This is a genomic window from Pandoraea sp. PE-S2T-3, from assembly GCF_002179965.1.
Lineage (GTDB): Bacteria > Pseudomonadota > Gammaproteobacteria > Burkholderiales > Burkholderiaceae > Pandoraea.
Genome location: NZ_NGUQ01000007.1, coordinates 113853 through 171523 on the forward strand (window position 1 = coordinate 113853; position 57671 = coordinate 171523).

Sequence of the window (57671 nt, forward strand, 5' to 3'; positions counted from 1 at the left end):
CATGTTGTCGATCACGTCGAAGGTCACATCGACACCCGCGCGTTCGAACGAATCGCGCAGCGAGGCGAGGCGCTCCTGCCGATTGGCACCGGCCGAATTGGCGCCCGGCATGAAGTGCGGGCCACCTTCCCGGTGCGTGATTTCCCACGTTTCGAGGTCGGCTTTACCAACGACCATGTGCACCGGCACGCTGCGCAGCGCGTCGAGATCGAGCGCCTTGCCGAAGCGTTGCTGCATGTCACCAATGCCGACCCACCAGTTCTGCTGCGCGTCGAGCAGCGTGACCGAACCCGGCGCGCCGATCGACAGCGCCCACAGACGTTCCGGATGCAGATAGCCGAAGCGATTGACGAACTGACCGCCGCCCGAATAACCGAACAGCGCGAACTTGTCGAATGACGCTTCGTATTTGCGGCTGACTTCATCGACCATGCCCAGCAATACGTCGTCGTAGCGAATGTCCGCTTCCACCAGATGCTTGAAACCGCCGGGGTTGCCGTCGCCGCGCACGCCGACCGGGAACAACGGGCACAGGATCAGGCAGTCTTGCCAGCGGCCGAACTCCGCGAACGCGTCGCGATAGTTGGTGAACTGGCGGCCCGTGCCGTGCACGACAACCACCAGCTCGACGCGATTGCCCGGTTGCGTGATGGCCTTCGGCACATACAGGGCGTAGGCAAAGCGCGGATCGCCCGCGTAAGAGAAGATCGTCGTCGAACCGAGGTCGTAAAGGTTGCGGGTGCGAGCTTCGGTGCTCAAATTGGCGGCGTCGGTAGTGGTCTTGGTCATGGTTGATGCGAGATATTTTCGAATCTATGAATAGGAGCGGCGGCTGGCGGGATCGGGCGCACTGACTGGCGCCCGTGATCGCCTTACGCTTCGAGCAGCGTCGGTTCGCCTTCGAGGCGATAGCGCGTGAATACGCGGTTGAGGGCGGGCATCGGTGCCACGTCCATCTCGCCGACGGCGGGTTCCATCACGACCATCGCCACGGAGGCCGTCATCGAGTGACGCACGCCTTCGCGCGGCGGGCGGCACACGGAGAACGGCGTGCCGAAATCATCGAACAGCGCTTGCTTGAGTCTGTCGCGCGAAATCATCGGCGTGCTGTTGAGCAGCTTGCGCACGCGCCAGTCGCGGTAGTAGCTGTCGGCCGAGTTCTCGCAGCCGGTATCGACCAGCTTCGTGCGTGCGACCGGGCTCACCCAGTGGTTGGCGTGCACGATCAATTGATCCTCGCCGGGGTACAGCGGAAAAGCTTCGTTGGTGGTGCACTCGAAGTCGATGGCAAACCCTTGCGCCATGCCGAGCATGATGTTGTTCGAGCACGACTTCGGTGCGGTGGCGACGGCCTTAAGGGCGTTCGCGAACACCGGCTGATCGAGCACCTTGCGGCGAAGAATTGCCAGCGGCACGCCGAGTTGCTTGAAGTCGCGGTCCGATTCCAGATAGTTGGCGGTGATGGAAACGCCTGCGCTGTTCATGCCGCTGCGCGCCAGACCACCGGCTTCCACGAACGTCAGAAAGTCGGGGCCGTCATCACGTTGCACACGCAGCACGACACCGGTGTTCACGCAGTCGGCGCGCCAGTCCCAGTTCTGGGCGTGCAGCAGATTGCCGCTGGCCGAGCGCTCCGGCAACACGATGGCGCCGGTGCAACCGTCCTGAAGCTCTTCGCCCTCTGCGGTGGCCTGGTCGGCACGGGCTTTGGCCAGCACTTCCGTGCGGGCGTTGATCATCACGATGTCGGCGAACGACACGCCTGCGCCATCGGCAATACCGTGCATCTCGTCGAGATAGGTCGGATCGACCGTGCCGATGTGCCCTTCAAAGTGCTTGAAGAGCGCTGCGCGGGCGCTGGCGGTGTAACCCAGTTCGTCGATCGTGCGGCCGTACATGGCTGCGCTCGCGCGCACCCGGTCTTGCGCCTGCTTGCCGTACTGCACGCCCCGGTCGTAGGGGCGGCCGCTCACGGAAACGAACGGAAACTGCGAAAACTGCTGGAATGTCGTCATAGCGTGACTAAGCTCCGGAATAGCGAAACCTGTGACATCGACCCCATCGGCTGCGACGTTTGCACAGATACCGGCATGATTTAGCCAATCATATTGGCGCCAAAAACGGGAAAAAAATTATTTACGTCGGTGTTTACGCTGACCGTTCCACAGCGCCCAGCGTCGCTCGCATGAGCGCCGCAATCTCACGGCCACCGGCGTCTTCGCGTGATTCCAGCGCAGCAATCACGCCGTGTTTGTCGGCATCGCTGTGGTCCTGATTGAGCTTGAGTGCGCCGTCCAGCCGCGAGACTTTCATCACGACCCCTGCGATTTTCGGCAGGCGCAATTCGGTCTGTTCTGCGGGGATACCGGCGAAGGTCCACTCCCCGGCAATCGGCCCGTCGAACGTCTCGACCACGCGATCGAGGATGTGCTTGATGCCGTCGGCGTCGTCGACCACCTGAATGTCGCCATACGCGTGAATCGCGGCGTAGTTCCATGTGGGGAACGTGCGCTTCTCGTCATACCAGCTCGGCGAGATATAGGCGCTGGGGCCCTGAAAGATCACCATGGCGTGGCAGCCCTGGCTCAGGTCGTCGTACTGCGTGTTGCGGCGCGACAAATGGGTGATCAGCAGCGTGTTGCCGTCGGCATCGACGTCGATCAGAAACGGCAGATGCGTCGCGGTCATACCCGACGGGCCGAACGTGACGAGCGCGGCGAACGGCCAGCGGCGCATGAGTGAGCGCAACGTCTCGGGTGAGTTTTCTTGATAGGGTTCCGGGCGGTACATCAGCGATCCTGTTCCTGTAGGCAGAAGACTTGAATGAGGGGCGTGGCGGTGACGCGGGTCATGCGCTCACGCGCTGTCTGATCCATTCGGCCTGCTCCGCGAAGGCCCGGTCGCTGACGCCAGCGATCGACACGGCTTCGAGAAAGCTGTGGATCGTGCCCGGGTAGACCGTCGCGCTCACGGGCACACCGGCATTGCGCAGCCGTTCGGCCATCTCGATGTTCTCGTCGTAGAGCGGATCGAGTTCGGCAATGGCGAAGCAGGCGGGGGGCAGGTTGTCGAGGCTCGCCACAATCGGGCGGCAGCGCGGGTCCGAGAGGTCGTCGCGGTGATTGATGTAGCGGTTCACGAAGCACACCATGTCGTGCGACGAGAGCGAATACTCGCCGCCTCCGAAGCGGGCAAACGAGTCGCGCCACGGAATCATGTCGAACGCGCCGTAGTTGAACACCATGCCGCGCAGCAGGCTCTCACCGGCGTCGCGCAATTGCAGCGCCGTGCCCAGCGACAGGTTGGCACCGGCGGAGTCGCCACCGATGAGCAGCGCCTGTGCGTCGAGGCCCAGCGTGTCGGCGTGGCGATGCAGCCAGCGCGTCACGTCGACAATCTCTTCGAGTGCTCGGGGGAAGCGGGCTTCCGGCGAGCGCGAGTAGTCGACGCCCACCACCGCCACGCCCGCGCGCGCGGCGTATTCACGCATCACACGGTCATGCGTATCGAGACTGAACACGACGAAGCCGCCGCCGTGCAGATAGATCAACGCGGGCAACGACGCCTGTTCTTGAGGGTAATAAACGCGGATGCGCACGTCGCCGTGCCTCGTAGACACAGCGCGCTCGACGGTGCGATGCATCTGCGGACCGCCGCTTGCCCAACGGCGGCGAATCACTTCGAACGCCTCGCGCGCTTGCGCTGCGGTGCCGAGGTCCCAGCGCGTGAATGCTGCGCCGTCTTCGCTTTGCAGCGCCATGAAGCGGGTCATGTCGGGATCGATCGGCGAGGGTCCGGGATCGTCTGCGGCATGAAGTAGGTGAATCTCTTTATTCATTTTCCGGTTCAGATTGTTAGTGTGGCTACAGGGCCAAATGCGGTGGCAGATGAAATGTCATGCCAATGACAACGAACCGAAAAAATTTTAGAGTTCCAAAAATCAAGTCGCCGCGTGCGCAGGGACATCCAGTAGCGAAATCGGGCCAACATCCAATGCAGAAAAGTACTCACTCCGTCGACTATCAGGATTTGCCACGGCCCGTCGCGGTCATGGTTTCCGATTTCAGCGACTCCACACTGCTCGACGCAGACCCGCCACACTCGCATCCGCGTGCGCAACTGCTCTTCGCCGTCGAAGGCGTGTACACCATCGAGACCGCCACCGGCACGTGGCTCGTGCCACCGCATCGCGCCGCGTGGATTCCCGCCGGCGTGACGCACAACTGCAACGGCCGGGGTCAGGCCATCCTCGCGTGTTCGCTCTATATCGACCCGGCGGTATCCGCCGAACTGCCGAGCACGTGCTGCATCATCGAAGTCTCCACGCTGTTGCGCAGCCTCATCTCCGAAGCCATCGACATCCCCTCGCTCTATGACCCCGAGGGCCGCGACGGTCGCGTGATGTCGTTGATCGTTGACGAGATTTGCCGGGGACCCACGGTGCCGTTGCATCTGCCGATGCCGCACGATCCGCGCTTGCTGCGCATCTGTCGCATGCTGCTCGCGGAGCCGGGCAACGATGGCGATCTCGATGACTGGGCGCGCGTCGGCAACGTCGGCCGTCGCACGCTCACGCGCCTTTTCCGCAGCGAGACGGGCATTACGTTCTCGCACTGGCGTCAGCAATTGCGGCTGATGGTTGCACTTTCGCGTCTTGCCGCAGGCGACGCCGTCACGACCATTGCGCTGGATCTCGGCTATGAAAGCCCGAGTGCGTTCACGTCGATGTTCCGTACGGCCATGGGCCGCACACCCAAGGAATATCTCGGCGGACTGGCACAGGCGCCGCTGGCGCGCCACGGCGCAGACTGAAAGGTCTCGCTCGCAGGCGCGCCCTGCCCCATCGTCAGAACCGGTGACGAACACCCGCCACGGTGCCGAACTGGTTCTGCCCTGCGATCACGTTCACCCCCATTCCGCCGACGCCAAGATTCGAGCCGTTGCGGTTGAGCGCGTACGACATGTTCCAGTACAGGTCGGTGCGCTTCGACAGGTAGTAGCCCAGCGCCAGCACGAACGATGTCGGGTCTTGGTTCGAGCCGACGACATCCGTGTGATACACCGCGCCCGAGAGAGTCAGAGCGGGCGAGAAGTGTTGCGTGACGCCCGCCCAGTAGAGATGCGTGTGGGTTTGCGTGCTGCCGACGGTCTGTTGCAGATAGCGGTACGCCGCGTAGAGATCGGTGCTGGTCAGCTTGTAGGCGATGCCGACAATGACGCGTCGCGCCGTATCGTCGGCGGAATCGATCGAGGTGCCCTGACGCTGGTCGTACACGAGGCCGACGTCGAGCGGACCGCTCTGGTACATCACGCCTGCGCCCATATCGCGCCCCACTTTCGAGTGGCCCGGTACTTGCGCACCGTTGGGGATGGTCGAGTCGTAGCCGCTGCTGTACATCGTCGAGAACGTGAGTCCGCCGAACTTGCCCGTGTACTTGACGGTGTTGTCGGTGCGCGCTGCGAGATACGGGTCGTGCGAGTAAGCGGAGTACGACGCGGCGTAGAACATCGGGTCGTAGCGAATGGAGATGTCGTAAAGCAGGTTCTGCTGACGGCCGAGCATCACTGTGCCGAAGGCGCCGCTCAGGCCGACGAACGACTTACGGCCGAACTCGCGCCCGCTTTGCCCCGAGACACCCGTGTTGGCGCTGAAGCCGTTTTCCAGCACGAAGATCGCTTTGTAGCCGCCGCCGAGGTCTTCGGTGCCGCGAATGCCCCAGCGCGAGCCGGCCATATTGCCCGAGGTTTCTCGCACGAGGGTGGTCTTGCTACCGTTCGCGCCGGGAACGTTCGTGAGCGCTTCGATACCGAGGTCGACGATCCCGTACAGCGTGACATTCGATTGCGCATGCGCGCCGGAAGTGAGTGCAGCCAGCGTGCCCACGGCGACGCCAAGCCGGCAAAAGTGATGTTTCATGTCGGTCTTCTCTGTAAGTGAAAAATCAAACTCTCGCGACGCCCGCACGTGTGATTCGCACGATGGCTTTTTCGATAAAACTCGCGAGAGCGTGGCTCATGAAGCGTTGCTCGACTGCTCACTGCGACACTTCCGGAACTGATGGTAGGGGGCTGTTTTTTGATCGCCCCGCCTACGAGGTCATCAAATCTCGAAATCGGGCCACACTTGAAATCACGGCTTTTTCCAGATTTTTGGCGACCGAATTCACCACCGTTGACCTTCGACGTTGGTTTAATTTAGGGATGCGACTTAATTCAAATGGCCGAACGAATCCCGCCTGCGGCGTGGGTAACGCGCGCGGGTTTCGGAACAAACCAGTGGGTGGGTTCTCTAGCGTTCGGTTAATGGTTTGATGTCTTCTCTAACCATTCGAGAACCCTATGAGGGTGTTGCTGACATTGACGCCGATGTCTTCGACGCAGTAGCCGCCCTCCAAAACGAAGAGCGTGCTTCGGGCGATTTTTGAGATCGCGTGGCCGATGCTTAAATAGTCTTCACTCTCCATCGTGAATCGACTGATCGGGTCATTCTTGAAGGTATCGACACCCAGCGAGATCACCACGGCATCGGGGGCGTATGCCGCAATACGGTCGCATGCGTGGGTGAGTGCGGCACGATAGTCGGCCCAGCCTGTGCCGTGCGGCAGTGGCAGATTCAACGTGTAGCCGAGGCCATCGCCGATGCCGCGCTCGTGCGCGTGGCCATAGAAGTACGGATACGACTTGTCGGTATCGCCGTGAATCGAAACGAAGAGCACGTCGTCGCGCGCTTCGAAGATGCTCTGTGTTCCGTTGCCGTGGTGGTAATCGATATCGAGAATCGCCACGTGTGACGCACCGCTATCGATGAAGCCTTGCGCGGCGAGTGCAGCGTTGTTGAGATAGCAGTAGCCACCCATCGATTCGCGCGACGCGTGATGACCCGGTGGACGACACAGCGCGAACGCGCTCGATGCCCCTTGCGCTACGACACGCATCGCGGACAGCGCCACATCGGCGCTGGTGCGCGCGGCCTCCCAAGTACCCGGCGTGATGGCAGCGAAGGCATCGGCGGCGTAGAAGCCCAACTTGCCTTCGATATGGGCGGGCTCGACATCCGACGTTGCGCCACGAGCGGGCCACACCAGTGGCAACGCGTGATGGGTGCGTCCGTCTTCTTGCCAGATGCGCCATGCGTTTTCGAGAAAGCGAACGTAGCGCTCGCTGTGCACGGTCATGTAAGCGCGGCTGTCATGGCGTTCGGCGAGTTGGCATTCGCCAAGTTTGGCGGCGCGAATCGATGCGAGAACGTTGGCCGCGCGCGCGGGAGATTCCACGCTGGGGTGTTGCTCGCCGTTCACCCATTCGGTGCCTTGGTGAGTCAGATGTGCGTCGCTGTAAAGGGTGAGCATGCGTGGCTGAACTGATGCGAAAGGACGAAAACGATTGAATCGGACAGGCATCAGTATGTGGATCGGGACTTGAAATTGCTTTGCTTTTCTTTTTGTCTGACTTAGATTTTTTGTAAAAATCGACTCATCAGCGAGACAAATGAAAAACAATCGACTCTATTCCGAGCTGGATACCACGGACCGTCAGATTCTGAGCCGTTTGCAGGAGGACGGCAGCGTCTCTACGGCGCAACTTGCCGATGCGTTGTCGCTAAGCGTGACACCTTGCTGGCGACGACTCAGGAAGCTTGAGGACGAAGGATTCATTACCGGCTTTCAGGCGAATCTCGATCGACGCCGGATGGGATTCGGTTTGCTGGGCTTCGTACAGATCGATTTCGACATTCATACCGATCACGACGCACCCGCGCAGTTCGAGCTGGCGATTCAGCAATGCCCGGAGGTCCTGTCGTGTCACAAGGTGACAGGACAAGCCGATTACATGCTGATGGTGGTGAGCGAAGATCTCGACGCGTATGGCGTCTTTGTCGATACCGTGTTGAAGATGCTGCCGGGCGTGACGGGCATTCATTCGACGCTGTCGTTGAAGGAAGTCAAAGCGTCGAGCCGTGTGCCGGTGCGGTGAGGGATGGGGTGATGTGCTGATTCCGTGATGCGTTGTTTCGTCGATTTGACGATTTGATGCGACGGAAATGACACTGCCCGCAGCGGCGTGCGGGCAGTGGTTGTGGCAGTTTTACGTACGTAGCGTGCTACGTATCAGGACAGCGATTCGATATGCGTCGAATGCGCGTAGGCCTGACCGAAGCGGTTGGCGAGGAAGTCCGGCAGTGCAATCTGCTCCTGACGAATAAAGCCACGCTGCGGCAGCTTTTCCGCGAAGAACAGATCGACCGCGGCGCACACTGCCGATGCCGTCGTGATTTGAATGGCGCTCGCGCTATGTCCGTTGTTACGTTCCGCGAAGATCTTGCGGGCGAACACTTCCTGCGTGAGCACGCCATTGCGCAGACCACTCACGACGACGAACACCAGCACCACGTCTTGCAGCGTGCTCGGCACGGCGCGCTTGAGCAGCGTCTTGAGCGTTTCCTGATCGTCTTTAAGACGCAGTTCGCTGAGCAACACCTTCATCAAAGCGCCATGCCCCGGGTAACGCACCGACTTGTAGTCGAGATCGCGCACACGGCCGGCGAGCGTTTCGCAAAGCGTGCCGAGCCCGCCGGAGGTGTTGAAAGCTTCGTATTCGACGCCATCGAGCGAGAAGTGTTCGAGGTCTTCGAGCGGCTGCACGGTGATCGACGCGCCATCGCGAATGGCTTCACACGGCTGACAGTATTCGTTGATGAGACCGTCCACACTCCACGTCAGGTTGTACTTCAGCGAGTTGGTCGGGAAAGCGGGCAGCGCACCGACACGCATCTTCACCACTTCGACCTGATCGAAGGCGGCGGCGAGATGATGCGCAGCGATTGAGATGAAACCGGGGGCAAGGCCGCATTGCGGCATGAGCGCGGTGCTGGCGCCTTCGGCAAGTTGGGCGATCGCATGCGTGGCGGCGACGTCTTCGGTCAGATCGAAGTAATGGCAGCCGGCGGCGACAGCTGCCGTCGCGGCACTGGTGGCCATGGTGTAGGGCAACGCATTGATCACCGCATCGTAGCCCGCGATTGCCTTTTGCAACGTGCCCGTGTCGCTGTCGGTGAGTTCATACACGGCATCGGCATTCTCTCGGACGTGGGCAAGCGCTTGTGCGCTGCGGTCGAACACGCTCACGTGATAGTCACCGCTGTCGCGCAACAGACGAGCAATGGTTTGGCCGATGTGGCCAGCGCCAAGCAAGGCAATCTTCTTCATGGTTTTTCCCCTGGTTAGTGGTGATAGATACGGTGCGATGGCAGCAAGACGAACACCGCGCAAAGGCCCGTGCGGCGGGGCTTTCACGCTGCGGCACGTCTCGCGCCGTTGCATCGATTCTAAGCAGGGGTGCTGATGAAATGTAGCGTGATTTCGTCGTAAGTTCGGCAATTACTGACGTAATGACGAGTTTGTTTGGCGAAATGTATTGGATGGTGAAAAAGGGAGCTTGCTGGGGATTTTGCTGGGTAAATGATCGGGACGTAACAGAGCACGTCGCCCTATACCGCATCGCTAGATCGGATTGGGACGAAATTTGCCGGACGAGTCGGCACACGGTGGATTGAGAGAGCGATGGTCCCGATTTCTAATGGGTCTTGATGACAGGGCCAGTGCAGGGTGCGGAAAAGTGCGCCGGAGAAGATCGCACGATTGATCACTTATACGTGCCCTACATGTCATCCGCATGAAACGGGGCCAGAACGGTTTGTCTTCGTTTTGCTCGTTGCAACATGGACACATCCTGCGTGAAATTTCATCGGCACACCTACAGATTCCGGGACAGCTTCGATATAGTTCGGCCCGAACCCACGGGGCGCCTGATGTCAGGCGAAGGGGTTCGCAACATTTCAAAGCTATCGAACAAGGAATCGACCGATGAAAAAGACGCATTTGGCTGCGGCGCTGTGTGCCCTCCTCGCTGCCGGCGCAGCGCAAGCTCAAAGCAACGTCACCCTTTATGGTGTGCTCGACGGCGGTCTCGCCTATGTCAACAACGTGGGCGGCAACAAGAACACCAGCACGGCAGACGGCCTGCAATCGGGTAACCGCTGGGGCCTGAAGGGCTCCGAAGATCTGGGCGGCGGTCTGTCGGCTGTCTTCACCCTTGAAAACGGCTTCAACCTGATGAACGGCACGCTCGGCCAAAGCAGCCGCGAATTCGGCCGTCAAGCCTTCGTCGGTCTGTCGAGCAAGTCGCTGGGCACGGTCACCATCGGTCGCCAGTACGACTCCGTGGTCGACTACGTGAGCGGCCTGACCTCGGCCAAGCAGTTCGCCACCAAGCTCGGCGCGCACGTGGGCGACGTCGACAACCTGTACAACTCGTTCCGCCTCAACAACTCGATCAAGTACTCGAGCGCCAACTACGCCGGCTTCACGTTCGGCGGCCTGTACAGCTTCTCGAATCAAGCCAGCACCGGCGCCAACGGCACCGGCTTCGCCAACAACCGTGCCTTCAGCCTGGGCGCCGCCTACGCGAACGGCCCGATCAAGTTCGGCATCGGCTACCTCGAAGTCAGCACCCCGTCGAGCGCGGGCAACACCGGCGGCGCCGTCACGGGCGACTACAGCGGCGACTTCTACACGACCCGCATCGGCACGACGTCCTACGGCGTGGACAAGCAGCGCGTGCTCGCCACGGGCGGCAGCTACAACTTCGGCCCGGCAACGGTCGGCGTGGTGTACAGCAACACCCAGATCAAGTATCTGAGCGGCACCGGCGCCCGTGTGTCGAACTACGAACTGAACGGTACGTACAACCTGTCGCCGACGCTGCTGCTCGGCCTCGCCTACACGTACACCGACGCCAGCACGCGTAGCCCGGCCCTCGCCAACCTGAGCCCGAAGTACCACCAGGTCAACGCCGCCGTGGACTACCTGCTCTCGCGTCGTAGCGACGTGTACCTGGTCGGTATCTATCAGAAGGCTGCCGGTGACGCGACCGCCGCTTCGATCAACGGCGCAGGCGGTGCTTCGAGCACGAAGTCGCAAGCTGCCGTCGTCGCAGGCCTGCGCCACAAGTTCTAAGCCTTCGTCTTCGCGAGACGTGTAGTACCTCGTTTGAGTGCTCCAGTATTAAGGGAGGCCCCACAAGGGCCTCCCTTTTTTCATGGGTCGCGCGCATGCACCTTTCTTGAAATCGGAAATCTTGCCAATATGGCAGTGATCTCGCCGGCCTCCGGCGCGATTCCCCCCAACGAGAAGAGAGGAGCACACCCATGACGTTGACCAAGCAACGCAAATCCGTCGTACTGCCGACCATGATGGCCGCCGCACTGGCGTTCACCGCAGGCAGCCACGCATTCGCGGCAGATACCACCACGGCCAAGCGCGCGCCGCGCATTCTGGTGCTCGCCACCGGCGGCACCATCGCTAGTACCGGCGACGCGCGCTCGGCCATCGGCTACAACGCGGGCGGCGTGACCGGCGAGCAACTTACCGCGAGCGTGCCCGGCCTCGACAAGCTGGCATCGATCAAGGCCGAACAGATCTCGAACATCGGCTCGCAGGACATGAACAGCAAGGTCTGGTATCAACTGGCCGCGCGCATCAAGCAAGCCTTCGACCGCGACGAAGCGGACGGCATCGTGGTCACCCACGGCACCGACACCATGGAAGAGACCGCCTTCTTCCTCGACAACGTGCTCGCCACCAGCAAGCCGGTGGTGCTGGTCGGGTCGATGCGTCCGAGTACCGCCGTGAGCGCCGACGGCCCGGGCAATCTCTACGAAGCCGTGGAAGTTGCCGCCAGCCCGCAGTCGCAGAACCGGGGCGTCCTCGTCGTGATGAACGACACGATTCATGGGCCGCGCTGGGTTACGAAGACCAACACGACGTCGGTGCAGACGTTCCATAACCCGAACGCGGCACCGGTCGGCTATGTCGACCCGGCGTCGATTCGCTATCTCGCGCCAGCGCCCGCAGGCCGGAAGAAGGCGCTTGAGGTGCCCAGCGGTGGTCTGCCCCGTGTCGAGATCGTCTATGCCCACGCCGATATGGACGCCGTGCAGATCGACGACGCCGTGCGGCACAACGCGAAGGGGATCGTGCTGGCAGGTGTCGGCGACGGCAATGCGTCTCAGGCGGCACTCGACGCGCTGGAAGCCGCAGCGCGTAAGGGCGTCGTAGTCGTGCGTTCGTCGCGCGTCGGCAGTGGCTTCGTCAACCGGAACGTCGAAGTGTCGGACGACAAGACCGGTTTCGTCGTCTCTTACGATCTGAACCCGCAAAAAGCACGCGTGCTCACCCAGTTGCTGATCGGCAACGGGGTGACGGCGGCGGATAAGGTGCAGAAGGCATTTGACGTGACGTACTGAGGCGGTTGCAGCGGCTGAAGGCGGCCGAGGGCGGCTGGTGGAAGTTGTCAGTTGCTGTCGGCTGTTGATGAGATAAAGGGCGGGTTGCCATGATTGGCAGCCCGCCCTTTTTGTTGTTTGTCGAGATGACAGGCTCGCGGCGCCTCAATTCCGGGGGACTATGCGTGAACTAAGTCAACGGCGGCACACTTCGCGTGTTCTAAAGTGAATCGAGGCCTCCCGGCATGGCGCGCGGGAGCGTCCACACGACAGGTGCATGCATGAACACAAACACAAACGTACACAAAGCCCTCGCCAAGGTGCCGGAAGTCACGCTCATGTTCTGGGTGGTGAAGATTGCCGCGACGACCTTGGGCGAGACAGGCGGCGACGCCGTCTCTATGTCGATGAACCTTGGCTATCTCGTCGCCACGGCGATCTTTGCCGTGGTCTTCGCCATCCTGGTGTCGGCACAGATCCGGGCGAAGTCGTTTCACCCGGCGCTGTATTGGGCCACGATCATCGCCACGACAACTGTCGGGACGACGCTGGCGGACTTCGCCGATCGTTCCCTAGGGATCGGGTACGCCGGTGGGTCGGCGATCCTTCTGGCGCTGCTGCTGGGTTCGCTGTGGGTCTGGCACCGAACGATGGGCTCGGTGTCTGTCAACGCGGTCGATTCGCCCAAGGCGGAAGTGTTCTATTGGGTCACGATCATGTTCTCGCAGACCCTGGGCACCGCACTGGGCGACTGGACGGCGGATACTGCCGGGCTCGGCTATACCGGTGCTGCCGTTGTCTTCGGCGCGTTGCTGCTGATTCTCGTGGGGATGTATTTCTGGACCCGAACGTCGCGCGTCTTTCTCTTCTGGGCGGCGTTCATTTTGACGCGACCGCTGGGCGCAGTCGTCGGCGACTTTCTGGATAAACCGATCAGCGCAGGCGGCCTCGCACTGAGCCGGTATTCGGCATCCTTCGCCTTGCTGGCGTTTATTCTGACGAGCTTGTTGCTTGTGCGGCAGCGCGCTGCGGCGAAAGCGCATTAGCGTTTTGCCGCAGCTTGCAGTTCACGCGGGCAACGAATCGCCCGCGTGCGGTCTTCAATGCGCTTGTGACGCTGACTTGGCGATCACTCCACAGTCACCGACTTCGCCAGATTGCGCGGCTTGTCGACGTCGGTGCCGCGTGCGCACGCGGTGTGATACGCGAGCAATTGCAGAGGCACGGTGTGCAGGATCGGCGAGAGCTGGCCATAGTGCTCCGGCATGCGGATCACGTGGATGCCCTCGGCATTCGAGATTTGCGTGTCCGAATCGGCAAACACGTACAACTGGCCGCCACGCGCACGCACTTCCTGCATGTTCGACTTGAGCTTCTCGACCAGCGCGTCGTGCGGCGCCACCGTGACCACCGGCATCTGATCCGTCACCAGTGCCAGCGGGCCGTGCTTCAACTCGCCAGCCGGGTACGCTTCCGCGTGGATGTACGAAATTTCCTTGAGCTTGAGCGCGCCTTCCAAAGCAATCGGATAGTGCAAACCACGGCCCAAGAACAATGCATTCTCGCGACGCGCAAAATCTTCGGCCCACGCAATAATCTGCGGCTCCAGCGCCAGCACGCTATGCAGCGCCGCCGGCAGGTGGCGCAGTTGCGTCAGATATTCAGCCTCTTGCGCTTCCGTCAGACGGCCGCGCAACTTGGCAATCGTCAACGTGAGCAGGAAGAGTGCTGTCAACTGCGTCGTGAACGCCTTCGTCGACGCCACACCAATCTCGGTGCCCGCACGCGTGAGGTAATGCAACGCCGTCTGGCGCACCATCGCACTCGTCCCCACGTTACAGATCGCAAGCGTGTTCGTCATGCCCAGCGACTGCGCGTGTTGCAGCGCCGCCATCGTGTCGGCCGTCTCCCCCGACTGCGAGATGGTGACCACCAGCGTCTTCGGGTTCGGCACGCTGTCGCGATAGCGATATTCGCTCGCGACTTCGACCTGCGTCGGAATCTGTGCCAGCGACTCAAGCCAGTATTTGGCCGTCATGCCCGAGTAATAACTTGTGCCGCACGCGAGAATCAGAATCGAGTCGATGTTGCGCAGCACTGCCTCAGCCTTCTCGCCGAACAGCGTCGGCGAGATGCCTTCCACGCCTTCCATCGTGTCGCCGATGGCGCGCGGCTGCTCGAAGATTTCCTTCTGCATGTAGTGCCGGTACGGACCCAACTCCACAGCACCCGAATACGCCTGCACGGTGCGAACTTCGCGCTCGACGGCGACGTCGTTGCGGTCGACGATCTTCACGCCTTCCAGCGTGAGCTCGACCACATCACCTTCTTCCAGATAGATGAACTGGTCGGTCGTGCCAGCCAGTGCCAGTGCATCGGAAGCGAGGAAGTTCTCGCCATCGCCCACACCCACCACCAGCGGTGAACCGGCCCGCGTGCCGATGACACGATGCGGTTCCTGTTTGCGGAATACCGCGATGGCGTATGCGCCATGCAAGCGGCGCTTCGCCAGTTGCACGGCGTGATACAGATCACCTGCCGCGCCGTTTGCCAGCAAATGATGGATCAGATGGGCAATGACTTCCGTGTCAGTTTGCGACACGAATTCGTAACCCAGACCGCGCAACTCGTCACGCAGGCTTTCGTGGTTCTCGATGATGCCGTTGTGCACCAGCGCCACGTCGTCGCGCGAGAAGATCGGATGCGCATTGTTCGTGACCGGCGCACCATGCGTTGCCCAACGGGTATGTGCAATACCGATCTCGCCCGACAGGTGCGTCTGATTGACCTGCGCTTCGAGATCGGCCACGCGCGACACGCTGCGTGCACGCTGCGGCACGCCATCCTGCAAGACCGCCACGCCGCAGGAGTCATAGCCGCGATACTCCAGACGGCGCAATCCCTCGACCAGCACCGGTACTACATTACGTCGCGCTACCGCGCCGACAATGCCGCACATATTCGCTTTCCTTACGCCAGAATTCCTGGCCCATTCAATTCGTATGATTCACCGGCGTGCGCTACTGCCTCGTGCGCCAGCACATGACTGCCGATTTTACTGCTTCTGCTTGCGCGGACGGACGTAGCCGTCTTTTGCCACCTGCGTCTTGCCGTTCATGACCAGCGCGTTTTCGGGGGTGTCTTTCCACACCGTCGTGCCCGCGGCAATGGTCGTGCCGCGACGCACCGTCACAGGCGCCACCAGTTGCGTGTCCGAGCCGATGAATACGTCGTCCTCGATCACCGTGCGATGTTTGTTGGCCCCGTCGTAGTTGCAGGTGATGGTGCCCGCGCCGATATTCACCCGCGCGCCGACGGTCGAATCGCCCACGTACGCCAGATGATTCGCCTTCGAACCCTTCGCGAGGGTGGCATTCTTCACCTCGACGAAGTTGCCGATGTGCACTTCGTCGGCCAGATCGGCACCCGGACGCAAACGGGCATATGGCCCGACATGCGCGTCGGCGCCGACCACGGCACCATCGAGATGGCTGAACGCCTCGATACGCGTACCGGCGCCGATGGTCGAATTGCGAATCACGCAATTCGGGCCAATCGTCGCCCCGTCGCCGATCGAGACCTTGCCTTCGAACACACAGTTCACATCGATCGACACGTCGGTGCCGCAAGCGATTTCGCCGCGCAGGTCGAAGCGATTCGGATCGATGAGCGTGACACCGGCCGCCAACAAGACACCGGCTGCGTTGCGTTGATAATCGCGCTCCAGTTCTGCAAGCTGCGCCTTGTCGTTGACACCATTGGGCTCCCACGCGAAAGCCGGCTGCGTGGTCACCACCGGCACGCCATCGGCCACCGCACAAGCAATGACATCGGTGAGGTAGTACTCGCCCTGTGCATTCTGGTTCTTCAGCCCGCCCAGCCAGCCCTTGAGCTGACGCGTCGGCGCGACGAGAATGCCGGTGTTGATCTCGCGAATGGCGCGCTCGGCATCGTTAGCGTCCTTCTGTTCCACGATGCGCAGCACATTGCCCGCGGCATCGCGCACGATCCGGCCATAGCCGGCCGGGTTGTCCAGATCGACCGTCAGCACGCCCAGCTTGTCGCTACCCGCCGCATCGAGCAGACCCCGCAAGGTCTCGGCGCGCGTGAGCGGCACGTCGCCATAAAGCACCAGCGTCGGCACGGTTTCATCGAGCAGCGCCACGGCCTGTTGCACGGCATGACCGGTGCCCAGTTGCTGAGCCTGTTCAGCGAAATGCACATCGTCGGCAGCCACGGCGTCACGCACCGCATCGCCACCGTGACCAACCACCACGATCAGCTTGCCCGGCGAAAGCGTGCGTGCCGTCTCGATCACATGCGAGAGCAGCGGGCGGCCAGCCAGCGGTTGCAGTACTTTGGGCAGCCTGGAGCGCATGCGCTTACCCATGCCGGCCGCGAGAATCACAATATTCATGGCGAGGTGACGTGTCGAAAAATCAAAAGTCTTCTATGAAAGGCTTGTCATGAGCATCGGAAAACACGACGCGCACGCTGAACTAGCGCATTTGCGGATCAGACAATTCAGGCGAATCAGGTAATTCAGTCGTCGAACTGGGCGATGCGGATGATGCCGGCGTCGTTCTCGTCGCCGCACGGCACTTCATCGAAAGCCGTATCGCCGAGCGGATCGGGCTGCCCCGTCGCACGCAGATTCTTGAAGTCGTGAATGCCCGCGTCCATCAGATGCGACGGAATCACGTTCGAGAGCGAGCTGAAAATCGACTTGATGCGGCCCGGGTGCTGCTTTTCCCATTGGCGAATCAGCGCCTTCATCTCGCCACGCTTCAGGTTCGGCTGGCTGCCGCACAGCGTGCACGGAATGATCGGGAACTGCTTGTACTCGGCGTAGCGCTCCAGATCCGACTCACGCACGTACGCGAGCGGACGGATCACCACGTTCTTGCCGTCATCCGATTGCAGCTTGGGCGGCATGCCCTTGAGCTTGCCACCGTAGAACATGTTCAGGAACAGCGTCTCGATGATGTCGTCGCGATGATGGCCCAGCGCAATCTTGGTCGCGCCGAGTTCGCCCGCCACGCGGTACAAAATGCCCCGGCGCAGGCGCGAACACAGCGAGCACGTCGTCTTGCCCTCGGGCACCACGCGCTTGACGATGGAGTACGTGTCCTGATTCTCGATATGGAAATCCACGCCGATGGCGCGGAAATAATCGGGCAGTACATGCTCCGGGAAACCCGGCTGCTTCTGATCGAGGTTCACCGCGACAATGGAGAAGTCGATCGGCGCGCGCTCGCGCAGCTTGAGCAGAATGTCGAGCATGGCGTAGCTGTCTTTGCCGCCGGACATGCACACCATCACGCGATCGCCCTGCTCGATCATGTTGTAGTCGCCGATGGCCTGCCCCGTCAGACGGAACAGTCGCTTTTCGAGCTTGTTGTTCTCGAACGCGAGCTTCTGGGCCTTCTTGACGCTATCGACGGCAACATTACCGGTCGCGGCCGAGGTGGCACCGGTCTCGGAAATCACGGCACTCATCTCAGGCACCCTTCATCTTGAACACCTCGATGCCCACCGAGTGGCAATCAGGGTAGACATCGGGCTTCTCGGTCGACACGCCCACGGCACGCACGCGCGGGTGGGCCAGCAGGGCTTCCGCCACGTCGTCGCAAAGGGTTTCCTGCAAATGGATGTGGCCTTGTCCCACGCGCTTGGCGATGGTCTCGCGCATGAAGTCGTAGTCGACCACTTCGTCGAGCTTGTCGGCCACGGGCGTGCTGTCGGCGAGCGGCACGAACAACTGCACGTTGATCAGCACACGCTGCTCGCCACGCTTCTCGTGATCGTGAACGCCGATATTGATGAACACTTCATAGTCGCGCAGGAACATGCGACGGCAGTCCATCAGGCGGGGGTGGGAAAGAGCGCTATGCATTTTGAAAACTCGTAATGACAATCAACGAGACCGGTCGGCGGCGGCCGGCTCGGTCAGAAATTTTACGTCCCGCGACGAGGCGGCGAGATGCTGGCCGCCATCGACATACAGTACGGTGCCGGTCACCGCCGGTGCATCTGCCAGATACGCCACCGCCTGCGCGATGTCCTCCGGCGTCGACGATGCCCCCAACGGCGTGGCGGCATGCGCGGCGGCAAAACCTGCCGGGGTCTGATCGACAGACAGCAGCGTCACGCCCGGTGCCACGCCGACCACGCGAAGGCGGGGCGCAAACGCCTGCGCCAGCAACGTGGTGGCGACGTCGAGCGCCGCCTTCGACAACGTGTACGACAGGTAATCGGGGTTCGGATTCGCCAACTTCTGGTCGAGCAAATTGACGATCACGCCACGTCCCGTCTCGCCCAATGCCGCGTACATCTCGCGCGCCAGCACCAACGGCGCCCCCACGTTCACGCGCATGTGGCGCTCAAGGGCGTTATAGCCGAAATCTGCGGCGCCATCGTACTCGAAGCGCGAGGCGTTATTGACCAGGCAACTTGGCACACCCAGCGCGTCCGTACAGCGGGCGATGAGGCCCGCCGTGGCGGCTTCGTCGGCCAGCGAGGCCTGCAACGCCACCGCGCGACGGCCCAACGCCTCGATGGCCGCGACCGTTTCAAGCGCTTCGTCCTGCGAGCGCTCGTAATGTACGGCGACGTCCCACCCCATGCCGGCAAGCCGCAGCGCAATGGCGCGGCCGATACGGCGCGCGCCGCCCGTGACGAGCGCCACGCGCGGCACGGCAGGCGTGCGGGCGTTGGCGTCGCTGGCGGCGGGCGTGGAGCGTGGCGTGGGTGCAACGGTCATGCGTCGGTTTCCTGTCAGGGGGCCGGGAAATCAGGGTTATTCGGGCGCGTTCGGGGCCAACCGCAGGCCCCCGTGTCCGGCAGCATTCTGCGAAGCGCCTTGTCAGGCAACGGTCGCGGGTGCGCCATCCTGCGGGCGGATGGGCGGCAAACCGGCCGCAAATCAACTGTTTACGGGGCCTCGCGCCAGATGACAACGCACGGCAGATAGTCTGCGCCGACTCCGTTACAATGCCGGCATGAATCAGGCCGCACCGAAACCCCATAGTTTACCCGTTCCAGAGGCTGACGCGCTCGAACACTCGCGCCGCCTCACGGCCCATCTCGCCGACGCGATCGACGCGGCCGGCGGCTGGCTGCCGTTTGACCGCTTCATGGAACTCGCCCTCTACGCGCCCGGACTCGGCTATTACGCCGCCGGTGCCGCCAAATTCGGGCGTCTGGCCGCCGATGGCAGCGACTTCGTCACCGCGCCGGAACTCACGCCGTTCTTCGCCGGAACCATCGCACGTCAGATCGGGGAAATCGTCGAACAGACGGGTGACGCCGAGGTGCTCGAATTCGGTGCCGGCTCGGGACGGCTTGCCGCCGACATCCTGCTTGCGCTCGACGCGCAAGGCACGCCCTGCGAGCGCTACTCGATCATGGAGCTCTCCGGTGAGCTCCGGGCCCGCCAGCGCGCCACGATCGAACGGCTTGCCCCGCACCTGCTCGACAAGGTGACCTGGCTCGACTATCTGCCCGACGCCTTCAAGGGCGTGATGCTCGGCAACGAAGTGCTCGACGCCATGCCCGTGCGCCTGTGGGCGCGCCGCCCGGACGCCGGCGGCCAGCCGGTCTGGTTCGAACGCGGAGTCACGATGACGGCGGACGGCTTCGCATGGGAAGAACGTCTGCACGACGGCGCGGTGCCTGAAGCACTGGCTGCGCTCGACGATCTGCCGCCCACGCAGGAATACCTGACGGAAACGCACGAAGCCGCGTCGGCCTTCGTGCGCAGCGTGGCGCCGCTGCTCGCCCGGGGCGTGCTGCTGCTCATCGATTACGGCTTCCCGGCGCGCGAGTATTACCATCCGCAGCGCGCGCAAGGCACGCTGATGTGCCACTACCGCCATCACGCGCACGACGATCCGTTCTATTACCCCGGCTTGCAGGACATCACCGCGCACGTGGAGTTTTCCGGCATTGCCGATGCGGGCGTGGAAGCCGGCCTTGATCTGCTGGGCTTCACCTCGCAGGCGCGGTTCCTGATGAATGCGGGCATCGTCGATCTGATGAGTGCGCTCGATCCGACCGACCCGGCAACGTTCCTGCCCGCGGCCAACGCCGCCCAGAAACTCCTGTCGGAAGCGGAAATGGGCGAGCTCTTCAAGGTGATCGCCTTCGGGCGCGGCATGGACGAATGGGCCGGGCTCATCGGCTTTGCGACCAGCGACCGCAGTCACGCCCTTTGACTGCACGTCTCTCCTGACAAGGCCACGCCGATGTTTCGCTGGATGTTCACGATCTTCATCGCGGTCTGCATCCTCTCGGCAGCCTCGCCCTGGCTGTCGAAGCTCGGCATCGGCCAGCTGCCCGGCGACGTGCGGTTCCGCTGGCGCGGCCGGGAGATGGTCTTCCCGTTCGCGTCGACCGTCGTGCTCTCGCTCGTCTTCAATCTGCTGATTCGCCTGCTTTGACCGTCGGCCCGGCTGCAACACGTGTTGCAGCCCCATTCGACCGACTTCCCTCGCCGTTCTGAATCTTCGCAACGCCCGGTGTATCAGGGTGCGCACGCCTGCGCGTGTCGCCCTGCCCGCCTGTGCCTGCTTAACCCCATTCCATCTAGGGTTAACAAGCATTTGATCATTTGTTGCAAAAAAATTACCATGAAACAAATGATTCAGTCGTGAATCACGGTGAGACCTTTTCAGGAGCAGGGCATGATCAAGATGCAGACCAAGGTGCGATTGACCGGGGCGATGCTGGGCGTGGCGATGGTGATCGGTACCGCGTCGGGCGCAGCACAAGCGCAGAGCACATCGGAGACGCTGCAAAAGATCGAGACCAGCGGGGTGATTTCGATCGGCCACCGTGAGTCGTCGATTCCGTTCTCGTACTACGACAACAATCACAACGTCATCGGTTACTCGCAAGACCTCTGCAACAAGGTCGTCGATGCGGTGAAGGCCAAGCTCAAGAAGCCCGATCTGCAAGCGCGCTTCATTCCCGTGACGTCGCAGAACCGCATTGCGCTCGTGCAGAACGGCACGGTCGATATCGAGTGCGGCGTGACGACCAACTTGAAAGCACGTCAGGCACAGGTCAACTTCTCGGACACGTTCTTCGTCGCCGGCACGCGCCTGCTGGTGAACAAGAATTCGGGCGTCAAAGACTTCCCGGATCTCGCCGGCAAGGCGGTCGTGACCAATGCCGGCACGACGTCGGAGCGCATCCTCAACAAGATGAACAACGACAAGAAGATGAACATGAGCGTGATCGCGGGCAAGGATTACGGCGAGTCGTTCATCATGCTGCAAGGCGGTCGCGTTCAGGGCTTCATGATGGACGACGTGCTGCTCGCGGGCGCCCGCACCATGGGCCGCAACCCCGATGACTGGATCGTGACCGGCACGCCGCAGTCGTTTGAAGCTTATGGTTTCATGATGAAACACGGCGACACGGTGTTCAAAAAGCTCGTGGATGACACGCTCTCGGGCGTCATGAAGAGCGGCGAGATCAACGCGATGTACAAGAAGTGGTTCGAATCGCCGGTGCCGCCGAAGAACATCAACTTCAACTTCCCGATGAGCGAGCAGCTCAAGCAGCTCTACGCGAACCCGAACGATCAGGCGTTCGAGTGATCGCTGCGGGGGATGTTGTTGGCAAGTGCGGATTGGACGAAATGCCGAAATCCGTAACTTGAGTAGCAAAGCGAGCGAGAGGAGGAAGCCGCCATCATGGCGGCTTTTTCTTTTCCCCCAACGCTCATGCACCCTTCATCCAGTTGGTCACGCGCCAGAAGCTATTCAGTCCCGGCTGGCGCGTCAGACGCGGCGAATCGCCCGGCTCACGCCGAAACGGCTTCCGTCACAGGCTTGGCTGTCGCTGCAATGCGCTCAGCGCGAAACGTCGATGCCGCGAATTCCATGCGATATTCGCTGCCCCGGACATTGCGCGGTTACTACAACTTCTCCGTCGCCTTCCTCTCGGCCCAGAAGCAATGTCCGAGCATGGCGCAGGCCGACGCAAGATTTCTTCCCAAGCTGATCGAGTCCGAGGCGGCCCATCAGTCCGGCATGCGGATATCGCAGCACCGGTCCCCCGACGATTTGGTGACGTATCTTTTGCAGCGATGCCGATTGCCAGAAGCGCAGGGCCGCGAGCAGGGCATCGTCAACATGGGGCCCGACGGCATCCATTTCGCGGCCTTCGATCTGGCCATTCGTGACGGTCAGCCGTCCGTGATTCTGATCGAGTCGGGATCGATGAATGATGAGGGCGGTTCAACGCTTGCCTTCCGTTTGTGTCAGGCGATGACACTGCACGCACCCACCGGGCACGATTGGCCCGATCGCGCGTTGTTGATCCTCGAAACCCGAATGCAACAGAGTTCGGTCGACTGTGGCATGTTCAGCCTGATGACCTGCAAAGCGATGTTCAAGGAAGCGAGCACCTTCGAATCGCTTCACTCACGTTTGCGTGCCGGAGAATTCGACGACGCAGCGTTTCACCACCTTCCTTTCGACAAGACCGACGATCTGCTGCCGCCGTCGATCATGCGGCACACGCAATCAAAGCGACGTCTGGCGGGCTATGCAGAGCGGCATAGCAGGAACGCAGATGCGGAGGGTGCAGAGATACGAAGACTCGCTCGCCGTCAGAAAGGGCTCACCTTCGACCGCGAGAATCGAAGCTACAGTGTCTCGATTGAATTCGAACGGATCAAAGCCGCAGGGCGGGCGCTGCCGTCCCCGCTGGAATCGCTGGAAGATACGTTCTTGCAGAGCTAGTGCGATCAGGCGTCCTGCGCAGCCCCGAGGCCTGCGGCTTCAACCGCTTCGATGCGTGCTGCCTGAACCGCTTCGCGAATTTTCCCCGGATTGTCGGCAAACTGTCCCGCTACCGCGCCCGCATCGACAGACCGCGCGGCGGCCAGCGCCGCCATCAGACGATCTCGCTGCGCATACGGCGCATTCGGGAAATCGCCGCCGCGGCCACGCGCATCCGCTTCGCACGCTTGCAGAATCTCCACGAACCGTTCGGGCTTGCGCAGCGCATCGCAACGCTCAAGCAGACGCACCAGCGCCGACGCCCCGAACTTTCCACTCGCATGAATGTTGCCGTGCTCGCGCGCGACCACCTGCGCGAGTTCGCGGCACTCGACCGGCACCCGCAAGCGGGCGCACAACGGGCCCAGCAGATCGACGCTGCGGCCTTCGTGTCCGATGTGACGCGGCAGCACGTCGTCCGGCGTGGTGCCCTTGCCAAGATCGTGCGTGAGCGCGGCAAACCGCACGGGCAGTGAATATCCCTGCGCGGCGGCGAAGTCGAGCACCATCATCACGTGCACGCCCGTATCCACTTCGGGGTGATAGTCGGCGCGCTGCGGCACGCCCCACAGCCGGGCCAACTCGGGCAGGATGCGCTCCAGCGCACCGGACTCGCGCAAGACATCGAACATGCGCGACGGCCGGTTTTCCATCAGCCCGCGAGACAGCTCCTGCCAGACTCGCTCTGCCACCAGCGCATCGACCTCTCCGTTGGCGGTCATCTCGCGCATCAAGTCGAGGGTTTCGTCAGCCACAGAGAAGTCGGTGAACCGCGCCGCAAAGCGCGCACAGCGCAGAATCCGGACCGGGTCTTCCGCAAACGCGACGCCGACATGACGGAACAGCCGCGCCTTCAGATCGCGCTCGCCGCCGTACGGATCGACCAGCGTGTCCGACAGACTGTCGTCGGGCAACACCTCGCGTGCCATCGCGTTGATCGTGAAATCACGGCGGATCAGGTCTTCTTCGAGCGTGACTTCCGGGGCGAAGTAGAACGAGAAGCCGTGATACCCGCGGGCGGTTTTCCGCTCGGTGCGCGCAAGCGCGTACTCCGCGCGCGTCTTCGGATGGAGGAAAACAGGAAAGTCGCGACCGACCGGTTTGTACCCCAGCCGGACCATCTCTTCAGGCGTCGCGCCCACCACGACGTAATCGCGGTCTTTGACCGGCAGACCCAACATGGCGTCGCGAATAGCGCCGCCGACTGCATAAATCTTCATGGACGCACTTCGTAATAATCGACGCGGATCGCCTCGGCTTTGGCCGCCGCCACCCATGCCTGCACGGCGGGGACTTCGCGAATGCGGTCGGCGTACGCCTGCGCTGTTGCCGAAAGGGCCGGCTCGAACGTCGCGAAGCGCATCACCACCGGGGCGTAGAACGCGTCGGCAATGGTGAATTCACCGAACAGGAACGGGCCGCCATGGCGGGCGAGACAGTCTTCCCAGATCGCCTCGACGCGACGGATGTCGGCGAGCGCCTCAGGCGTTGCCGCCGCCCCCGGCCAATGCGCGCCAATGTTCATGAACATGCTGCTGCGCAGACCGCCAAAGCCGCTGTGCATCTCGGCGCAGACACTGCGCGCGTGGGCACGGGCTTCGCGCGACGTTGGCCACAGCGGCACGTGCGGATAGCTCTCGGCGAGGTACTCACAAATGGCCAGCGAATCCCACACGGTGATGCCGTTGTCGATGAGACACGGCACCTTGCCGGTCGGCGAGTAGCGCAGAATCTGTTCGCGCGAGTCAGGCTGCGCGAGCCAGACGTTGCACTCTTCGAACGCGATATCAAAGTGCTTGAGCAAGACCCAAGGCCGCATCGACCACGAGGAATATCGCTTATTGGCGACGATCAGTTGCATGAGAGCTTTCCTTGCGCACGCCCGATGCGCGCGCGATAGCGGGAATCAAAGAGGTCATCGCGAGGTTGCCGCAGAACCCGTGGCCGAATCAGCCGATCCGTCGATCAACGTCCAGCGTAGCGCCGGTAATCCGACAGCCGACGCTCCCAGTTGTCGCCATCGAGATAGTCGACGGCGATCTCGAGACCGTTGGGCGTGAGGTTCAGTTCGGGCGCCAACGGGCCGGTCATGACGTTATCGACACGCATCGAATCGAGATTGTCGCGCGTGATGATCGGGTCACCCGGCAACTTCTCGAAGAACGCAGCCTGCAACCGGGCAGCGCCATCGGTGAGCGGCAGAATCGGCCGTTCGCAGCCACACACCGCACCGGCAAAGCGCACCAGTTCCTCCAGCGTGTACACCTGCGGCCCACCCAGCTCGTAGGTCTTGCCAAACGTGGCATCGTTGTCGAGCGCCGCCACAAACGCCTGCGCCACGTCGATCACATAGATCGGCTGAAAGCGCGCTTTGGCACTGGCGAGCGGCACCACCGGCAAGCGGCGTTGCAAACGGGCAAACGTATTGAGGAAGCTGTCGCCGGGGCCGAAGACGACCGATGGCCGGAAGATCGTGACCGGAATGCCGGTCTCGCGAATCGCCTTCTCGCCATCGCCCTTGGAGCGTTGGTACATGCTCGGGCCATTCGAGTCGGCTCCGAGGGCGCTCATGTGCAGCAAGCGGTCGATGCCGCGATCGCTGCATGCCTGTGCGATCTTGCGCGGCAGGTCCACATGCGCCCGGGCGAAGGCTTTGCCGTAAGGCGTGCCGCGGTCGCTGTGAAGCACCCCGACAAGGTTGATCACGGCGTCGCTGCCGGCGATCACGCGCTCAAGGGCGCGCGGATCGTGCACATCGCACTCGACGAGTTCCACGCCCGGCAGTACGCCGAGCGCCTTGGCGGCCTCGACGCGGCGTGTCGGCAGGCGCACGGCGTGCCCTGACGACACCAATCGGGCGACCAGATGACCACCGATGAAGCCGGTGCCACCGACGACACAAACGTTATAGCGCATGCGTCACCTCCGAGTCATGATCTTGGGCGCGCGGCCCGCGCCCCTGATCCGTCACTGGGGCAGGATTACGCCGAGCCGCTCCTTGAGCGATTGCGGACGCCCCGTAATCAGGGCCGAGTAGTAATTGGTGTTCGACAGCACATTCTCGACGTAAGCCCGCGTCTCGTTGAACGGGATCGTCTCGGCGAAGATCGCCCCTTCCACCGGCCGATCCAGCGTGGAACGCCACGTGCGCGGGCGTCCCGGGCCAGCGTTGTAGCCGGCCGATGCCAGCACGGCCGAGCCGTCGAACTGGTTGTAGATCGACGACAGATAGCTCGTGCCCAGACGAATGTTGACGTTGATGTCGTGCATCATGCCCGGCTCGTAGTCCATGCCGATCTTCTTGGCGACCATCTTCGCCGTGGCCGGCATGATCTGCATCAGCCCACCGGCACCCGCCGATGAGCGCGCATCGATGATGAACCGCGACTCCTGACGGATCAGACCATAGGCCCACGCTTCATCCAGATCGACCGCTGCGGCGTTGCGCTCCAGCACATCGCGGAACGGCATCAGATAGCGCAGCGTGAAGTCGTGCTCGACCTTCGTGCGATCGGCGGTATTGACCGTGCGATCGAACAATTCGATGTTCTTGGCATACTGAGCGGCGGCGAGCAACTGACGATCCGTCATGTTGCGCAGTTCCCAGTTCCACTCGCGATTGCCTTCGAAACGCAGCCCCATCGCATAGAACTTGGCCGCGCGCTGGAAGCCCGCGTTCGTGCGGTTGGCATCCACCTCGGCTTGCGTGACGGTGGTGCGCGGCGGCACCTGCGTCTTGTTGCCCAGTTCTTCGTTCGCCAACTGGCCGTAGAAATTCGGCTGCATTGCGATCTTCTGGAATTGCGCGCGCGCGGCATCGCCCTGACCCGCTTCGCGCAGCGCGCGACCGTACCAGTACGTCCACACGCCATCGTCGCGCAGCGAAGCCGGCATCACTTCGATGCCCGTGCGAACGAGATTCCAGTCACCGGCGCGCAACGCCGCGCGAATCTTCCATTCCTGCGCGGTGTTCGAAAGCTTGGCCGTCCCGGCCTGACGATACCAACTGATCGCCATCGGGTTCTGCGAGAGCGCACCACGCATGCCGATGGCGCCCCAACCGATCGCACGCTCGTCCTGCGACAAGCTGCCCGCCACGCCCGCAAAGCTGCTTGCGGCCAGCCCGGCATCGGAGCGGGCCATGCGCACGGTCGCCAGCAGGGCCAGTTGACGCGATTGCTCGGAGCCATCCACGCCACGTGCGAGGATCTGCGCCGGGCGGGTGGCCGCCATGTCCAGCAGGCTGTCGTCCGGGCGCACGGCGCCAAGGGCGTCGGCGATCTGCTTGCCGAGCGAGGTGTAGTTCTCCTCGTAGGCCAGACGAATCTGATGCCAGACTTCCTTGCGCGGCAACTGCCCGTTCGCCGCCAGCGTGTTGATCATGTCGATGCAACCTTCGCCGTAGTACTTCGGCGAGGTCAACAGATCGGTGGCGGCCTGCGTCACGTTCTCGCCACGGGCGGCGCGCGACATCAGTGAATAGCACTTGACCTGCGTGTCGTCGTCGAGCGCGAATTTCGGATATTCCGCGTCGAACGTCTGCCAGTCATGGCGCTTGCCCAGCACCAGCAGCCAGTCGTTGCGCATGCGGTCGGCAATGGCCTGACCGTCATACGTACGCAAGAAGGCTCGGATATCGTCGTCCGGGGTATCGAGCAGCGCCTTGCCCGAACGATCGAACATGCGCGGCTTGATCTGGAAGTATTGGACATACGACGGCACGTCGTAGTCGGAGAGCATCGCCGCGAGCGCCGTGGCACGGGGCGCGTCGTTGTTGCGGGCGGCCTCGCGCAGCGCCGTGAAGATGTCGTCCGGCGAGCGCTGCGAGAGCGCGTCGGCAGAAGTGGCGGAGGGTGCCGAGCGGCTCGCAGCCGGTTGCGCCTTGGGGCGGCCGGTCGCTTGCGTGGTGCTGCACGCAACAAGCGCAGCAGCGCTCAGGGCAAGCGCGGCGGCGCGATATACTCGGGACAAACGTTCGGACATCTTCAGGGGAGCGTCGGGTAAAAAGTGGATTCAAGCATAGCACGGGACATCGCCCAAACGGCGGCCGACGCCCACCAGAAAAGGGCGCTACGCCGTTCGCTGCTGGCCACGCGCGAGACGCTCGCCGGGCGCGACACGCTCGATGCCGCGCTTGCCCGCCGGCTCGCCGACGAAATCGCCCGCCGCGCGCCGCGCTGCATCGGTTTCTATTGGCCGATTCAGAGCGAATTCGACGCGCGGGGCGTCGTCAGCGCATGGCTTGGGGAATCGGGCCAGAACACAGAACCGGCCGCCGCCTCCCCCCTTCGCCTTGCTGCCCTGCCCGTCGTCACCGCCCCGGCCACGCCGCTCGTCTTCCATCGCTGGACGCCCGCCACCCCCATGATCGAAGGCCGCTACCGGATTCCCGTGCCGCAGGACACCGAAGTGCTGGTGCCGGACCTGCTGCTCGTGCCCTGCGTCGGCTTTACACGCGACGGCCTGCGTCTCGGCTACGGTGGCGGCTTCTACGACCGCACCCTGCACGCGCGCTCCCCTCGGCCGCAAACGCTCGGCATCGCCTACGACGCGCTCGAAGTCGCCAGCCTCGTCGCCGAAGCCCATGACCTTGCGCTCGACGCCATCGTGACCGAATCGGCCACCTACAACGCCACGGGCGCTCGCGCCACCGCTGATACCTCCGACTGCCCTCACGGCACCACCCGCTAATTCATGACGACGCTCAAGATTCTGCCGCTCGGCGACAGCGCCCTCGTTTGCGAACCCGGCACCGCCCCCAGTCTGGGCGCCCAACGCCGTGTCTGGCACGTGGCTGCGCTGGCGCGCGATTGGCCCGACGTTCGCGAAGTCGTATCGGGCATGAACAATCTGACGCTGCTATTCGACCCGCTCGCGACCGATCAGGGAGCACTCGGCGAGCGCCTGCGCGAGGCATGGCAAACCCAACCGCCAGCGGGCGAAGTCGGCCGCGACATCGAGATCCCGGTGCATTACGGGGGCGAACACGGCCCCGATCTGCACGACGTCGCCAAGCACGCCCGTCTGCAACCGAAAACCGTCGTACAACGCCATACCGCGCCCGAATACGTCGTGTATTTCCTCGGCTTTCAACCGGGCTTCCCTTATCTGGGCGGTCTCGACGAATCGATTGCCATGCCGCGCCGTGCCGAACCCCGTCTGGCGGTGCCCGCCGGCTCGGTCGGCATCGGCGGCAGCCAGACCGGCGTGTATCCGCTCACTTCGCCCGGCGGCTGGCAGATCATCGGCCACACCGCCAGCGCCCTGTTCGACCCCGCCGCGACCCCGCCTGCCTTGTTGGCGCCGGGTGACCGCGTGCGCTTCACTATCGCGAGCCTCGACCTGTGATCGAAATCCTGCGTGCCGGCCTGCTCACCACGGTTCAGGATCTGGGCCGTACCGGACAGCGTGAATTCGGTGTCGCCAGCGGTGGCGCCATCGACCCGCTCGCCTGCATCGTCGCCAACCGACTCACCGGCAACGAACTGAACGCCGCCACCCTCGAAATCACGATGGGCACCTGTGCGCTACGCTTCTCGTCGGCCGCGCTCGTCGCCCTCACCGGTGCCGACTGCCATGCCGATCTCGACGGCGTACCCGTCTGGTCGTGGTGGCGTTTTCCCGTCGCGCGCGGACAGACGCTCACGTTGCGCCCCTCGCGCTTCGGCATGCGCACTTATCTCGCAGTGGCCGGTGGCATCGACGTGCCGGTGGCGCTCGGTTCACGCAGTACGGATCTGGCCGCCGGTTTCGGTGGCCATGAAGGTCGCGCGCTGCATGATGGCGATCGCCTGGGTATCGGCAAGATCCACACCGGCGCAGACGCACGCAAGGCCGGGCCGTTAGGGGTGCGTCCGCCACTGTGGCTGTCCGACCCGCTCGCACATCGCGTGCGCGTGCTGCCGGGCCCCGAGTACGACGATTTCACTGCGGCCACGCACAAGACATTCTGGGAAAACCCCTGGCAAGTCACGCCCAACAGCAATCGTATGGGCTATCGGCTTGCCGGACCGGAAGCGCTTTCGCGCAAGAAGAACCGTGCGAACGACTTGCCCTCGCACGGGGTGTTGCCGGGCGTGATTCAGGTGCCGCCGTCGGGGCAACCGATCATTCTGCTGGCCGACGCGCAGACCACCGGGGGATATCCCAAAATCGGCACTGTCATCAGCGCCGACCTTTGGCGGCTGGGGCAAGCACGGCTGGGCAGCACCCTGTATTTCTCTGAGTGCACGCAAGCCGAGGCACGTGAAGCGTGGCGCGAACAATTGCGTTACCTTGCGCAAATCGAGCGCGCCCTCGCGTGGCATGATCGCGGCATTCTGGACACCCCGCGCCGGCCGGCCATCACGCGCAAGCGCTGACGCCCAACCCCGCATTTGCGCATCCCCGCAGGAGAACCCCAAAAATGAAAATCGACCTCAACGTCGACCTTGGCGAAGGTTGCGATTACGACGAGCCGTTGCTCGCTCTTGTCAGCTCAGCCAACGTGGCTTGCGGCTGGCACGCAGGCGACGCCGGCACCATGCAGCAGGTGGTGCGCTGGGCGCTCGCGAATGGTGTCGCCATCGGCGCGCACCCGAGCTTCCCCGATCGCGAAAATTTCGGCCGAACCGAAATGCAATTGCCGCTCGATGAAATTCGCGCGGGCATGCTGTATCAGATTGGCGCCCTCGCGGCGATGGTGCGCGCACAAGGCGGCTGGCTCTCGCATGTGAAGCCGCACGGTGCGCTCTATAACCAGGCCGCACGCGACCCGGCGCTCGCAGAGACGATCGTCGAGGCGATTCGCGCATTCGACACCGATCTGGCGGTGTTCGGGCTGGCGGGAGGCCAACTGGTGAAAGCCGCCAGCGCCGCCGGCATGCATGCCGTGGAAGAAGTCTTCGCCGACCGGGGCTATAACGCCGATGGCTCGCTCGTCAAACGCGGCACCCCCGGGGCATTGATCGAGCGCGAAGACGATGCGCTCGCGCAAACGCTGATGATGGTGCGCGATCAACGCGTGCGTGCCATCGACGGCACGCTGGTGCCGATCAACGCGCAGACGGTCTGCCTGCACGGTGACGGCGATCATGCCCTTGAGTTTGCGCAACGCATTCGCCGCTTTCTGACCGACGAAGGCATCGAGATCGCGCCGGTGCGTTAATCACCAACGGTCGCCAACGGCGTAAATCAGGAAAACCGAGAGAACTTCCTATAGGCGTTTAGGAATTCCCTGCCGCACAGCGCTGTGTCTGCTCAGTAGACTGGATTTTCCCTGCCCCGCACTTCTGATGCGGGCAAGGACACTCCTTCTCAGGCGATCAAAGGACACACGATGATTCTCTACACCACACTCGGTTCGAGTGATCTGGCCCGTTCGAAGACGTTCTACGATGCCGTTCTCAAGCCCCTGAGCGCGACCGTCGTACACAACGACGACCACGCCCTCGGTTACCGCGCCGGCACGGGCCCGACTGCCGGACTCATGTTGATGACGCCGCACAACGGGGCACCTGCCTCTCACGGCAACGGCGTGATGGTAGCGCTGGCGGCAAGCAGCCCCGATCAGGTGGACGATATCTACGACGCCGCAATGGCGACCGAACTCGCCATTTGCGAAGGCGAACCGGGCGAGCGCGACTGCGTCCCCGGGCTCTATGCGGCCTACTTCCGCGACCCCGACGGCAACAAGCTAGGTGCCCTCTACTTCGGTCCGGGCCCGGCATGAGCACGGTGCCGATGAGTGCGACAGCAGGCGGTACGTCCGGCACCCTGTTATTCATCACGTCACACGACTCAGACGATGATTTACGCGACGACTCACGCAACGACTCACGCGACGACTTCACCACGGCGACGGTGCCGCGCACGGTCCGCGTGCACGACATGCGATCGCTGCCGCTGCCGCCATCGCTCGATCGTGAAGGCTTCGCCGTTTTGCTGCACACCCCCGTCGCCACGCTTGACATGCCCCCCGAGGACATTCGGGCGAAGGCCCTCGATAGTGTCGCCAAGGCCATTAGCACGGCCATCGGCGCCAACCGTGTCTTTGTTTTCGACTTCACGGTGCGAGGTACGGGAGCGGGCGAGACCGGCATGCCGCTCGAGCGAGATGACAGCGGCGAGATCGTAAAGCGAAAGGCGGACCGCCGGGCACACTGCGATTACACCGTCGAATCGGGTCCACGCCGGGCGGCGGAGGTTCTCGCCGATCATGCCGTGGACGTGTCGCTGCCTACGCACTTTGCGATCTACAACGCGTGGCATCCGTTGATCGGCCCACTGCGAGACAACCCGCTTGCACTGTGCGACACACGCTCTATCACGATGGACGATCTTCGTCCTGTCGACATCCAGCAGGCGGGGGGACGCGAAGGACAAGTCTACGAGGTGCAGCAACGAGACACGCAACGGTGGCACTACGTGAGCGACATGCAGCCGGAAGAAATGCTGCTGTTCGTCGGCTACGACTCAAGCGCGCCGACGCGCTTCGTGCCTCACGGAGCGTTTGACGATCTGCACGCGCGGGCCCCGGTGCCGCCGCGCGCGAGTATCGAATTCCGTGTGCTGGCGCTGTTCGATTGATTCGCAGACGTTCGCGTGAACCACGTAACGATCGGCTAGCCACGCAATGTCTCTCGACGAAAAAGCCGCGTGCGAAACGGTGTTCGCACGCGGCTTTTCTTTTCAGACGGCGGGTAACCTGCGTCCGCTATTGCCCCAGCGTCGGCATGACCAGCGACGACGTGGCGTTGGCCGGACGTCCTTCCGACCAGCGACGCGTCACGACCTTCGAGCGCGTGTAGAAGCGCACTGATTCCGGCCCGTAGATATGCTGATCACCGAACAGCGAATTGCGCCAGCCGCCGAACGAGAAGTACGACACCGGCACCGGAATCGGCACATTCACGCCGACCATGCCGACTTCGATCTCGTCTTCAAAGCGGCGTGCGGCGCCGCCCGAGGTGGTGAACACAGCCGTACCGTTTGCGTACGGGTTGCGGTTGATCAGCGCGATCGCCGCTTCCAGCGTTTCTACACGCACCACCGAAAGCACCGGCCCGAAAATCTCGTTGCGGTAAATCGACATCTCCGGCGTCACGTGATCGAACAGGCACGGCCCGATGAAGAAGCCGTCATCGCGCTGCGCCACCTTGAGCCCGCGCCCGTCGACTACGAGCTTTGCGCCCTCATCGACACCGGCGTCGACAAAGCCGCGCACCTTGTCGCAATGGGCACGCGTGATCAGCGGTCCCATTTGTGCAACGGGGTCGGTGCCGTCACCCACGGGCAAGGTGCTTGCCACGTTGGCCAGTCGCGCGACCAGCTTGTCAGCCACATCGCCCACTGCAACCGCGACGGAGATCGCCATACAGCGCTCGCCCGCCGAACCGTAGGCCGCACCGATCAGTGCGTCGACGGTGAAGTCGAGATCAGCATCGGGCATCACCACGCCGTGGTTCTTCGCGCCACCCAGTGCCTGCACGCGCTTGCCGTGTGCCGATGCGGTGCTGTAGATGTACTGGGCAATCGGCGTCGAGCCGACGAACGAGACGGCGTTCACATCCGGGTGCGTCAGCAGCGCGTCCACCGCAGCCTTGTCGCCGTTCACCACGTTGAGCACGCCGTCCGGCAGTCCGGCTTCTTTCGCCAGACGTGCGAGCAGCAGCGCCGCCGACGGCACCTTCTCCGACGGCTTCAGAACGAACGTGTTACCGCACGCGATCGCCATCGGGAACATCCACAGCGGCACCATTGCCGGGAAGTTGAACGGCGTGATGCCCGCGCAGACGCCCACCGGCTGATGAATCGAATACGTGTCGACGCCCGTACCGACCTGCGGCGCGATCTCGCCCTTGAGCAGATGCGGAATGCCGATGGCGAACTCCACCACTTCCACGCCGCGCGTCACTTCGCCACGTGCGTCGTCGAGTGTCTTGCCGTGCTCTTGCGTGATCAGTTGCACGATGGCTTCGCGATTCACGTCGAGCAGTTCGCGGTACTTCATCATGACGCGGGCGCGCTTCATCGGCGGCGTCGCGCGCCAGCCGGGCAGTGCCGCACGCGCTGCGGCTACAGCGCGCGCGACGTCGGTCGCGCCGCCCAATGCGACCTGCCGGATCACCTCGCCGGTGGCCGGGTTCGTCACTTCACCGAAGCGTTGTTCGGCTTCGTCCGATGCCACGTTCGCGCCGCCAATCCAATGCTCGATACGTTCCGTGCTGACTCGTTGATTCATGTCGATTTCCGTGAAATTCATGTTGCCGCGAGGCAATTTATGCCGTTTCGCGAATCGCTTCGGCGACGATGCCGAACAGTTCGTCGATCTGGGTCTCGTTGATGATGAGCGGCGGCGAGAACGCCAGAATGTCGCCGGTGTAACGCACCATGGCGCCCTTTTCGAAGCACTTGACGAAGATCTCGTGAGCGCGGGCGCCGGGTTTGCCGTCGCGCGTCGACAACTCGATGCCGCCGACCATCCCGAGGTTGCGAATGTCGACAACGTTCGGCAAATCGCGCAGGCCGTGGATGGCCTTTTCAAAGTGCGGCGCCAGTTTCGCGGCACGCTCGAACAGGCCTTCGCTCTTGTACAGGTCGAGTGCCGCGCAGGCGGCGGCAGCGGCCAACGGGTGGCCCGAGTACGTGTAACCGTGGAAAAACTCGATGGCGCCCGCGTTACCGGCATTGACGATGGTGTCGTGCACGCCGGTTTTCACCGCGACCGCACCCATCGGCACAGCGGCATTGTTCACGCCCTTGGCCATCGTGATGATGTCCGGCGTCACGCCGAAATACTGTGCGGCAAACGGCTTGCCAAGACGGCCGAGCCCCGTGATCACTTCGTCGAAAATCAGCAGAATGCCGTGCTTGTCGCAAATCTCGCGCAGTTTTTGCAGATACCCCTGCGGCGGCACCAGCACGCCGGTCGAGCCGGCCAGCGGTTCGACGATCACGGCAGCAATGGTCGAGGCGTCGTGCAGCGTCACAAGGCGCTCCAGCTCATCCGCCAGATGCGCGCCCCAGGCCGGTTGACCCTTCGTGAACGCGGCTTCCTTGATGTTCAGTGTGTGCGGCAGATGGTCGACGGCCGGCAGCAGCTGGCCCGAATACGCCTTGCGGTTAGGCGAAATACCCCCGACCGAGATGCCCCCGAAACCGACACCGTGATACCCGCGCTCGCGGCCGATGAGGCGCGTGCGCTGGCCTTCGCCACGGGCGCGGTGATAAGCGAGTGCAATCTTCAGCGCGGTGTCGACGGCTTCCGAGCCCGAGTTGGTGAAGAACACGCGATCGAGGCCTTGCGGCGTAATCTCGGCGATCTTGCTCGCGGCTTCGAAAGCTTTCGGGTGGCCCATCTGGAAGGTCGGCGCGAAGTCCATCTCGCCGGCCTGCTTGCGAATCGCCTCAACGATCTCCGTGCGGCAATGGCCGGCGTTCACGCACCACAACCCGGCAGTGCCATCGAGAATCTTGCGCTGGTCCGACGACGTGTAATACATGCCCTCTGCGCCAACGAGCAGGCGCGGGCCGCTCTTGAACTGGCGGTTGTTGGTGAACGGCATCCAGAACGCCGTCATGTCGAGGTTCAGCTCATTCATGTTCATCGCGGGTCTCCCCCAGTCTCTCTCGATCAGGAATCCCGTCGCCCGCACGCAGAATGCGCACCGCTCCGGGTAGATGGGTCGATCCTACGAGAGCCGGACCGGTACAGACATGTACAGTGACTCGGAAAATGTATATTCTGTATCGGTCAATCGCCTCAACTGTATTGGCAACAGCCATTAGCGCGTGCGCGCGGCAAACCGCCGTCCAGCGGGGATGTCGCCTTCTTTTGCGTATTCACGCCGCTTTGGCCACCTGTACAGGCCATGGCGGCCCGGTGCAGGCCTTGTTGCCCAGCGCCCTATGTTTTCTGTCGCCCCCCCGTAGCCATGGTCCAGCCGCTCGCTTTCTCCCTGAACCGCGCCCAGCCTGAAGCGCTGGTCGATCAGCTTGTGCGCGAAGTCGAGCGCGCCCTGCAACGCCAGACCCTGCACGCCGGCATGCGCATGCCGTCGATCCGCGCGCTGGCGAAGGCGCACGGCATCAGCACCTTCACCGTGGTGGAAGCTTATGACCGGCTGGTCGCGCACGGCACGCTGGTGGCGCGACGCGGGGCGGGGTTCTTCGTGGCCGGCTCGTCCGATACGCGCGACACCGGCACCGCCAGCCCGGGCGCGGCGCGGGTGACCAGTGCGGCGGCAAGCGAAGTCACCAACGCGTGGCTGCTCTCGGAGATCTTCGCCGACGACAGCATTGCCGTGAAAAGCGGCTGCGGCTGGCTGCCCGACAGTTGGCTGGACGAAGACGGTCTGCATGGCGCGCTGCGCACCCTCTCGAAAGGCCCCGGCGCGCACTTCGCCCACTACGGCCATCCACACGGCTACGGGCCGCTGCGGCAGTGGCTCGCGAGGCGGCTGGGCGAACTGTCCATCGACGCGCCGCCGGAACAAATCGTGCTCACACAAGGGGCGACGCAGGCGCTGGACCTTGTCGTGCGCACCCTGCTCAAGCCGGGCGACACTGTACTGGTCGAAGCCCCGGCGTACTGCAATCTGCTGGCGGTACTGCGACTGGCGGGGGTGAACGTCGTCGGTATTGCGCGCACGGAGGCCGGCCTCGATCTGGCCGCGCTGGAGCAGGCCGCACAAACGCACCGTCCGCGTGCGCTGTTCGTGAACCCGGCGTTGCAGAATCCGTTGGGTACGTCGCTGACGCCCGCCTGTGCGCACCGCATTCTGCAATGTGCCGAGCAGCACGGTTTCTGGATCGTCGAGGACGACATTTATCGTGAGTTGGCACCCGCCGGGACGCCGTCGCTCGCGGCCATGGACGGCTTGTCGCGCGTCATTTACGTATCGAGTTTTTCGAAGACGATCTCGCCCTCGGTACGCGTGGGATATCTGGCCTGTTCGCGTGAACTCGCCCACGAGATTGCCCGCAGCAAGATGGTCGCGGGGCTGACGTCGTCGGAAATCAACGAGCGCATCGTGCACGCGATCCTCACCGAGGGGCGTCATCGCAAACACATCGAACGGTTGACTGACCGGCTCACCCGCTCGCGCGCCCGGCTCATCACCCAGTTGCAATCGCATGGCGTGACGCTGCTCGCACAGCCCGAGGGCGGCATGTTCGTGTGCGGGAGCTTGCCGGATACCGCGCTACCGGCGCGTGAATTGGCGGAAGCGGCACTGTCGGAAAGCATCATGCTCGCGCCGGGCGAATTCTTCCTCGCGCACAACGAGCCCTGCCGGTGGTTCCGCTTCAACGTGGCGTATTCGGACGACGCCCGTCTATTCCGTTTTCTTGATCGGGCAGCGGCCGGGAAACAGGCGGCGTAGGGCCGAAGTCAGCGTCAATAAGTGCCCTGCCGGGAACACGAACATCGAGTTGTCCGATGCTGATCGCCAGCCGCAAACGCGCCGTCTGCCACCGCGCGCGCGAGGCCACGATGACATGCTCTGCATCGGCGAGCGCTGTTTGCGCAGTGACCAGCGCCTCCATACTTCCGGCCCCTTCGCGATACCGGCCACGTGCCATCTCGAATGACTGCTTCGCGTCGGCCAGCAACCGCTGTTCCGCGGCCCCGCGCGCCGACAACGCCTGAAGTGCCTGATAGTTCTGCCAGACCTCCATCGCGACACGTCGCTCGACTTCCGCCAGCCTCGCCCGCTCCGTTTCCACCAGAGCGTTCGCGGCCGCCGTACGGTACCGCCGGTCGCCGCCGTCATAGAGAGGAATGCTGATCCGGATACCGATGCTGGCCGCCGTCACGGGACCATCGACGGCAAACGCCCCATGACGCGTCTCACGATTGACGCCGCCCACGAGCGTAACGCTCGGTGCCCACGCATGGCGTAAGGTGTCGCGCCTGGCTTGCACCGCCCGCACCTCGGCACTCGCGGCGCGCAACGCAGGGTGCTGATGTCTAGCGATCGCCAGCAACTCATCTATCGAGTGCATGGAAGGCGTTGATGCCGCTGATGCCGCTGATGCCGCTGATGCCGCTGATGCCAGCATATTCACCGAATCCCACGGCGATAGCGAGTCGAGGGTCTCGCGGCTTCCGACGTCGTCGAGTCGAAACACCGTGTTCATATCGACGCCGATCATCGCGGCCAGCACCCCCATGCGCGAGACCGCACTTGTCGTGGCTTCCAGACGGGAAAGCTCCGCGCGGGCGTGGGCGGTTCTTGCCTGCAACACGTCTGCCAGCGTACCGGCCCCGGCTTCGTGTCGAGCGCAGGCCGCCGCGACGCTATCGAGCGAAAGCTGCTCCGCCATGCGTGCAGCGCGCAACAGCGACTGCGCTTCGAACGACGCGTAGTAGGCACGAGCGACATCGAACGCGGCTTGCTGGAGACTCGCATCTTGCGTAGCTGTCGCGGCGGAAAATCGGCTACGCGCCTCGGTCAGGTGCGCCTCGCGTGAGCCGAAGTCCAGTAGCAGCCAACTCATGTGGATACCCTGATCGCCTTCATTTCCGATACCGCCCCCTGCGCCCTCACCGTGGCCAATCCAGCGCGAATACCGCTTCACGCGCGACACCGCAGCGCTCACATCAATCGACGGAAAATACGCCGCACGCGCCACGCCAATGTCCGCCGATCGACGTGCGACGGCGGCCCACGTCTGCCGGACTTTGGGATCGAAGGCCAACGCCTGCCGTATCGCACCATGCAGCGACAACACCGTGCCCACATCGTTGGACGCCGTGGGCAACGTTGAGGACGCTGCGTCGATCGGCATGCAGCGTGCCCCCGCGGCGTCATTCGCCATCAGGCATGCCAGCAGTACGCCGCGCCAGAGCGAACGCCGGTGAATCATGATTGGGGCGCCACGGCCGCGACATCGGCCGGACGATCAGATTGCGGCCGGTCAGAGACGATTCGGCCGCCATGGAGGGTGATGACCCGGTCGGCCGTCGCGATCGTCTCCGCCCGATGCGCGATGATCAGTCGCGTCATGTGCAGCGATCGAACCGCTTCGTTCACTTGCCTCTCGTTGGCCGCATCAAGGTGGCTCGTCGCCTCGTCGAGCAGCAACATCCGGGGGCGTTTATACAAGGCACGGGCAAGCAGAATACGTTGCTTCTGCCCACCGGAGAGCACCGTCCCCATATCGCCGACGAGGGTGTTGTAGCCCATCGGCATGGCCTCGATCTCCTGATCGATGCAGGCAAGCCGCGCGCACTCGCGAATCCATGCGGCATCCGCCTGCGTGTCGAAGAAGCTCACGTTGTCGGCGAGCGACCCGGCCAGCAACGTGTCGTCCTGCATGACGGTCCCAACGGCCTGTCGCAAACGACCGACGCCCAACGCGCCCACGGGCTTGCCCGACAGTTGGATCACGCCGGAAGTCGGCGTAAGAATGCCGAGCAGCAAATGCGCGAGGGTCGACTTCCCGCATCCCGATGGTCCGACGATCGCCACCGATTCGCCCGCCCGGATGGAGAACGTCACGTCTTCAAGAATCAGTCGCTCGTACTCGCTATACCGAAAACTGAGCCGCGTGACTTCAAGCGCCGCATCGCACCCGGGAGGCGTCTCTGAAGTGAATGCCGGGGTGGGTGCTGAGGGGGGTGCTGAGGGGGGAGCCGAGAAGCCAGTCGCAGGCGACTCAGGCGCACTCAACGCAATGTCGGCCAGTCGGGCGGCCTGCAAGCCAAGCATCCGGTACTCGGCTAGTTTGTCGATCAACGAACTCATCCGTGTCTGAAACTGCAATTTGTACGCGAGTAACGCGATCAACGCGCCCGCTGTGAACCGGCCTTCAATCACAAACGTGGCACCCAGCCAGATGATCAGAATGTTCTCAACCCCCATCAGGAAGCCGTTGGCGTGCTTGTGGATCATCGTCAGCCGTTGAATCCGCAGGTCGGCGTTGATCTGGCGCACGAGCAACGTCAGCCATGTCGAGCTTCGATCGTCCTCTCGCGAAAAGAGCTTGATGGTCTTGATACCTCGCAGCGTCTCCAGAAAATGACTCTGCTGGCGCGACGCGTGAACCAGATGCGCCTCGGTCGCGCCGCGCAAGGCGCGAAACAGGCCGAGCCGCAGCACCGCATAGAGCGCCATGAAGCCAAGCGCGACGGCAGCTAGCGGCGGGCTATAGACGAACATCAGCGCCAGCGTCAGGAGCGCCATACCGCCGTCGAGCACGCCTTCGATGAATGACGTAGTGAGCGTGCGCTGAATTTCATCGACCGCACCGAATCGCGAAAGCACGTCCCCGAGATGACGGCGGATGAAGTACTGCACCGGGAGACGCACCAGATGAGAGAACAGATTCGCACGCCACTGAAGATTCCATGTCGCTCCCAATCGCATGAGCGCCCACGATCGAAGCGCAGCCACGCCGTGCTGACACACCAGCAGCAAGGAGAACCCGATCAACAGCGTGAGCAGCAGGTCACGGTCACCTGAGACCAGCGCGTGATCGATGACCCATTGCAGGTAGAACGGCGAGACCAGTACGAAGATTTCCAGCGACAACGCCAAGGCAAATACTTGCGCCATCGCGGGTATCAAACCGGAGACGGTGCCCAGCAAGTCCGTCACCCGCTTATGCCTTCTCTCGTTCCGGGCAACGAACGCTTCATGTGGCCAAAGCTCGAGCGCCACCCCCGTGAACGCTCTGGACGCCTCCGACAGCGTGACTGTGCGTGGTCCTTGCGCGGGATCGTGAATCGAGAGGCCACGCGAGCCGACGCGCACCAGCACGACAAAGTGGTTGAAGTTCCAATGCAGGATGCAGGGGAGTTTCAGCTTACCGAGCGCATCGAGATCGAGACTGACCGGTCGACTGACAAGATTCATACGTCGTGAAATGCTGACCAGATTCGCCAGCGTCACGCCCATCTGCGATATCGGAAAACGCGCGCGCAGCGAAGGCAGATCGATTTGATGCCCGTAAAAACCGGCAATCATCGCCAGACACGCCAGACCGCATTCGGCCGCCTCCGTCTGGAGAACGGACGGCGTGCGACACCCGAGTGCGTTGCCGGCCTGGCGCTTATCGAGCATCGGACGACTCGTGTCTCACCATTGCTGCCTGAGACCTTGCAGCGGATGAAACGCCCATTCATAGAGTCGCCGTGTCTCGCGCATGACATCGGCGTCCAGCTGCATGCCAGCGCGTAGCACCAACTTTTTGTCGTCGGTATGGGCTGACGGAGCGTCCAGACTGACCTTGACGAGGTATAGCGGCGTCTGCGTCCCCTTGCCGCCCTCGTAGGGATCGATGTCGGCGATATCGGCGTGCGGGAGCGCAGCCCATGAGACGGACGTCACAGTGCCCGGGAATTGACCGAACTTCTGATGTGCGAAGGCACGGTAGCGAAGACGGACCGGATCACCCGTCTGCATAAAGCCGACAGCGTCGCTCGTCACGTAAAGGTGAGCTTCGAGTGGCGAGTCCGTCGGCACGATCGACATCAGCGGCGTCGCTGAGGTGACCGTTTGCCCAATTTCCGACACCACCGCTGTCGCGACGCCACCAGTAGGCGCAATCACGGAGAATTCCCTCTGCCCCTCGCTCTCGGTTAGTTCTTGCTTCAGCAATGCAAGCTCGCGTGTGCGCTGCGCGAGCTCGACTCGCTGTCCGTGGGGCAGCGAATCGAGCCGCTGCCAGTCGGCGCTCAACATCCGGGTCATGACGATCCGCTCGCGTTGGAGAGATTGAAACTGCGCACGTTGTTCGAGATACGCTGCGCGCTTTTCCTGACTTTGCTCACGAGAGACGTAGGACTGCGCAAGCAGGCGCTCATACCGATGCGCATTGGCGCTGGCGAGCGCCACTCGCTCGCGTTGGCTCTGAATCAGGCCATCAAGCTTTGCCAGCTCCTCAGCGCGGGCGGCAATCGTTTGCCGCTGCGTCTCCTGCGTCATCGAATGCATGCGTGTCATATCAGCCACCTCATCTTTCAGAGACGCCACGCGCGCCTCGATTCGCTGAGCCACTTGTGAGCGGACCCCGTCTCCTTCCCCACTTCGACGCTCGGCGGAAAGCACAAAGAGAACCTCCCCTTGATTGACGTGCTGCCCTTCCACGATATGTCGCTTGATGACAACGCCGACACTCGGCGCATACACCTTCGCAAACCCCGCGGAAGGCACTAAGCGGCCAACAACCGTCGCACGTTGCGTGTACGTTCCCCAAGCCAAGAACATGACGGTCACCATGGCTAAAAACGCCGAGGCGACGGCGGCAATCCGAAGGGACAGCGGTGGTAACAGCAAAACTTCGCCAAGCCATTGCGGCCGCTCGGCCACCAGCGCTGCGTCGCGAAACATGGAATTCCCCGAGGAAATTTGAATGCCGTCGCCCGACTGCCGACTGCTGGCTGCTGGCTGCTGGCTATCGGCTATCGGCTATCGGCTATCGGTCATCGAAACTGACTCAGTCGGTCACGCCGCGCGCCGCAACACCTTCGAGAAATACGAAGCGATGGCGATCGTCGTCGTGGAACAGAATGCGATCCTTAAGGAGGTCCATCCCGATCGCCCCCAGACTCACGATGCCTTTGTCGCGCAGCGCCAATGCCGGCGTTACCGGGTGACGTATCACCGTCTCGCCGTTGATCGTCAGATCCACGAGCCTCGCGCGCTCATCGCTCGCGATGGCGTTCCCCAACAGGTCGATGCTCATGGGAAGCCGCAGACCGGGGGGTGAGTGTTCGATCACGCGTCCCAGCAGCGTCGTGCCGGAAGCCCCGGAATCAACGACGACAGGAACCCGTGCCCCCATTACGCCAATCGGAATCGCCATGACTCGATGCGGGTTCGGCAGTGAGCGCCCGCTAGACATGACAAACTTCCCACTGGCTTCGGGATCGAATCGCTCGCTCACGAAGAAGCAGTCATGCTTGAAGTCGATGACCGAGACCTTCTCCTGCGCTAGGTATTGCGGGCTGATGATCCCTGAGAAGCCGTCCGCCATCAGCGGTGTTTCGCCGATCACATAAAACGATTGCGTCACCCGTCTGCCCTGCGCATCGACCACGTCGAGAACAGTGCGTTGGGCTGACGTGGACGACGCAATGGCATGCAGAGTTTCGCTTTCCTCCGCGCTCTCCGATGTTTCATCGGCAGCGGGAGAGTCATCGGCCGTCACATCCCGTTCTCCCCCCAGTAATCGCTTGTCCCAGATCACGTGTACGTTGGAGCCGGTGTCCAGCAACATCTTCACGGGCTGGCCACGGGTGGTGAGTGTGATGTACGGGTCCGACTTCCTGACGTTGTCGCTATATCGAATCGCCGATTCCAGCATCGGTTGTACGTTCGGCCACGGCGCACTGCATGTGCCGGCATTCGCCTCGTGTGCAAATAGCCACAGGCACGAAAGCGCCAGCGCGCCGTGACGGAATATCCGAGGCAGAAATGAACTGACCAACAACTTGCCTTGCATTTAATGCGTCTCCACAAGATTTCTCGAAATGTCCCGAATGGGTACACCTCGTAACGCGAGATACTCGGCCCCCTTTTCGTAAGTCGCCTTGAGGCAATCGCAATACACGGTGTGTTGATCAGCGACGCCGGACTTGCAGCGATGGAGCGCCGTATCTGTGCGGGTGGCGGTCTCACAGATGTCTCGCCAGATACAGACACGGCAGACGCTGGCCACCGAATGCCGCGCCAGCAACGCGTTGATCGTGCCGTGCCACGCGAGAAACTCGGCGAACGTGACGTCCGCCACGTTCATGCCTGCGTAGAAAATCTCCGGAATCACATTACGCAGCGTGTCGTCATGCCCGATGTCACCGGCGCTCGATAGCGTGAACACCGTGCTGTGGGCGACCTCGTCGTGAATCGCCGCCTTGCGCGGGCCATCGGCCAGAATCGCGTCCAGCACGCGATCGAAGGAGCGAATACGCACGGTGCCTCGCTCATCGTCCATCCAGCACTGAAACAGCGCCTTGCTGAACTGCGTCAGCGCAGCCACATTCGCCGGATCGATCGAGTCGTGCGTTTCATCCGGAAACAAAAACTGCAACTGTGTGATGCCAAGCGAGCGGGTCAGCGTGTCGTAGACCTGCTGCGCTTCGAATTTCGGATTCATCACGCAGATCGCACCGAGCCCGGGAATTCGCTTCGCTTCCACGGCTTGCCGAAGCAGCGCAATCTTCTCCACCGTTCTGTCAAAGGTGCCCTCGCCGTTTTTGTCGATACGATTTTCATCGTGATAGATCTTCGGCCCGTCAATGCTCACGCCCACATAGATATCCAGACGTGAGAACAGGTCCAGCCATGTTTCATCGACCAGCAGCGCGTTGGTCTGCACGGTGAATTGCACGGCCTCGGCGTCGGCGAGTCCGTCGCGCAGAATAGTCACGATCTCCTCGAAGCGCTCGGGCTTCAGCATCAACGGCTCGCCGCCGTGGAGATCGATCTGGAATGTGGTGTCTTTGAGATTCGGCGCTGACGATGTGAGGAATCGGACGAAATCCCTTGCCGTCTTGGCCGACAGATAGGGCGGGTTGTCTTCGTAATCCTTGTTTTCCTTGTTGAAGAAATAGCAGTACGTGCAGTTGATGTTGCACCGCTCGGACATCTTGAGAATCACTTCGACATACTGTTTCACGGCGTGTCTCCTCCTGCTGCGAGCGGGCGCCAGCCTGAATCACGACCGGCGCCCGCCAGAATCGCTGCTCGACCGTGCGTTACATCGCACGGCTCCACGTGGCGTTCACAAACGCATTGCCGCGACCGGCCCCCGAGATTTGCTCAAGTTCGCTCTGCGGAATTTCCTTTATCGAACCGTCGTCCTTGGCAGCGTTCTGTTTTTCGGTCAGTTGCGCGATGAGTGCTTGCTTCGTCATGGAGACTTCTCCTGATAGCCCGCGAGAAAAATCGTCCCGTTGGCTGCGGGCCGCCAACGAGACGTCATGCGAGGGAGACTGGAGAGACAGCAGGGGGGCGTCAGTCAGGCAGACATGTTGACTGGATGACGCAGCACTTGATATCGGAGAATTCCGAAAGTTGTTGTGCGATGACGCGCGTCAGGTAACACGGTACGTGACGCGTCAGTTCGAGAGGGGATGGAGAGTGCAGAAAGTGCGCGGCGTCGCGCTCAGAGCGAGGTTTCGACGCCAAACCGCTCACGGTACGCAGCGGGCGTAACCCCGTACTGACGTACGAACGCGCGGCGCAGGTTTTGCTCGTCGCCGAAGCCCACGCGCGACGCAATACGCTTGAGCGGGGCCTCGGAGTCGAGCAGCGCAAATCGCGCCGCTTCGAGACGCATGCGCTCCACGGCTTTCGCCGGGGTGGTGCCGGTCTTGGCGAGATAGCTTCGCGCGAACGTGCGCGGACTCATGTTGGCCTGCTCGGCAAGACGCATCACCGATAAGTCACCGTCCAGCCGATCAGCCATCCAGCCGTGCAATTCACCGAACGGTGCCCCCGCTGCGAGCTGCTCCTGCAACGGCGGGCTGAACTGCGACTGGCCGCCGGCCCGCTTGAGAAACACCACGAGACGTCGCGCCGCCTGCAAGGCGATATCCGCGCCGAGGTCATCTTCCACCAGTGCCAACCCCAGATCGATGCCGGCCGTAATGCCTGCCGATGTCCATACGGGGTCTTCGCGCACGTAGATCGGGTCCGATTCGACGCGCGCTTTGGGGTAGCACGTCTGCAACATGGCCGTGTCGAGCCAGTGGGTCGTGGCACGGCGTCCGTCGAGCAACCCGGCGGCGCCAAGAATGAACGCCCCTACGCAGACGGAACACACACGACGTACGCGCGGTGCGTAATCACGCAGCCAGTCGCCCACCACATCCGGCACCGCAGGCCGGTGCATCACTGCACCGCCCACTGCAATCAATGTGTCCACATCCATTGCAGCCAGCGAGTGCATCGGCTCGGTGTGCAACGTGATACCCGAACCCGTCTCCACCGGCCCGCCGTGCGCCGACACCACCACCGTGCGATACGGTGCCGTTTGTCCGAGCTCCGTCACGTTACGGATCACCGCGTGAAACGCATCGAGCGGACCGGCAAGATCCAGCAGCACGAACGGCGGCACGATGAGGAAGGCGACGAGGCGAGGTTCGGTCATGAGTTAGCGGATAACAAATAGCGAATCACAAATCACAGTTCGAGACTGGCAACGGGTTCCGTGTTCAGTCAACGAGGCAAGCCACGCGAACTGAAACATCAAGCGGCCACCGCCACGGTCCGACGTCGCGCATCGACGGCGTACCAGAGCGTCGCGAGCGCTGCGATAGCGAGCAACGGAAACGTCGCCTGATTGATCGTGGCCCACCCGAAACGCGCCAGCAGTTGCCCGGCAAACAGACTCGCGAGCGCCGTGCCGGCAAATGTAATGAATTCATTGGCCGCCTGCGCACGGGCCCGTTCGGCCGGACGGTAGGACAACGTCAGCAACGTCGTGCCGCCCACGAACATGAAGTTCCAGCCCACACCGAGGAACGCCAGCGCGGCGTAGAAATACGGCAGGCTCGTCGACATCAGCGCCAGCACGCCGCACAGCGCGCTCATGCCGATACCGATGAACAGCACCGGCACCACGCCCCAGCGTTTGACCAGATGTCCGGAGAAGAACGACGGTGCGTACATCCCGACCAGATGCCACTCGATGATGTGCGCGCCATCGTCGATGCTGTGTCCACAAGCAACCGCCGCAATCGGCGTCGCCGTCATGACGAACATCATCACCATGAAGCCGATCAGGTTGTTGGCGAGCGCTGCCATGTAGATTGGCTGGCGCATGATCTCGCCGAGTCCGCGCGCGGGCAACGCCGCGGCGTCCCCCGCGGTGCCCGCCGCCACATGGACGGGCAGGTCTCGCAGAAAGCCCAATAGCAGCAACAGCGAGATGCCCGACAGCAACGTGACGACGAGATACGACCCCGCGAAGGTCACCGGCGCCAGCCAGTCCTTGCTGCCCGCCGCGAGCGCCGGACCGATCACGGCAGCGATCACGCCGCCGGTCAGCACGATCGAAATGGCGCGCGGCTTGTCTTCGACGGGCACGACATCGGCCGCTGCCAGCCGGTAGTAGCGGGCGAACGCCTGAAACACACCTACACAAGCGGTCCCCGCGCAGAACATGGCGAAGTGCTGTTGGTAGATCGCCATCACCGACACCAGGCCACCCACGGTCCCGAAGGCGGCCCCCAACGCGAAACCGAAGCGTTGCCCGATGCGTTGAATCAGCATCGACGCGAAGATCGTCGTAATGGCCGAGGCCACCGTAATCAGCGAGAACGGCAGGGTGGCGTAGCCCTTGTCGGACGCCAGCACGTAGCCGACCAGCCCGGTGAGGGTGAGATCGACGGACAGCGCCGCCGTGTAGAGCGCCTGACACGCCGCCAGCACGGCGGCATAGCGACGCCCCAGTTGGCGGGCCCGGCGTGCAGCGGACTCGCTGCTCTGGTCAGGGTCGGACGGTGGCGCGGTGCGCCCGGCAACGGCATCGGTCATGGGAGTTTCGCTATGTCTTGGCGGGATGAGGAGACTTCTGGGGACTTCGGAGAACTTCGGAAGTCGTCATCTTGGCGTCGGCCGATTTGGCACGAATGCCAATCATGCATCAAAAAGTGCCACGGCATGGCAGACCACACCAATCGCCCCGCGCCCTCCCCCGTCCGCGCCAATTCAGTGCGCACCAACTCAGCGCGCGGTCGCACCAACGTGCTTCGCCCGCGACGTTACCCATCAGCCGAAAGTCGGATGCCTCACGAATAATTCCCGCCCTGACGCGCTGCCTCGAAACTTGGATGCAAGTTTGAATACCGGCGTGAATTCAGGGGTTGGCACGCTTGCCAGCACGTCCGATCCGGCAAGCGGATGGTAGAGATCACAACGAACACGCGTCGCTGGCACGGCCCTTGCGTTAGTCCCCTGGTACCGGATCCACCGGTCTAACCAGGAAAGGGGAAGACGTATCATGAAACGACGCACGCTACTCCAGATGGCGGCCCTCTCGGGCGCCGCTTCGCTCACCGGCATGGCGCCCAACTTGTTCGCACAGAGCAAGCAGCCCATCAAGGTCGGCATCCTGCACTCGCTCTCGGGCACGATGGCCATCTCGGAGACGTCGCTCAAGGATGTCGCGCTCATGACCATTGCCGACATCAACGCCAAGGGTGGCGTGATGGGCCGCCCGCTCGAAGCGGTAGTGGTCGATCCGGCCTCGAACTGGCCGCTCTTCGCCGAGAAGGCCCGCCAGTTGCTCACGAAGGACAAGGTCTCCGCCGTGTTCGGCTGCTGGACGTCGGTCTCGCGCAAATCGGTGCTGCCGGTCTTCGAAGAACTCAACGGGTTGCTCTACTACCCGGTGCAGTACGAAGGCGAAGAGATGTCGAAGAACGTTTTCTACACGGGTGCCGCGCCCAATCAGCAGGCCATCCCCGCCGTGGAATACGTCATGAGCAAGGAAGGCGGCGGCGCCAAGCGTTTCTTCCTGCTCGGCACCGACTACGTCTACCCCCGCACGACGAACAAGATCCTGCGCGCCTTCCTGCACTCGAAGGGCGTGGACGACAAGGACATTCAAGAGGTCTACACGCCGTTCGGTCACAGCGACTATCAGACCATCGTCGCGAACATCAAACAGTTTGCCCAAGGCGGCAAGACCACGGTCATCTCGACCATCAACGGCGACTCGAACGTGCCGTTCTACAAGGAACTCGGCAATCAAGGCCTGAAGGCCACCGACGTACCGGTCGTCGCCTTCTCGGTGGGTGAAGAAGAGCTGCGCGGCATCGATACCAAGCCGCTCGTGGGCCATCTGGCCGCATGGAACTACTTCATGACGGTGAAGAACCCGACCAACGACGCATTCAAGAAGGAATGGTTTGCCTACGTCAAGGCGAAGGGCCTGCCGGGCGGCGACAAGCGCGTGACCAACGACCCGATGGAAGCCACCTTCGTGGGCATGCACATGTGGAAGCAGGCGGTCGAGAAGGCCGGCAGCGTCGACGTGGACAAGGTCCGCACGGCCATGATCGGTCAGACCTTCAAGTCGCCCGACGGCTTCGACATGGTGATGGACGGCAACCACCATCTGCACAAGCCCGTGATGATCGGCGAAATCCGCCCGGACGGTCAGTTCAACGTGGTGTGGAAGACCAAAGCGCCGATTCGCGCCCAGCCGTGGAGCCCGTTCATCGCGGGTAACGAAGGCAAGCCCGACAAGGTTTGAGCCCGGGTTTGAGCCCGGCCTGACCTCGGTCCGATGCCACCGATGTTCTGCCGTCGCCGTGTGCCGCCCTGACCGGCAGGCACGCGGCGCAACTTCCTCGCGCTGACCCGCGGTCAACGGCGGCCACCGCATTGACCGTGGCCAGCGCACGGAGACGTTTCGATGATAACGATAAGACGCTGGACCGCTGCCACCCTTGTCCTGCTATCACTGGGTGCTGCGCTGATGACACCGATGGCCGCGCGTGCGGCTGTCACCGATGCCGATGTCGCCGCACTCGCAGGCGACGACTTCGACGCCAAGGCGCAAGCCATCGACCACCTCGCCGCAGACGCCTCGCCGCAAGCCGTTGCCTTGCTCAAGGCGCTGGCCGACGACACGGCCGTCACCGTCGGCGACACGAACCCGCGCATTGCCATTCAGGTTGGCGACAAGTACGTCGACCCGATCACGGGCGCGGCCGTCAAAGCCGACGATGCGCAATCGCTCACGCTCAACAATGTGCTGCGCGCCAAAGTCGGCACGGCAGCGGCCGCCGGTGCGCTGCTCTCGGCCGACCACGATGCCCGCGCACAAGCCATCGACACGATGTTGCAGAACCCGTCGCCCGCATTCAAGACGTTGATCGAACAGGCGCGCCAGAAGGAATCCGATCCGGTTCTGAAGAAGCGGCTCGACCAGCTCTGGGCGCAATCGGCGCTGCACGATGCGTCACCAGCCAAGCGCCGCGAAGCCATCGACCTGATCGCCTCGGCAGGCGACCCGCAGATGCGCGACCTGCTGCTGCCCATCGTGGCCAAACAACCCGACGGCAGCTATGCAGAACCCGACGCCAACGTGCGCAGCGCCGCCGACATCGCCCTCACGCAGCTCGCCGCCGCACAGCGTCGCAGCGAGTTCTTCGGCACGATCTTCGCCGGACTGTCGCTGGGCAGCGTGCTGTTGCTCGCCGCCCTCGGTCTGGCCATCACCTACGGTCTGATCGGCGTCATCAACATGGCGCACGGCGAATTCCTGATGGTCGGCGCCTATGCCACGTACGTCGTGCAGACGCTCTTCCATCGCTTTGCGCCCGGCGCGTTCGACTTCTATCTCGTGGCCGCCGTGCCTGCTGCGTTTTTCGTGGCAGCGGCCCTCGGCTTCGTGCTTGAGCGCACGGTCATCAAACACCTGTACGGCCGCCCGCTCGAGACGCTGCTCACCACGTTCGGTATCAGCCTGTTGCTGATTCAGGCGGTGCGCACGCTCTTCGGCGCGCAGAACGTCGAAGTGGTGAACCCCACGTGGATGAGCGGCGGCATTGCCGTGCTGCCGAACCTGATCCTGCCGTACAACCGCATCGTGATTCTCGTGTTCGCGCTGGTCGTCGTGGCGCTCACGTGGGCGGTACTTAATCTCACGCGTCTGGGCCTGTTCATCCGCGCCGTGACGCAAAACCGGTCGATGGCTGCTTGCGTCGGCGTGAAGACCGGCCGCGTCGACAGCTATGCCTTCGCGTTCGGTGCGGGCATTGCGGGGCTGGGCGGCTGCGCCCTCTCGCAGATCGGCAACGTCGGCCCCGACCTCGGACAGAGCTACATCATCGACTCGTTCATGGCGGTGGTGCTTGGCGGCGTGGGTCAACTCGCGGGCACGATCGTCGGCGCCTTCGGTCTGGGCGTTGCCAACAAGTTGCTCGAACCGATGTGGGGTGCCGTGCTCGCGAAGATCGCCGTGCTGATTCTGATCGTGCTGTTCATCCAGAAACGCCCGCAGGGCATGTTCGCGCTCAAAGGGCGCAGCGCGGAGGCCTGAATGCAGACACCCAACTTCCTGCCGCCCGGCATCACGCCGTCGATCTCGCTCGACGTGCCGTCCCGCGCACGGCTGTTGCCAAAACATGTGGCACCGGTGCTGTTCGCGTTCGTACTCGCCGTGCTGATTCTCGTGCCGGTGTGTGCGCTGGTGCTGCCGCCGGCGCATCCGCTGCATCTGTCCGCATACGCAATGACGCTGGTCGGCAAGATCATGTGCTACGCCATTGCCGCGCTGGCGCTCGACCTCGTGTGGGGTTACTGCGGCATTCTGAGCCTCGGCCACGGCCTGTTCTTCGCGCTCGGCGGCTATGCGATGGGCATGTATCTGATGCGCTCCATCGGCCGCGACGGCGTGTATCACAGCAACCTGCCCGACTTCATGGTGTTTCTCGACTGGAAGGAACTGCCGTGGTACTGGACGGGCACCGAGCATTTCGCGTGGGCGATGTTTCTCGTCGTGGCGCTGCCCGGTGCGGTCGCGTGGATCTTCGGTTATCTGGCGTTCCGCTCGCGGGTGAAAGGCGTGTATCTGTCGATCATCACGCAGGCCCTCACGTTCGCGGCGATGCTGCTCTTCTATCGCAACGAAACGGGCTTCGGCGGCAATAACGGCTTCACCGACTTCAAGCGCATTCTCGGCTACTCGGTGACCTCGGCCAACACGCGCACGGTGCTGTTCCTCATCACCTTCGCGGTGCTGGTCGGTGCCTTGCTGCTGTGCCGTGCGCTGGTCGTCTCGAAATTCGGCCGCGTGGTGACGGCCATTCGCGACGGCGAGTCGCGCGCGATGTTTCTCGGCTATCGGCCGCTCGGCTACAAGCTATTCGTCTGGACACTCTCGGCCATGCTGTGCGGTATCGCAGGCGCGCTGTACGTGCCGCAGGTCGGCATCATCAACCCGAACGAGATGGCCCCGGTGAACTCCATCGAAATGGCCATCTGGGTCGCCATCGGCGGACGCGGTTCGCTCATCGGCGCCATCGTCGGCGCGTTTCTCGTGAATGGCGCCAAGAGCTACTTCACGGCGTACTTCGCCGAGTACTGGCTGTTCTTCCTCGGCGCGATGTTCGTGCTCGTGCCGCTGCTGTTGCCGCAGGGCGTGATCGGGCTCGTGACACAACTCTCGCGCAAGCGCAGTCCGCAGGCCCAGCACGCCCCGGCGCATGCCGAAGGCGACGCCCCGCACCCCGTCACCGGAGACCGCGCATGATTCCCGCCATCGATGCCGGTCAAGCTGCCGAAGCACCCCATGAGACATCGGTGAGTGGCGACACCACGGGCATGTCGCACTTTCTGGTGCCGGGCGAGATCGACACGTCGCACGGGCTGATTCTTTATCTCGAAAACATCTCCGTATCGTTCGACGGATTTCGCGCACTCAACGACTTGTCACTGGCGATTCACACCGACGAACTGCGTTGCATCATCGGCCCGAACGGCGCCGGCAAGACCACGATGATGGATGTCATCACCGGTAAAACGCGCCCCAGCGCCGGCCGCGCGTTTCTCGGTCAGACACTCGACCTCACGCGACTCGACGAGCCAGCCATCGCCGAGGCTGGCGTGGGACGAAAGTTTCAGAAGCCGACGGTGTTCGAGCAGCACAGTGTCTGGGAAAACCTCGAACTCGCTTATGCGGGCGAGAAAGGCGACAAGCGCTGGTTCCGTGCGCTGTGGGCCTCGCTCACGCCTGCGATTCGCCGTCGTATCGAAGAAGTGCTCGCACTGACCCATCTGGAACATCAGGCCCATGTGCAGGCCGGGCAGTTGTCGCACGGACAGAAGCAGCGGCTGGAAATCGGCATGTTGCTCATGCAACAGCCGCAGTTGCTGCTGCTCGATGAACCCGCCGCCGGCATGACCGACGAAGAGACCGCGCAGCTCGCCGACTTGCTCAACCGACTGCGTGGGCACTGCTCGATGATGGTGGTCGAGCACGACATGGCGTTCGTCGCCGCACTCTCCGGTGACAGTGGACTCGTGACGGTGATGGCCGAGGGCCGTGTGCTCGCGGAAGGCACGCTCGACGTCGTGCAGCGCGACGAGCGCGTGATCGAATCGTATCTGGGACGCTGACCATGCTCGAAATTCACGCACTCAATCAGTACTACAGCGGCAGCCACATCCTGCGCAACGTGGAATTCACCGTGCCCGACGCGCAACTCACCGTCTTGCTGGGCCGTAACGGTGTGGGTAAAACGACGCTGCTCAAATGCCTCATGGGCGTGGTGCCGGTGAAGTCGGGCAGCATCGCGTGGCGTGGCAAGACACTCACCTCAGCGCCGCCTTTCGCGCGCGTGGCTAACGGGCTCGCTTACGTACCGCAGGGCCGCGAGATTTTCCCGCGCCTGACGGTTGAAGAGAACCTGCTGATCGGTGCGGCGAGCAAGCCCGCTCGCGAGGCCAAGCGCGGCATTCCGAGTCATATCTACGATCTGTTTCCGGTGCTGCACGACATGAAGCAGCGCCGCGGCGGCGATCTGTCGGGTGGTCAGCAGCAGCAACTCGCCATCGGACGCGCACTCATGAGCGACCCGCAACTGTTGATTCTCGATGAACCGACCGAAGGCATTCAGCCGTCGATCATCAAGGACATTGGCGCAACGCTGCGCCGGCTGGTGGACGAGCGCGGCATGACGGTGTTGCTCGTCGAGCAGTATTACGACTTCGCCCTCGCGCTCGCCGATCACTATCGCGTGATGAGCCGGGGCGCCATCGTGGCCAGTGGTCTCGGGAAAGACATGGAAGCCGATGGCGTACGGCATATGGTGGCGGTCTGATCTTCGCGATACCGCTGTACTGCATTCTGCGCAAGCGCTCGCCGCCCGGCCCTGCTGATGACGGCGCCGCGCCGTGCTAGATTTCGGGCAATCCGAATCGCCTGATGCTCATGAACACCCCGAACCCTTCCATCCCCGGCTGGCATGCCGCGCTCTCGCTCGGCTTCGCACGTACGGGCGAGCGCACCGTGCTCGCGACGCGTCGTCATCAGGGCCCGCTCGTCGTACAGAAATCGTTGCACCCCGAAGGCCCGGGTATTTGCCACGCCGTGATCGTGCATCCCCCCGGGGGGATCGCGGGCGGCGACAGTCTCGACATCGACGTCCGGCTTGAAGACCGCGCGCACGCGGTGCTGACAACCCCCGGTGCGACGAAGTGGTACAAGTCGCAAGGCCGCGTCGGCACGCAGGACATCGCGCTCACGCTCGGCGCGGGCGCGAAACTCGACTGGCTGCCGCTCGAGAACATCGTGTTCGAACAGGCCGATGCGAAGCAGAACATCCGCGTGCGTCTCGGCGAGAACGCCACCGTCATCGGTTGGGACGCCACCCTGCTCGGCCGTCAGGCAGCGGGCGAACAATGGACACAAGGCCAGTGGCGCGCGACGTTCGAACTGCGCGACGCGCAAGACCGCTTGCTCTGGGCCGAGCAGGCCGTGCTCGGTGCCGACGATGCGCAACGCACGGGCGTGACCGGTCTTGCAGGCTTTCCGGTGTTCGCGACGCTATGGGCGGTTGGCCCGGCGTGCACGCGTGAGTTCGCCGAAACGCTGGCCGCCGACCTGCCGTTTCAGGATGATTTGCGCGCGGGCGTGACCTGCCTGCCGGGCAACGTATTGGTATTGCGCGTGTTGGGTCACGACATGGAAACCGTGCGTCAGTTGATGATCCGGCACTGGCTGGCGTTACGCCCGGTCGTGCATGGCGTGCCCGCCGAACCGCTGCGTCTCTGGGCAACCTGAGCCCGGCACCAAAACGGTGACACCCTCCGTCGCCACGCCCTGCTGACGCACCAATTCAGGGCGTTATCGGCGGCGCATGGCCCGACGCGGCGCGCTCCCGACACGGGAATGCGCGCGCCGATCTGCCCGGCAGCGCCGCCGCGCGGTCTTTCTCTGCCTCAGGCACGATTCCTGCTACCTCACTGTATCGACCGGTCAGACCAGATGATCCGGCCGCCGGGACGCTCCTGTCGCCGGATCACTCGCCCCCGATACTCCGAACCGAGGTTGCCGCTATGCTGCCGTTCACCCGTACTGCCGTCCCGCACCATGCCGTCGTTGCTACCGTCGGCGCACGCGCTCGCGCCCGCCGTGTCTTCACTGCACTGATGCTCTCGATGAGCGCCATCGCCGCGCTCGCTGTCGCCATGCCGCGAGCGGCCCATGCGGACGGCTTGGACGACATCACCAAGCGCGGCACGCTGCGCGTGGCAGTCCCCGCCGACTTCCCGCCGTTCGGCTCGATCGGCCCGGACATGAAGCCGGTCGGCTATGACATCGACACCGCCGCGCTGCTCGCCAAGGGCATGGGCGTGAAGCTCGAACTCGTGCCGGTGACCAGCGCCAACCGCGTGCCGTACCTCACCACGAACAAAGCCGATCTGGTGATCTCCAGCCTCGGCAAGAACGCCGACCGCGAGAAAGTCATCGACTTCTCGGAAGCCTACGCACCGTTCTACAACGGCGTGTTCGGTCCGAAAGACATCGCTGTCGCCAAGCCCGCCGATCTCTCGGGCAAGACCATTGGCGTAACGCGTGGCGCCGTGGAAGACCTCGAACTCTCCAAGGTCGCCCCGCCCGATGTGACCATCAAGCGCTTCGAAGACAACAACGGCACGATCTCGGCATTCCTGTCGGGTCAGGTGCAACTGGTGGCCACCGGCAACGTGGTCGCCGCCGCCATTCTCGCCAAGCACCCGCCGAAGCTGCCGGAGCCGAAGTTCCTCATCAAGAACTCGCCGTGCTTTGTCGGCCTGAACAAGAACGAGCCGCGTCTGCTCGCCAAGGTCAACGACATCCTGACGGCCTCGAAGAAGGACGGCTCGCTGGGCAAGATCTCGCAGAAGTGGCTCGGCGCCCCGCTGCCGGCCGACCTGTAAAACGGGTCTGCCCTTCTGATGCACTACGTTCTCGACTTTGCCGACCTGCGGCAATACCTGATGCTGTTCGTAAAAGGCGCCGCGCTGACGGTGGCGCTCACTGCCGTGTCAACGGTAGTGGGTGTCGTCATCGGCGCGCTGTGCGCCGTCGCTCGCGAAGAGGGCTCGCGCTGGGCCAAGGCCATCGCCGGCCTCTACGTCGAGCTGATTCGCAACACACCCTTCATCGTCCAGCTCTTCTTCATCTTCTTCGGGCTGCCGAGTCTGGGCATTCATATCGACGAGACCACGGCGGCCGTCATCGCCATGAGCGTGAACCTCGGTGCTTACGCGACCGAGATCATTCGCGCCGGTATGCGCGCGGTGCCACGCGGGCTGTCGGAAGCCGGGCAATCGCTGGCGATGACGCGCGCGCAGATTCTGCGCCACGTCATTCTTCCGCAGGCGTTTGCGAAAGTGTTCCCGGCACTCGCCAGCCAGATCGTCATCGTGATGCTGGGCTCGGCAGTGGTATCGCAAATCTCGGTGCCTGATCTCTCGTACGCGGCCAACTTCGTGCAGTCGCGCACGTTCCGCGCGTTCGAGAGCTATCTGATCGTCACTGGCGTGTATCTCGTGCTGGCCATTGCGCTGCGGCGTGTGCTGATGCGTTGCGCACGGCGCCTGTTTCGCGGCACGGTCAAAGGGGGTGCGCGATGATGGAATTCACCCTCTGGGACATGCTGCGCGGCCTGCTGCTGGCCGGACGCTGGACCCTCGCGCTCTCGGCGATCGCCTTCGTCTGCGGCGGGCTCGTCGCACTCGTGCTGCTGGTCATTCGCGTGGGCCGCGTGCAATGGGCCGCGCGTGCGGTCGCGTTGTATATCGAAGTGTTTCAGGGCACGCCGCTGCTCATGCAGTTGTTTCTGGTCTTCTTCGGCCTGCCGTTGCTCGGCTTGGAAGTCTCGCCGTGGGTCGCGGCGGCGGTGTGTCTCACGCTCTACACCAGCGCCTATCTCACCGAGATCTGGCGGGGTTGCGTCGATGCCATTCCGCACGGGCAGTGGGAGGCCTCGTCGAGCCTTGCCATGCGCTACGGCGAGCAGTTGCGGCACGTGATTCTGCCGCAGGCGCTGCGCATCGCCATCGCGCCGACGGTCGGTTTCTCGGTGCAGGTGGTCAAGAGCACGGCGCTCGCGTCGATCATCGGCTTCGATGAGTTGACCAAGACCGGCACCATGCTCACCAATGCGACCTTCCAGCCGTTCACCGTCTATGGGCTGGTCGCTCTGTTCTACTTCGCTGCCTGCTATCCGCTGTCGTTATGGGCGCGTCATCTCGAAAGGAAACTCCATGTCGCTCATTGAAGTCAGGGGCATGCAAAAGCGCTTCGGCGAAAACCCCGTGTTGCGGGGGATCGACATGAGCGTCGAGCGCGGTCAGGTCGTGTCGATCATCGGCAAGAGCGGCTCGGGCAAGAGCACGCTGCTGCGCACGCTCAACGGTCTGGAGAGCTTCGATGCCGGCAGCGTAGCGGTCGATGGTGTGCTCGTCGGCGCCCGCGACACCGATCTGCGCGCTCTGCGTCTGAAGGTTGGCATGGTGTTCCAGCAGTACAACCTGTTTCCGCATCTGTCGGCCGGCGAGAACGTCATGCTCGCGCAGAAGGTCGTGAAGAAGACCGCGTCCGGCGATGCGCGTGAAGTCGCGCGCGCCATGCTCGCCAAGGTCGGACTCGCCGACAAGTTC

Annotated in this window: 51 protein-coding genes and 1 pseudogene (2 of these 52 cut by a window edge); 26 read left to right on the forward strand and 26 right to left on the reverse strand. The window is 63.0% G+C overall.

What is annotated here, in order from left to right:
• From CDV46_RS02590 to CDV46_RS02605, 4 genes are all read right to left on the reverse strand, one after another.
• Positions 1–789: the 5' portion of a hydrolase gene (locus tag CDV46_RS02590; protein WP_087721721.1), read on the reverse strand. 81 nt of this gene lie to the left of the window's left edge; only the first 789 of its 870 coding nucleotides appear in the window; its start codon is at positions 787–789; its stop codon lies off the left edge, out of view.
• A gap of 83 nt (positions 790–872) precedes the next feature.
• Complete coding sequence (locus CDV46_RS02595; RefSeq protein ID WP_087721722.1) at positions 873–2015, reverse strand: C45 family autoproteolytic acyltransferase/hydolase; 1143 nt, start codon at positions 2013–2015, stop codon at positions 873–875.
• A gap of 133 nt (positions 2016–2148) precedes the next feature.
• Positions 2149–2790 carry an FMN-binding negative transcriptional regulator gene (locus CDV46_RS02600; protein ID WP_087721723.1) on the reverse strand — a complete coding sequence of 214 codons (642 nt, stop codon included), beginning with the start codon at positions 2788–2790 and terminating at the stop codon, positions 2149–2151.
• Positions 2791–2848: 58 nt separating this feature from the next.
• Positions 2849–3772: an alpha/beta hydrolase fold domain-containing protein gene (locus CDV46_RS02605; protein WP_176398987.1), complete on the reverse strand. Its 924-nt coding sequence runs from the start codon at positions 3770–3772 to the stop codon at positions 2849–2851.
• Between the two features lie 221 nt (positions 3773–3993).
• On the opposite strand from CDV46_RS02605, the gene CDV46_RS02610 reads away from it, so the two are divergent.
• The gene (locus CDV46_RS02610; protein WP_087721725.1) at positions 3994–4812 is read left to right on the forward strand and encodes an AraC family transcriptional regulator; all 819 of its coding nucleotides are present in this window, start codon (positions 3994–3996) and stop codon (positions 4810–4812) included.
• Between the two features lie 34 nt (positions 4813–4846).
• Here CDV46_RS02610 and CDV46_RS02615 read toward each other — a convergent pair whose 3' ends face one another.
• Entirely contained in the window at positions 4847–5917 is a 1071-nt protein-coding gene (locus tag CDV46_RS02615) for a porin (RefSeq protein ID WP_087721726.1), read from the reverse strand.
• A gap of 403 nt (positions 5918–6320) precedes the next feature.
• Positions 6321–7349 carry a histone deacetylase family protein gene (locus tag CDV46_RS02620; RefSeq protein ID WP_087721727.1) on the reverse strand — a complete coding sequence of 343 codons (1029 nt, stop codon included), beginning with the start codon at positions 7347–7349 and terminating at the stop codon, positions 6321–6323.
• 139 nt (positions 7350–7488) lie between these two features.
• Between CDV46_RS02620 and CDV46_RS02625 the strand changes: the two genes are divergently transcribed.
• Entirely contained in the window at positions 7489–7974 is a 486-nt protein-coding gene (locus CDV46_RS02625; protein ID WP_087721728.1) for an Lrp/AsnC family transcriptional regulator, read from the forward strand.
• A 134-nt stretch (positions 7975–8108) separates the two neighbouring features.
• On the opposite strand, the gene CDV46_RS02630 is transcribed toward CDV46_RS02625, so the two are convergent.
• Positions 8109–9206 (reverse strand): saccharopine dehydrogenase family protein, encoded by a 1098-nt coding sequence (locus tag CDV46_RS02630; RefSeq protein ID WP_058376918.1) that lies wholly within the window; start codon positions 9204–9206, stop codon positions 8109–8111.
• Between the two features lie 657 nt (positions 9207–9863).
• Between CDV46_RS02630 and CDV46_RS02635 the strand changes: the two genes are divergently transcribed.
• The 3 genes from CDV46_RS02635 (at position 9864) to CDV46_RS02645 (ending at position 13329) form a co-directional block, all read left to right on the forward strand.
• Entirely contained in the window at positions 9864–11015 is a 1152-nt protein-coding gene (locus CDV46_RS02635; RefSeq protein WP_087721729.1) for a porin, read from the forward strand.
• Between the two features lie 191 nt (positions 11016–11206).
• Positions 11207–12304, forward strand: coding sequence for an asparaginase (locus CDV46_RS02640; protein WP_176398988.1), 1098 nt, complete (start codon positions 11207–11209; stop codon positions 12302–12304).
• A 260-nt stretch (positions 12305–12564) separates the two neighbouring features.
• Entirely contained in the window at positions 12565–13329 is a 765-nt protein-coding gene (locus CDV46_RS02645) for a COG4705 family protein (RefSeq protein ID WP_087690208.1), read from the forward strand.
• A gap of 83 nt (positions 13330–13412) precedes the next feature.
• Here the strand turns inward: CDV46_RS02645 and glmS are convergent, their stop codons facing one another.
• The 5 genes from glmS to CDV46_RS02670 form a co-directional block, all read right to left on the reverse strand.
• On the reverse strand, positions 13413–15242 hold the full coding sequence (glmS, locus tag CDV46_RS02650) for a glutamine--fructose-6-phosphate transaminase (isomerizing) (protein ID WP_087721730.1): 1830 nt from the start codon (positions 15240–15242) through the stop codon (positions 13413–13415).
• Positions 15243–15338: 96 nt separating this feature from the next.
• On the reverse strand, positions 15339–16700 hold the full coding sequence (gene glmU / locus CDV46_RS02655) for a bifunctional UDP-N-acetylglucosamine diphosphorylase/glucosamine-1-phosphate N-acetyltransferase GlmU (protein WP_087690212.1): 1362 nt from the start codon (positions 16698–16700) through the stop codon (positions 15339–15341).
• 125 nt (positions 16701–16825) lie between these two features.
• Positions 16826–17782: a tRNA 2-thiocytidine(32) synthetase TtcA gene (gene ttcA / locus CDV46_RS02660; RefSeq protein WP_058376908.1), complete on the reverse strand. Its 957-nt coding sequence runs from the start codon at positions 17780–17782 to the stop codon at positions 16826–16828.
• Position 17783: 1 nt separating this feature from the next.
• Positions 17784–18179, reverse strand: coding sequence for a dihydroneopterin aldolase (locus tag CDV46_RS02665; RefSeq protein WP_087690214.1), 396 nt, complete (start codon positions 18177–18179; stop codon positions 17784–17786).
• A 21-nt stretch (positions 18180–18200) separates the two neighbouring features.
• The gene (locus CDV46_RS02670; protein WP_254915908.1) at positions 18201–19046 is read right to left on the reverse strand and encodes an SDR family oxidoreductase; all 846 of its coding nucleotides are present in this window, start codon (positions 19044–19046) and stop codon (positions 18201–18203) included.
• A gap of 238 nt (positions 19047–19284) precedes the next feature.
• Between CDV46_RS02670 and CDV46_RS02675 the strand changes: the two genes are divergently transcribed.
• The 4 genes from CDV46_RS02675 (at position 19285) to CDV46_RS02690 (ending at position 23037) form a co-directional block, all read left to right on the forward strand.
• Positions 19285–20499: a class I SAM-dependent methyltransferase gene (locus tag CDV46_RS02675; RefSeq protein ID WP_087690216.1), complete on the forward strand. Its 1215-nt coding sequence runs from the start codon at positions 19285–19287 to the stop codon at positions 20497–20499.
• A 30-nt stretch (positions 20500–20529) separates the two neighbouring features.
• A complete protein-coding gene (locus CDV46_RS02680) occupies positions 20530–20724 on the forward strand; it encodes a DUF2905 domain-containing protein (RefSeq protein WP_087721731.1) in 195 nt (64 codons plus the stop codon).
• 282 nt (positions 20725–21006) lie between these two features.
• Positions 21007–21888: a glutamate/aspartate ABC transporter substrate-binding protein gene (locus CDV46_RS02685; RefSeq protein WP_303395609.1), complete on the forward strand. Its 882-nt coding sequence runs from the start codon at positions 21007–21009 to the stop codon at positions 21886–21888.
• A 285-nt stretch (positions 21889–22173) separates the two neighbouring features.
• Positions 22174–23037: a YopJ family acetyltransferase gene (locus tag CDV46_RS02690; protein WP_176398989.1), complete on the forward strand. Its 864-nt coding sequence runs from the start codon at positions 22174–22176 to the stop codon at positions 23035–23037.
• A 5-nt stretch (positions 23038–23042) separates the two neighbouring features.
• On the opposite strand, the gene CDV46_RS02695 is transcribed toward CDV46_RS02690, so the two are convergent.
• The 4 genes from CDV46_RS02695 to CDV46_RS02710 form a co-directional block, all read right to left on the reverse strand.
• Positions 23043–24296 (reverse strand): multifunctional CCA addition/repair protein, encoded by a 1254-nt coding sequence (locus tag CDV46_RS02695; RefSeq protein WP_087721733.1) that lies wholly within the window; start codon positions 24294–24296, stop codon positions 23043–23045.
• A complete protein-coding gene (locus CDV46_RS02700; RefSeq protein ID WP_087690223.1) occupies positions 24293–24937 on the reverse strand; it encodes a glutathione S-transferase family protein in 645 nt (214 codons plus the stop codon). The genes CDV46_RS02695 and CDV46_RS02700 overlap by 4 nt, the downstream gene beginning before the upstream one ends.
• 104 nt (positions 24938–25041) lie before the next feature.
• A complete protein-coding gene (locus tag CDV46_RS02705) occupies positions 25042–25992 on the reverse strand; it encodes a complex I NDUFA9 subunit family protein (RefSeq protein ID WP_087690225.1) in 951 nt (316 codons plus the stop codon).
• 51 nt (positions 25993–26043) lie between these two features.
• Positions 26044–28059: a lytic transglycosylase domain-containing protein gene (locus CDV46_RS02710; protein ID WP_087690226.1), complete on the reverse strand. Its 2016-nt coding sequence runs from the start codon at positions 28057–28059 to the stop codon at positions 26044–26046.
• Positions 28060–28083: 24 nt separating this feature from the next.
• Between CDV46_RS02710 and CDV46_RS02715 the strand changes: the two genes are divergently transcribed.
• From CDV46_RS02715 to CDV46_RS02740, 6 genes are all read left to right on the forward strand, one after another.
• A complete protein-coding gene (locus tag CDV46_RS02715) occupies positions 28084–28767 on the forward strand; it encodes a 5-formyltetrahydrofolate cyclo-ligase (RefSeq protein ID WP_254915909.1) in 684 nt (227 codons plus the stop codon).
• 3 nt (positions 28768–28770) lie between these two features.
• Positions 28771–29424 (forward strand): 5-oxoprolinase subunit PxpB, encoded by a 654-nt coding sequence (gene pxpB, locus CDV46_RS02720; RefSeq protein ID WP_087721734.1) that lies wholly within the window; start codon positions 28771–28773, stop codon positions 29422–29424.
• Entirely contained in the window at positions 29421–30437 is a 1017-nt protein-coding gene (locus CDV46_RS02725) for a biotin-dependent carboxyltransferase family protein (RefSeq protein ID WP_087690231.1), read from the forward strand. Before pxpB ends, CDV46_RS02725 begins: the two co-directional genes overlap by 4 nt.
• A 44-nt stretch (positions 30438–30481) precedes the next feature.
• Entirely contained in the window at positions 30482–31222 is a 741-nt protein-coding gene (pxpA, locus tag CDV46_RS02730; protein WP_087690233.1) for a 5-oxoprolinase subunit PxpA, read from the forward strand.
• A gap of 171 nt (positions 31223–31393) precedes the next feature.
• Entirely contained in the window at positions 31394–31786 is a 393-nt protein-coding gene (locus tag CDV46_RS02735) for a VOC family protein (protein ID WP_087690235.1), read from the forward strand.
• Between the two features lie 11 nt (positions 31787–31797).
• Positions 31798–32643, forward strand: a complete 846-nt coding sequence (locus CDV46_RS02740) for a CmcJ/NvfI family oxidoreductase (RefSeq protein ID WP_140413276.1) — start codon at positions 31798–31800, stop codon at positions 32641–32643.
• A 127-nt stretch (positions 32644–32770) separates the two neighbouring features.
• Here CDV46_RS02740 and CDV46_RS02745 read toward each other — a convergent pair whose 3' ends face one another.
• Together CDV46_RS02745 and CDV46_RS02750 are read right to left on the reverse strand one after the other, a co-directional pair.
• Positions 32771–34297, reverse strand: coding sequence for a CoA-acylating methylmalonate-semialdehyde dehydrogenase (locus CDV46_RS02745; RefSeq protein ID WP_176398990.1), 1527 nt, complete (start codon positions 34295–34297; stop codon positions 32771–32773).
• A gap of 37 nt (positions 34298–34334) precedes the next feature.
• Positions 34335–35663, reverse strand: a complete 1329-nt coding sequence (locus tag CDV46_RS02750; protein ID WP_087721736.1) for an aspartate aminotransferase family protein — start codon at positions 35661–35663, stop codon at positions 34335–34337.
• Positions 35664–35990: 327 nt separating this feature from the next.
• Between CDV46_RS02750 and CDV46_RS02755 the strand changes: the two genes are divergently transcribed.
• Complete coding sequence (locus tag CDV46_RS02755; protein ID WP_087690241.1) at positions 35991–37439, forward strand: aminotransferase-like domain-containing protein; 1449 nt, start codon at positions 35991–35993, stop codon at positions 37437–37439.
• Here CDV46_RS02755 and CDV46_RS02760 read toward each other — a convergent pair.
• The 8 genes from CDV46_RS02760 to CDV46_RS02790 all read right to left on the reverse strand — a co-directional run bounded on the left by CDV46_RS02760 (position 37363) and on the right by CDV46_RS02790 (position 47543).
• Positions 37363–38925: a TolC family protein gene (locus CDV46_RS02760; protein WP_087721737.1), complete on the reverse strand. Its 1563-nt coding sequence runs from the start codon at positions 38923–38925 to the stop codon at positions 37363–37365. The two genes, CDV46_RS02755 and CDV46_RS02760, sit on opposite strands and share 77 nt — an antisense overlap.
• Positions 38922–41123, reverse strand: coding sequence for a peptidase domain-containing ABC transporter (locus CDV46_RS02765; protein ID WP_087721738.1), 2202 nt, complete (start codon positions 41121–41123; stop codon positions 38922–38924). The genes CDV46_RS02760 and CDV46_RS02765 overlap by 4 nt, the downstream gene beginning before the upstream one ends.
• 15 nt (positions 41124–41138) lie before the next feature.
• Complete coding sequence (locus tag CDV46_RS02770; protein ID WP_087721739.1) at positions 41139–42392, reverse strand: HlyD family secretion protein; 1254 nt, start codon at positions 42390–42392, stop codon at positions 41139–41141.
• A gap of 106 nt (positions 42393–42498) precedes the next feature.
• On the reverse strand, positions 42499–43281 hold the full coding sequence (locus CDV46_RS02775) for a hypothetical protein (protein ID WP_140413277.1): 783 nt from the start codon (positions 43279–43281) through the stop codon (positions 42499–42501).
• 225 nt (positions 43282–43506) lie between these two features.
• Complete coding sequence (locus CDV46_RS02780; RefSeq protein ID WP_087721741.1) at positions 43507–44679, reverse strand: radical SAM protein; 1173 nt, start codon at positions 44677–44679, stop codon at positions 43507–43509.
• Positions 44680–44758: 79 nt separating this feature from the next.
• The gene (locus tag CDV46_RS27025) at positions 44759–44917 is read right to left on the reverse strand and encodes a hypothetical protein (RefSeq protein ID WP_170936058.1); all 159 of its coding nucleotides are present in this window, start codon (positions 44915–44917) and stop codon (positions 44759–44761) included.
• A 251-nt stretch (positions 44918–45168) separates the two neighbouring features.
• Positions 45169–46155, reverse strand: coding sequence for a GlxA family transcriptional regulator (locus tag CDV46_RS02785; RefSeq protein WP_087721742.1), 987 nt, complete (start codon positions 46153–46155; stop codon positions 45169–45171).
• A gap of 98 nt (positions 46156–46253) precedes the next feature.
• Entirely contained in the window at positions 46254–47543 is a 1290-nt protein-coding gene (locus tag CDV46_RS02790) for an MFS transporter (RefSeq protein WP_140413278.1), read from the reverse strand.
• A gap of 556 nt (positions 47544–48099) precedes the next feature.
• Between CDV46_RS02790 and urtA the strand changes: the two are divergent.
• From urtA to CDV46_RS02840, 10 genes and pseudogenes are all read left to right on the forward strand, one after another.
• Positions 48100–49266 (forward strand): annotated as a pseudogene (urtA, locus tag CDV46_RS02795) (urea ABC transporter substrate-binding protein); the annotation flags it as partial.
• A 162-nt stretch (positions 49267–49428) separates the two neighbouring features.
• On the forward strand, positions 49429–51060 hold the full coding sequence (gene urtB / locus CDV46_RS02800) for an urea ABC transporter permease subunit UrtB (RefSeq protein WP_087690256.1): 1632 nt from the start codon (positions 49429–49431) through the stop codon (positions 51058–51060).
• On the forward strand, positions 51061–52272 hold the full coding sequence (urtC, locus tag CDV46_RS02805; RefSeq protein WP_087721743.1) for an urea ABC transporter permease subunit UrtC: 1212 nt from the start codon (positions 51061–51063) through the stop codon (positions 52270–52272).
• On the forward strand, positions 52269–53138 hold the full coding sequence (urtD, locus tag CDV46_RS02810; RefSeq protein WP_087721744.1) for an urea ABC transporter ATP-binding protein UrtD: 870 nt from the start codon (positions 52269–52271) through the stop codon (positions 53136–53138). The genes urtC and urtD overlap by 4 nt, the downstream gene beginning before the upstream one ends.
• A 2-nt stretch (positions 53139–53140) precedes the next feature.
• Entirely contained in the window at positions 53141–53842 is a 702-nt protein-coding gene (gene urtE / locus CDV46_RS02815) for an urea ABC transporter ATP-binding subunit UrtE (protein WP_087721745.1), read from the forward strand.
• 104 nt (positions 53843–53946) lie between these two features.
• A complete protein-coding gene (locus CDV46_RS02820; RefSeq protein ID WP_369597099.1) occupies positions 53947–54804 on the forward strand; it encodes an urease accessory protein UreD in 858 nt (285 codons plus the stop codon).
• Between the two features lie 368 nt (positions 54805–55172).
• The gene (locus CDV46_RS02825) at positions 55173–55943 is read left to right on the forward strand and encodes a transporter substrate-binding domain-containing protein (protein WP_058380020.1); all 771 of its coding nucleotides are present in this window, start codon (positions 55173–55175) and stop codon (positions 55941–55943) included.
• A gap of 18 nt (positions 55944–55961) precedes the next feature.
• Entirely contained in the window at positions 55962–56642 is a 681-nt protein-coding gene (locus CDV46_RS02830; protein WP_058376880.1) for an amino acid ABC transporter permease, read from the forward strand.
• On the forward strand, positions 56639–57289 hold the full coding sequence (locus CDV46_RS02835) for an amino acid ABC transporter permease (protein WP_087690266.1): 651 nt from the start codon (positions 56639–56641) through the stop codon (positions 57287–57289). Before CDV46_RS02830 ends, CDV46_RS02835 begins: the two co-directional genes overlap by 4 nt.
• Positions 57276–57671: the 5' portion of an amino acid ABC transporter ATP-binding protein gene (locus tag CDV46_RS02840; RefSeq protein ID WP_087690268.1), read on the forward strand. It continues 327 nt past the right edge of the window; 396 of the gene's 723 nt are visible here — the first part of the coding sequence; it begins with the start codon at positions 57276–57278; its stop codon lies off the right edge, out of view. The genes CDV46_RS02835 and CDV46_RS02840 overlap by 14 nt, the downstream gene beginning before the upstream one ends.

What these genes read in the sequence shown, in the direction of transcription:
- CDV46_RS02635 (WP_087721729.1), top strand. Translation starts at nt 9,864, where the DNA reads ATGAAAAAGACGCATTTGGCTGCGGCGCTGTGTGCCCTCCTCGCTGCC.
- CDV46_RS02750 (WP_087721736.1), bottom strand. Translation starts at nt 35,663, where the DNA reads ATGAACATGAATGAGCTGAACCTCGACATGACGGCGTTCTGGATGCCG.
- CDV46_RS02630 (WP_058376918.1), bottom strand. Translation starts at nt 9,206, where the DNA reads ATGAAGAAGATTGCCTTGCTTGGCGCTGGCCACATCGGCCAAACCATT.
- CDV46_RS02710 (WP_087690226.1), bottom strand. Translation starts at nt 28,059, where the DNA reads ATGTCCGAACGTTTGTCCCGAGTATATCGCGCCGCCGCGCTTGCCCTG.
- CDV46_RS02770 (WP_087721739.1), bottom strand. Translation starts at nt 42,392, where the DNA reads ATGTTTCGCGACGCAGCGCTGGTGGCCGAGCGGCCGCAATGGCTTGGC.
- CDV46_RS02835 (WP_087690266.1), top strand. Translation starts at nt 56,639, where the DNA reads ATGATGGAATTCACCCTCTGGGACATGCTGCGCGGCCTGCTGCTGGCC.
- CDV46_RS02695 (WP_087721733.1), bottom strand. Translation starts at nt 24,296, where the DNA reads ATGAAGATTTATGCAGTCGGCGGCGCTATTCGCGACGCCATGTTGGGT.
- glmU (WP_087690212.1), bottom strand. Translation starts at nt 16,700, where the DNA reads ATGAATATTGTGATTCTCGCGGCCGGCATGGGTAAGCGCATGCGCTCC.
- CDV46_RS02690 (WP_176398989.1), top strand. Translation starts at nt 22,174, where the DNA reads ATGCGATATTCGCTGCCCCGGACATTGCGCGGTTACTACAACTTCTCC.
- CDV46_RS02675 (WP_087690216.1), top strand. Translation starts at nt 19,285, where the DNA reads ATGAATCAGGCCGCACCGAAACCCCATAGTTTACCCGTTCCAGAGGCT.
- pxpA (WP_087690233.1), top strand. Translation starts at nt 30,482, where the DNA reads ATGAAAATCGACCTCAACGTCGACCTTGGCGAAGGTTGCGATTACGAC.
- urtB (WP_087690256.1), top strand. Translation starts at nt 49,429, where the DNA reads ATGATAACGATAAGACGCTGGACCGCTGCCACCCTTGTCCTGCTATCA.
- CDV46_RS02680 (WP_087721731.1), top strand. Translation starts at nt 20,530, where the DNA reads ATGTTTCGCTGGATGTTCACGATCTTCATCGCGGTCTGCATCCTCTCG.
- CDV46_RS02685 (WP_303395609.1), top strand. Translation starts at nt 21,007, where the DNA reads ATGCTGGGCGTGGCGATGGTGATCGGTACCGCGTCGGGCGCAGCACAA.
- CDV46_RS02620 (WP_087721727.1), bottom strand. Translation starts at nt 7,349, where the DNA reads ATGCTCACCCTTTACAGCGACGCACATCTGACTCACCAAGGCACCGAA.
- CDV46_RS02700 (WP_087690223.1), bottom strand. Translation starts at nt 24,937, where the DNA reads ATGCAACTGATCGTCGCCAATAAGCGATATTCCTCGTGGTCGATGCGG.
- ttcA (WP_058376908.1), bottom strand. Translation starts at nt 17,782, where the DNA reads ATGAGTGCCGTGATTTCCGAGACCGGTGCCACCTCGGCCGCGACCGGT.
- CDV46_RS02765 (WP_087721738.1), bottom strand. Translation starts at nt 41,123, where the DNA reads ATGCTCGATAAGCGCCAGGCCGGCAACGCACTCGGGTGTCGCACGCCG.
- CDV46_RS02595 (WP_087721722.1), bottom strand. Translation starts at nt 2,015, where the DNA reads ATGACGACATTCCAGCAGTTTTCGCAGTTTCCGTTCGTTTCCGTGAGC.
- CDV46_RS02610 (WP_087721725.1), top strand. Translation starts at nt 3,994, where the DNA reads ATGCAGAAAAGTACTCACTCCGTCGACTATCAGGATTTGCCACGGCCC.
- CDV46_RS02625 (WP_087721728.1), top strand. Translation starts at nt 7,489, where the DNA reads ATGAAAAACAATCGACTCTATTCCGAGCTGGATACCACGGACCGTCAG.
- CDV46_RS02740 (WP_140413276.1), top strand. Translation starts at nt 31,798, where the DNA reads ATGAGTGCGACAGCAGGCGGTACGTCCGGCACCCTGTTATTCATCACG.
- CDV46_RS02825 (WP_058380020.1), top strand. Translation starts at nt 55,173, where the DNA reads ATGCTCTCGATGAGCGCCATCGCCGCGCTCGCTGTCGCCATGCCGCGA.
- CDV46_RS02665 (WP_087690214.1), bottom strand. Translation starts at nt 18,179, where the DNA reads ATGCATAGCGCTCTTTCCCACCCCCGCCTGATGGACTGCCGTCGCATG.
- CDV46_RS02645 (WP_087690208.1), top strand. Translation starts at nt 12,565, where the DNA reads ATGAACACAAACACAAACGTACACAAAGCCCTCGCCAAGGTGCCGGAA.
- CDV46_RS02775 (WP_140413277.1), bottom strand. Translation starts at nt 43,281, where the DNA reads ATGTTGCTGGACACCGGCTCCAACGTACACGTGATCTGGGACAAGCGA.
- CDV46_RS02755 (WP_087690241.1), top strand. Translation starts at nt 35,991, where the DNA reads ATGGTCCAGCCGCTCGCTTTCTCCCTGAACCGCGCCCAGCCTGAAGCG.
- CDV46_RS02745 (WP_176398990.1), bottom strand. Translation starts at nt 34,297, where the DNA reads ATGAATCAACGAGTCAGCACGGAACGTATCGAGCATTGGATTGGCGGC.
- CDV46_RS02760 (WP_087721737.1), bottom strand. Translation starts at nt 38,925, where the DNA reads ATGATTCACCGGCGTTCGCTCTGGCGCGGCGTACTGCTGGCATGCCTG.
- glmS (WP_087721730.1), bottom strand. Translation starts at nt 15,242, where the DNA reads ATGTGCGGCATTGTCGGCGCGGTAGCGCGACGTAATGTAGTACCGGTG.
- CDV46_RS02785 (WP_087721742.1), bottom strand. Translation starts at nt 46,155, where the DNA reads ATGACCGAACCTCGCCTCGTCGCCTTCCTCATCGTGCCGCCGTTCGTG.
- CDV46_RS02830 (WP_058376880.1), top strand. Translation starts at nt 55,962, where the DNA reads ATGCACTACGTTCTCGACTTTGCCGACCTGCGGCAATACCTGATGCTG.
- CDV46_RS02790 (WP_140413278.1), bottom strand. Translation starts at nt 47,543, where the DNA reads ATGACCGATGCCGTTGCCGGGCGCACCGCGCCACCGTCCGACCCTGAC.
- CDV46_RS02735 (WP_087690235.1), top strand. Translation starts at nt 31,394, where the DNA reads ATGATTCTCTACACCACACTCGGTTCGAGTGATCTGGCCCGTTCGAAG.
- CDV46_RS02600 (WP_087721723.1), bottom strand. Translation starts at nt 2,790, where the DNA reads ATGTACCGCCCGGAACCCTATCAAGAAAACTCACCCGAGACGTTGCGC.
- CDV46_RS02705 (WP_087690225.1), bottom strand. Translation starts at nt 25,992, where the DNA reads ATGCGCTATAACGTTTGTGTCGTCGGTGGCACCGGCTTCATCGGTGGT.
- urtC (WP_087721743.1), top strand. Translation starts at nt 51,061, where the DNA reads ATGCAGACACCCAACTTCCTGCCGCCCGGCATCACGCCGTCGATCTCG.
- CDV46_RS02605 (WP_176398987.1), bottom strand. Translation starts at nt 3,772, where the DNA reads ATGACCCGCTTCATGGCGCTGCAAAGCGAAGACGGCGCAGCATTCACG.
- CDV46_RS02615 (WP_087721726.1), bottom strand. Translation starts at nt 5,917, where the DNA reads ATGAAACATCACTTTTGCCGGCTTGGCGTCGCCGTGGGCACGCTGGCT.
- urtD (WP_087721744.1), top strand. Translation starts at nt 52,269, where the DNA reads ATGATTCCCGCCATCGATGCCGGTCAAGCTGCCGAAGCACCCCATGAG.
- CDV46_RS02640 (WP_176398988.1), top strand. Translation starts at nt 11,207, where the DNA reads ATGACGTTGACCAAGCAACGCAAATCCGTCGTACTGCCGACCATGATG.
- CDV46_RS02820 (WP_369597099.1), top strand. Translation starts at nt 53,947, where the DNA reads ATGCTCATGAACACCCCGAACCCTTCCATCCCCGGCTGGCATGCCGCG.
- urtE (WP_087721745.1), top strand. Translation starts at nt 53,141, where the DNA reads ATGCTCGAAATTCACGCACTCAATCAGTACTACAGCGGCAGCCACATC.
- CDV46_RS27025 (WP_170936058.1), bottom strand. Translation starts at nt 44,917, where the DNA reads ATGACGAAGCAAGCACTCATCGCGCAACTGACCGAAAAACAGAACGCT.
- CDV46_RS02670 (WP_254915908.1), bottom strand. Translation starts at nt 19,046, where the DNA reads ATGACCGTTGCACCCACGCCACGCTCCACGCCCGCCGCCAGCGACGCC.
- pxpB (WP_087721734.1), top strand. Translation starts at nt 28,771, where the DNA reads ATGACGACGCTCAAGATTCTGCCGCTCGGCGACAGCGCCCTCGTTTGC.